Genomic DNA, 57671 nt, shown 5'->3' on the forward strand with positions numbered 1-57671 from the left:
TCAGAATGTGGTGAAGCAGTCCGTTGCAGCGAAGAAGAAAGTGACTATCGAGGTTCCTATGGGCCGGTTGGTTCTTGAACCTGAGAATCTTACCGCTGTGAATGGTGAGCTTGTGGTGGGCATTGGCCGCAGCAGCACTGCAGATCAGCAGGACATGAAGACAATAGCCGATCAGCAGGGCTTCACGCTTATGGCCGCAGGACAGGGTGTTACGGTAACGGCTAACCTGCCAGCAGGCAGCTGGACACCGGCACTTGCAGCCAAGATCGCCATTCCTTCGCCGGTTGCAGCAAACGAAATTACAGCAATCGTGCTGAAGGATGCAGCCGGTAACTGGACTACTGTGCCATGGAAGCTGGACAGCAGCGGTACGGCAGTGAACGTACAGTTGACCGGAGAAGGCAGCCTCTACTTCATCCGGAATCAGAAGAACTTCAAGGATATGCCTGCAGGCTGGGGCAAGGACGGAATTACAGCAGCCTCCGCCAAGCTGTTCGTATTAGGCAAATCTGCAGATACCTTTGATCCGACCGGCAAAGTGACCCGAGCAGAGTATCCAACGATTCTGCTGCGCGTCGCAGGTCTGATGAACAAGCAGGCACCTGCTGCAGGCTTCAGTGATGTCGGCAGCAGCAGCTGGTATAACCGCAGCGTGTCCATTGCTGCACAGCTGGGTATTGTCACCGGACTTGAAGGCGGCAAGTATGCGCCTCAGGATACGCTGACACGAATGGAAGCCATGACGATGCTGGGCAGACTGCTCACTCTTGTCAGCCCAGGCAGTGAGATCAGCGAAGCAGAAGTAACAGCAATTCTGGCTGGTTTCACCGATAAAGATAAAGTTCCCGCATGGGCAAGACAAGCAGTAGCAATGAGCATCAAGAACGGCGTTATCCTTGGGGAAGGCAACAAGGTGAATCCGTCCAGTCCGCTTACGCGTGAACAGGCGGCAGCCATTGCTATCAGACTTGATCAATTGATTACAGCCAAGCAATAACAAGAATGTGCCCGTACCGCCTATTGTGGAGTGCGGGCACACTTTGCTGGGAGTTCATAATACTATTCGGGTGGTGTCAAAATGGCTTTGAAGCGGAAATCAATTATAGGGTATTTAATAGCGCTGGCAGTGGTTGTCGTTGCGGCAGTTGCGGGCGGAATCATGGCTAAGGCTGATCCGCAGACCTGGGACAGCCAAGCGGATGTCAAATGGTATGTACCAACTAATGATACCTTCAAAATTAACAATGCAAAGGAACTTGCAGGTGTTGCCAAGCTGGTCAACGAAGGCACGGGTAACGGCCTGCAAGGGAAAATCATGGAAATTACTACCAACTTGAATCTCTCTGACTATCAGTGGGTGCCGATAGGTACGGCTGAGCATCCATTCCGGGGAACATTGATCACAGAAGGCGGGTTGATGAAGAGAATATCCGGGATGAATGTAGTAGAGAATCTTTCATACCAGGGATTGGTAGGTAACATGGAGGGCGGTACTATAGGCGGCCTAATCTTTGACACAGGCTCCATCACTGTCACAGGTGTAACCTATGATGTATATGCAGGCTCCGCAGTAGGTAAAATGAGCGGCAGCAGCATCGTTTTCGATATTACCAACAATATCAGCATCAGCACTCACGCTTCTCCGTACCGCTCCTTCACGGGCGGAATTGTCGGAATGGGCGAAGGTATGATCTCTAACTCTATCAACAACGGAACCATTACAGCGCAAGGCTCAGCTGATATCGGCGGGATCCTGGGCTATGGCACATCCAGAGGCATCATCATCAAAAAAGTGGTCAATAATGGAGCAATTCTCGCACAAGGTACTGACAGTGCCGTTCTCACCGCAGGCGGGATTGCAGGTCATACTACAGGACCGCTTAGTCTGAGTGATGAAGACACTCCAATCATCAATAATGCTTCTGTCACCATCGCTGGCGGAAACCAGGTTGTGGCAGGCGGAATTGCCGGTAAAGTGGGCAATACCGTAGTATTCTCTAACATGACTACCAACAAGGGTGCAGTTACGATTAATGCACCTGCAGCAGAAGGCTCGGCAGCCGGGGCACTGGTGGGTGCGACAGGAACGGTAGTCAGTCCGGAGGTTGGGATTACGTTCGTAAATACCGCTCCGGTTGTCAATAACGGCGGGAAGAATGTATACACAGGAGGAGTTGCCGGTTACACCGTTAGCAAATTCACCTGGACACATGCTTACATCAACACGCAGCCGATTACAGCTACAGGTACACAAAATGTATTTACTGGCGGATTTGTAGGATATGCTGCAGGCGGACTGGTAACGAGCAACGCCACAGCAGCAGCGTTTGAGAATACAGCGCTTATCTCTGTTAACGGGGGAACCGCAGTATACACCGGTGGGATTGCGGGTTATGATGCCGGCGGGAATATGAGCCAGGCTTCCTCCAAAGGTGCTCTGAATGTAAAAGGTACAGCGGATGTATACACCGGCGGTATCGTAGGGTATGAAGCCGGCGGAATGATTACATCCTCAGTAACCGGCAAAACCGCAGACGATCTTCTGGCGATAACTTCAGATGGCACGACCGGGGGAATCGCCGGCTATCTGGAAGGTACCTTGAATGATTCTTCTGTTAAATATGCAACACTGCAGGTAACTTCTGCAGGCGGGGTTGCCGGCGGAATTGCCGGCAACGCGCAAGGAACCATGAACAACATCACTGCCGGAGATGCTTCCTCGGCAAGCTACAGCACGTTAATTCTGAAAGCTGTGGTGGCCGCTCCGGGAGACGGCCAGGATAACATCACGTTCGGCGGACTTGTAGGCGTGAACACTAAGCCTCTGGTTCTGACTGACGGTAAGGTTGCCCGGATCAGCTTCCTGAATGAAGCCGGCACAAGCGGATATACCATCGGCGGCGCAGCCGGTAAGCTTACTGCGGATGCGGTAATCGGCACTGTCGCCGTGCCTGCGGAAGTACAGGATTTGCTGGTTGAACTGAAGGCCGACAAGGTCAGCTTCGGCGGTGGCGCAGGGAATAACTCGGCTGCCCAGTTCAACGGACACACGAGCCGTACTGAAATCAAGGCTACAGGTGCTTCGGTAAAAGCTGGCGGAATGTTCGGTGAGAACCATTCGGCAGCAGCGGCTCCGTTCAATCATGCGGAGAATGTAGTCATCACTTCAACGGGTGCGGATAACGTGCTCGGCGGGAATACCGGTCTCAATACCGGTCAACTGGTTAATGCTACAGTTACCCAGCTGTCTATTGAGGCGAATGGTGTACGTGCTGAAGCCGGCGGGATTGCCGGACATTCGGAAGGACCGGCAGCTCCTGCTGACCGGGCGGGAATGAAGTCAGCTGTGCTGAATGTTCCCGGGTATGACCCGATGATTACGCTGACAGCCGTGGAATCCAAAGCGGGAGCAATCGTAGGGGCTGCGAAAACTACGGATATTAATAATCCGGAAGTGAACGCAGCGGATGACGCGCAGGCGTTCATTCAAGCGCAGGCAGCTAAACCGTCTGTCGGCGGCTTGGCGGGCACACTTGAGAACAGCGTTATCTACAGTGACAGCAAACTAGTGAATTTGGAAAATATGTTGATTCTGGTGGCGCCAGCCGCTACAGATGCCTATATTGGCGGTATTGTCGGCTACAATGATGCCTCCAAGCTTGACCGTCTGGTAGGTACAACGGTAAATCTGACGATTAATGCACCACGCGCTACTGCCGGGGGGGTTGCAGGGTACAATCACGGTAGTTCTTCAGGGATTATTGTGAACAGTTATATAAGTGCTCTGAATCTGAAGGCTAACGCCGGAGCGGTTTCATCTTATATCGGGGGGATTGTGGGCTTGAATGATGCCCAGACGATTGATCCTGTATTGAATCCGGCCACAGCGGTTAGTACGATTCAGAATACGCGTACACTCGGTACGGTATCCGCTGTTTCACCTACTTCAATCGTGGGCGGGATGGTCGGTGAGAACCGCACTCTGATTGCCAATAACAGCATTACTGATAAGATCACAGTAATCTCCAGAGGCAATTCTTCTATCATCGGCGGTTTGGCCGGGGTGAACACGGCAACAGGAACTCTCTATTATACGTATTCCAATGCCAACTTGACCATCGAGGGTGTAGGCACCCTGGGTGGCGGACTGGTAGGTGAGAATGCAGGGGCAGTTCTCGGCTCCTATGTAGATATCGACGTTACAGGCAATGCAACAGGAACAGCAAGCGGATCGGTCTACCTGGGCGGGCTGATCGGCAGAAACACAGCCGGTACGGTGGAGCAATCTTATACCTCCTCCAAGGTTACGGCAAACGGTGTATATACGAATGTCGGCGGTCTGGTCGGGGAACACTCCGGCGGTACCATCAAGAACTCTTATGTAGCCAAAAGTGTAGCAGCTGCCAAAGCCAATTCTTACGTTGGCGGCTTCATCGGCAGAATAACTAACGGTAAAGTGAACAATGTATACTCGGCGGCGCAAGTTACTGCTGGTTCGGGCGCTTATGCCGGCGGCTTCGCCGGACGGTATGACAATGCAAGCAAAGAGCTGCTCTACAAGTCTTATTACATTAAAGATGAAGCGCTCAACATCAACTCTGACCTGCCAGATTTCGCAGAGGGCAATCACCGCTGGCTGAATGTGCATGTGCGGCTGACTACGATCCTCTCCGAAACGCTGAAGGATAGAACGGTCTTCCCTGGCTTGTCAGGCTGGGACTTTGAAGGCGCGTGGAAATACGGCTCGCTAAACGCAGTTTACCAGTATCCTGAAGTAAACCGTGCAGCGAATACCGGTGGTGATATCGGTAATGATGTCAATGCCAATATCAACTGGTACATGAAGGATAAGGATGCTATCAGCTTCCAGATTACTACGGAAGCAGAGCTTGCCGGTCTGGCAGCGATTGTCAACGGCACGATTGCCGGTGCGGACAAATTCGACTTCACGGACAGAACGGTGACGATCATGAATCCGATCCATATCCAGTCCAAGCAGTGGGTTCCGATCGGCAACAAGGTAATCAATCCTTTTGAAGGAACCTTCGAAGGAAACAATCACTTGATCGATGGCTTAACCTTGCAGCCGGTGTACACTCATTCCGGATTGTTCGGAGTCATTGGTACGAAGGCGATCGTTCAGAATATCAATCTGGAGCCGCTCTCTGTTGCGGGCAACCAGTACACCGGAGTCCTTGCCGGGATGAACCTGGGTACAGTGAACAATGTGGACCTTAAGCTGCTTGGCGGCGTGAAGGTCAGCGGCGGAATTGTCGGGGGGATGATCGGCAGCAACTCAGGCAGTATCACCGGACTCCACCTTACGCTGGACGGCGGAAGCCGGATTGAGACGGTTGCTGACCACGGCGTTGCCGGTGGATTAATCGGTGAGAATACAGCAGATTTCACAACCGGGACTTATACCATTAAGGATATAGACGGAAGCACAGGCAGCGCTGCTGACCATGCGATTGTCGGCGGGCTTATCGGAGTCCAGACGGGTGATGTAACAGGTCTTGAGCATGAAGTGAATTCACGTTACCGGGTTTCGGCTACGGGAATGGAATCCACTGTCGGCGGACTCATTGGCCAATTCACCTCGGGCCAGGCGAAGGATATTACGCTGTCCTTCGCTGACGGAACGCTTGAAGCACGCGGACTCGGCTCGATTCTCGGCGGCATCATCGGCCAATCGGATGCCGGAAACAGCATCAGCAATATCACAGTGACAGGCTTCGGAAGCGGTGTGCAGTTGACCGCCAACGGTACTGCCGGTGGTGTTGTGGGCGTTAAAGAAGGCAAGCTGGGCGGAATGTTGGCCCGGTCCATTGACCCAGGAAACAGCTTTGACATTGAACATGCAGCAGTTGAAGGCGTGAAGCTGTCTACTGCGGGTGACAGCCTGAAGGCTGTTATCGGGGGGATTGCCGGATCGGCTGTCCATACGGCGATCCATGATGTCCGGTTCAATGCTTCTTTGCAGGCCGCAGGTGAAGCCATCACTGCCGGAGGTATCCTGGGAGAGAGTGTGAATTCTATCCTGTACCATGCGGATGCATCACCTGATCTTCAGGTTGCAGCGAAGAACGGCGATGCAGTAGTCGGCGGGATTGCCGGAATGGTCTCTGCGGATGATATCGACCAGGGCTTTGATTTCGGCAAAGCCTATCCGCTGTACAGCGGCATTTACATTGCCAAAGTTCAAAGCGGCAAGATAACGGTCACTGGAGCAGACAATAGTGCTGATCTCTATGTGGGCGGTGTGGCAGGCAAGAACGACAATGCCTCAATTTATAGTTCAGAGGTTGCTTCCGGGCTGAATGTAACCGGCGGCAACACGGTGAATGCAGGCGGAGTTGCTGGATACAGCAGCGGTATCATTGTAGATACCATCGTGAAGACCGGTCTGCATGCGGATACCAGCAGAGTGTATAATACCGGCGGGCTGGTCGGCTGGGGATCAGGCGGCGAAATTCATTACAGCAAGGTGATCGCCGGATCTGGACAAGCTTTGACGGTTGGCACAGCGTTAACACTGGGTCAATCTGTACCGGCGACACATGCCGGCGGGGTAATCGGTATGGGGGATACTGTAAAAATTACGTATACCCATACGGATATTCCGGTACAAATCACTGATACCAATCAGGACAATACCATCTATGCGGGCGGCTTTGCCGGACTTCTGGGTGATAACGGTACGCTTGCAGGACAAATTCAGAAATCCTATGCAGCAGGCAAGCAGAATGTCAGCGGCAGATTAGGCTCTTATGTCGGCGGCTTCGCAGGTTCAGTAGATCATTATTCGATTTCGGACTCTTATGCTTCCGGTGATATCAGCAATACCGGCTTCGACACACGTAGCGGCGGTTTCGCAGCAGCGGTGGAGAGAAGCGGCAGCATCAGCAATTCTTACGCATTGCAGAACAAGATTTCTACAGTCGGAGTGAAGTCTTCGACCCGTTCTTACAATGGTGGCTTTGCCGGATATAATGACGGGACTCTGACAGGCGTCTATGCCAATGTTCCGGAGATTTCCGTTAATGTAGCAGGCAATAACGTCTCTACAGGCGCACTGGTCGGCTATAACTTCCGGGACGGCAAAATTTCCGGTTCGTCGTATACGACAGGTACGCTGACGTCAGGACTGAAGGCTATAGGCCACAATGCAGGTGCGGCAGCTGGCGCTGTGAGTTCAGCAGCGGTTAATCCGCTCAGCTCAGGCACATGGATTATGGATTATGATACCTCCTTCCTGAACGATCTGACAGACGGAACAATCACGGTCCAGACTCCGCTGCAGCTCTCGGGTGCAGTCATGTTCTATAACGAGACAGGTCTGAATTATTACAAGCTGTTCAATAGAACAGCTGACGACAAACCGGAGCTGATAACCATCCTGCTTGGGGCGGACATTAATCTTGCCGGAAGCACTTGGACCGCTTTCGACAGCTTTAAGGGAGTATTTGACGGTCAAGGCCATACGATTAGCGGACTTTCACTGAATACCTCAGAGCAGCAGACAGCTGGATTCATTAAAGAAAACCACGGTCAGCTTCTGAATGTTAACTTTACCGGAGCGGAAATTTCCGGCGCAGTGAATTCCGGGATTGCTGCAGGGATCAATTACGCAGATGCAGTAATTCGCAAGGTTAACGTCAGTGGTTCTGTAGCTGGCAGTGCCACAGCAGGCGGAGCTGCAGGTGTGAATCAAGGACTCATTGAGAAGGCAGCTAATGACGGAGTTACTCTTTCGGGACAAGGCCGTAAAGGTGGAATTGCCGGACGCAACGCCGGATTGATTCACCAGGCAGTGTCCAAAGGCAATATTGATGTTACTGCCACACTGGCAACCGGCGGCATCGCCGGCGAGAACAGTGCGGAAGGCATAATTACCGAATCGATGTCCTATAGTGATATTCATGTGGCTTCAGCCCAGGCCATAGCCGGAGGAATCAGCGGTCTGAACGCGGGAGAGATCAAGAACAGCTATTCTGCCGGGACTATTTACGCAGAAGGAATGTCTACAGCATGGGCAGGCGGTATCGCCGGTCTGGCGGAGAGCGGAGCGATTACTTCTTCCCTGAATACCGGAGAAGTGAAAGCTGGAGTGAAAGGCAAAATCCTTCCGCTGCAGGCCTTCTTCGGAGGGATTGCCGGACAGAAGTCAGATCATGCAACCATCAGCCAATCCTTGTTCAACAGACAAATGCTGAAGAATAATATTGCGTTCTACAATCTGGCTGGTCAAGCAGTAGCTGGCAACAGCAGTAGTGCAATGGGGCTGCTTGGCACAGAACTGACCCGCAAGAATCTACCTGCTGGTCTGGATGCCGGAATCTGGACAGCACAGAACACATTCTATCCGGTACTTCTGGCCTTTAACGGAACAGACGAAGGAACTCTTGCTTCTGCGGCTGTAATACTGAACCCGCAGGATCTGATTAATCGTGTAGGTTCGGGATTCAGCTTGAGCGGCAGCGGAGCCCTGGTATGGAGTGCAGATCCGTCCAAGGCTGATGTGAACGGGGCTGCAGGAAGCTTGAAACAGGGGGGCAGTGCAGTACTGAAGGCAACAGCCGGAGGACAGAGCAGAAGCATTACAGTTAATGCGGCTGCACTGCAATACCCGGGCTCGGCAGTTGTACCAACTGCAACATCTGAGGATAAGAATTTCACCAGTGAAGTGAAGGTGGAACTTGCAACAGGCGAGCAGGGAGGAAGTATCTACTATACACTGGACGGTACGAATCCTACCGAAGCATCAATGCTGTACAACGGAGCTATCGTTCTTAAGAGCACTTCGACGGTTAAAGCTATCACTATTGTACCAGGCAAGGAATACAGTCCGGCTGCAACCTGGACCTGGACGCTTGTAGTACCTAATCCTGGACCTGGTTCTGGTCCAGGCTCCGGGGGTCCTGGACCTGTTGTTCCGGCTCCGAGTCCAACACCTAAGCCAGCAACCCCAGTGATTACGGCTATTGCAGGCGGATCGACAGTGAATGGAGACAGTGAAGCTCCAGTCAAAATCACCAAGAACAGCAAGCTGAAGCTTACAGCTCCAGAAGGGCAGACGATCTACTATACAACGGACGGAAGCACACCGACATTAAACAGCATGAAATACACCGGTGAGCTGTTGATTACCAAGACCATGACGATCAAAGCGACCACAGATAAGGACGATACTGTCACTACCATCGAGTATGTGGTGGAGAATGCCAAGTACAGCCTGAAGAGCAATGCTGGAGAAATTAAGTACATTGCTGCTTATCCGAATGGGTTGTTTATGCCAAATGCAGCCATTACCAGATATGAGCTGATCCAATCCCTTGCTCCGCTGCTGGATATGGAAGAGGTGAATGTAGGAAACCTGTTCAATGATGTAAGTGCAGGCAACGAGGCTTTGACCGGATTCTTCGCTTCGGCAGGAATTATTGAAGGTTATCCGGACGGCGGCTTCGGCGGAGCGAAGGGCTTGACGCGAGCCGAGTTCTCCAAGATCATGACTACAGTGCTGAAGCTGGACGTTACAGATACCGGAGTTACGAAGCAGTCGGATCTGAAGGGCCACTGGTCAGAGAATTATGTGAATGCCCTGTCCAAAGCAGGTTATGTACAAGGCTTCCCTGACGGCACATTTAAACCGGGATCACCGATTACCCGTGCTCAGGCTGTAGTGCTGATCAACCGGATTGCCGGTACGAAGAAGTTGACTGTAACAGCAGTACGCTTCAAGGATCTTCAGGCAACCCACTGGGCTTACAAAGATATCATGTCGGTTGTGCAATAATTTGTAATTCTTTTATGAAGGAGATTGGCGGATGAAATCAAAACTGCTTGCCGTAAGCCTGATCTTCTCATTGATCTCGGCAGTGCTCTTCTATTCAGGCACTACGAGCGCCGATACACCAAGTGTGTATAACGCTGAACAGAGCTACGGAATTGCGAATGAAGCCATGTTCTATCTGCGGGTACTCAAAAGTGACGGCACCGCAAGTTCCACGGGGACAGGAATTATCCTGTCTCCGGCCGGAACAGCGGCAACGGCGTATCACGTGGTCAAAGGTGCGGAGCGGATGGAAGGGGTGATGGCGGATGGTAGTATTATCAGTCCGATCAAAGTCACGAAATTCGATGAGCTTAAGGATGTGGCTGTTCTTGAATTGCCAAGTCCTGCTGCTATGAAGCAGAAGGGCAATGCGTATGCTTATCTTCCGCTGCGTAAGGACGTCCTGAAGCATGGAGAAGCTGTATTCGCACTGGGCTATCCGCTTAAGAATACAGCGATTATCACCGAGGGGATTGTCAACACGCCTGCTGCGGCGATCAATGGAAGAAGCCGGATTCTGACTTCGGCCCAGGTGGCAAGCGGGATGTCCGGAGGACCACTGCTGGATACGCATGGCCAGCTTGCCGGAATTATCTCCGGTTCGCTGCGGACCATGAACAACATTCATCTGGTTGTAAATATGGAGGATCTGCGCAGCCTGCTGCCGGCAACCTTCAAGTAGAGTTCATTTCAGAAGCAGCTCAGACAACAATGAAGGCTGCAAAATAAGAATAACAATGGCTGTCCTCTGACGTTTGGAGCAAACGGGGGACAGCACTTTTTTTAGAAGCCTGTACCGATAGACTGCGTAATTCACCCGTCCGGAAGGAGGAGGAACCCGAGTGATTAAGGCATTTCTGCTGGATATGAACCAGAAGGATCTTTATAAGCTGTCTTCCATGCTGCAGCATACAGGTAAAGTGAATGTAATTGGCATGTCAGCCTATCCCGAGAACGTCGTGGACAAAATTGTTCTGCTGCAGCCGGATGTGCTGTTTCTGGATCTTCAGCTGCCCGGCCAGCAAGGAATAATTGTAGCCGAACGGGTAAAAAAGAAGCTGCCTGATATTCAAATTGTGATTGTCACCGAGAGCAAACAGCATGCCCTATGGGCCTTCGACCAAGACATTGTGGATTATATGCTGAAGCCGCTGGAGGAGGTCCGGCTGGGCCAGTCACTCGAGCGGCTGCATAAGGGAAGCTGAAGCGCCAGACTGAATCAGGATGCCGGAAGACTCTCTCCATGTTACAATAAACGGACAAGCAGAAAGGATGGGGTGATTTTAGTTGAAGTACGATTTTAACCGTATCATTGACCGCCGCAATACCCGCTCATACAAATGGGACCAGTCCGAGAAGCTGTTCGGAGACAAGGAGATTCTTCCGCTTTGGGTCGCGGATATGGACTTTGAGAGCCCTCCTGCCGTGAAGGAAGCGATTCTGCGCCGTGTACAGGAAGGGGTGTACGGCTATAGTGTGACGAGTGACTCCTACAAGGAGGCGATTGCCGGGTGGTACCGCAGCCGTCATAACTGGGAGATTCAGAAGGAATGGATTACCGATTCCCCGGGAATTGTGACCTCGCTCAGCCTGTCCGTAGAGCTGTTCAGCCAGCCGGGAGATCAGGTGATTCTGCAGTCGCCGGTCTACTATCCTTTCTATGATGTGATCCGGATGAATGACCGCAAGGTGGCGATCAACCCGCTGAAGCTCGAAGAAGGCCATTATGTTATGGATTATATCCAGCTAGAAGAGCTGATGGCCGGCGGCGCCAAGCTGCTGCTGCTGTGCAGTCCGCATAATCCTGGCGGCAGAGTGTGGGAGCGGGAAGAGCTGCTGCGTCTTGGGGAGCTGTGCCTGCGGTATGGTGTGACGGTAATTTCGGATGAGATTCACTGCGATATGGCGATGCCGGGTTACAAGCATATCCCGTTTGCTTCCCTGTCACCGGAGCTGTCGGATATTACACTGACTACACTGGCTGCGACCAAGACCTTCAATCTGCCGGGCCTGCAAACCTCGTATATCGTAACCTCGAACCCGGAGCTGAAACGTAAATTTGACTATAAGCTCAAGGCACTCAGCCTGCATATGTCGGCATTCTTCACGCCGGAGGCGGTTGAGGCGGCTTACAATGAAGGCGGAGAATGGCTGGATGAGCTGGTGCAGCATGTCAGCGGCAATGCCGGGTATGCCATCAGCTACCTCGCAGAGCATCTGCCGCAGGTGAAGCCGATGAAGCCTGAAGCCACCTATCTGCTGTGGATCGATTGCCGGGCCCTGGGGCTGGATGCGGACGGACTTAAGAAGCTGATGTACCGTGAGGCCAAGGTGGCTTTTAATGAAGGCTCTGTCTTCGGAACGGAAGGCCAAGGCCATCTGCGTATTAATCTGGCCTGTCCGCGTTCCATTCTTGCCGAAGCGCTGGAGCGGTTCACTCAGGCTGCTGCTCCATATGTTCAGCAATAAAGGTAGCGTACCGTAAATTAGAAGCTATATTAAAACATTTACAGCGATCAAGAAATCCGCGCCCTTAGAGGTAGCGGATTTCTTGTTATACTGCTGTCTGAGAAGGTAGATGGTGTCCCACCAACCTCGCGGTGAACACTCCATTGCTGACCCTTCCCGGCATGCGCATCAACCACAACCACTTATTGAGCAGAGTGCAGAGCCGTGTTAAGATGGGCAGTACGGCTGATAGAGTAAGTATATATAGAGAGTGGGAGAGATAGAGATGAGTAGCAGCAATACAACCCGGATGGTTATTGATTGTGATACAGGAATAGACGATGCTTTGGCTATTCTATATGCCCTACGCACACCGGAAGTGGTGGTTGAGGGGATAACGACGGTGTTTGGCAATATTGATGTGAAGCAGGCGGCGGATAATACCTTGCGGCTGCTTACACTCGCAGATCCCGGATACGACATCCCGGTAGCGCTTGGAGCGTCCAAGGCACTGGTGCGCGAACTGACAGGCTTCTCAACCCATGTGCATGGGGAGAATGGGATTGGCGGCGTTGAGCTTCCCCCTTCCGGGCAAGTGCCGGTGCAGGAGACAGCGGCGGAGTTCATAGCGCGGATGGCGGATGAGAACCCGGGTGAGATTGTACTGGTAACGCTCGGACGGTTGACCAATCTGTCGCTCGCGCTGGATTTGGACCCGCAATTGACCTCCAAGCTGAAGAAGGTAGTGGTCATGGGCGGCACGGTCTTTAAGCCGGGCAATGTGACTCCGGTGGCCGAAGCGAATCTGTGGGGCGACCCCGAAGCAGCTGACCGTGTATTCACCTCTGGCCTGCCTGTGCTGATGATCGGGCTGGATGTTACACTGCAGACACGGATCACATCAGAGCATCTTGAGCTGTTGAAGCGCCATGGGCGCGAAGAGAACAAGTCCATCATAGACTTCATGGAGGAGTCACTCGAATACTATTTCAAGTTTTACCGGGAAGCCAATTATCTGATCAACAGTGCGCCGCTGCATGATCCGCTGGCCCTGATGGCCGCAGTGCAGCCAGATCTGGTGACTACGCGCCGGATGAAGGTCCGTGTGGAGCACCAGGGAGAATTCACCTCCGGTATGGTCGTGGCAGATTTGCGGCCGCAGCCCAAGGTCGGACATTTCATCGAAGTGGCGGTGGATGTAGAGGCTGAACGGGCGGTTGGTGTCTTTTTGAGCGCGTTTATGTGAATGGAGGAACCGAATTCAGCTTCAGCTACCCGTCTTTTATAGCTAGCAGACATATGAATCTCCCAATAGTTACAATCTCTTAATTTGCTATAATTACCTGGTTTGGTAAAATGGTAGGGGATGTAAGATTGAGAGATTCATAATCTATCTATAAGAGAATGGGGAATTAATTAATGAAGCATCTTGCTAAAATAGTATTATGCGCAGCGATCTCACTGGGGAGCTACACAGCACTTCCTGGAAGTGCTGCACAGGCGGCACCAGGCGGTGTCAGCATTCTGCTGGACGGATATCCGCTGCCTTTTCCGGTAGAACCTGTAGTCATGAGCGGAACGACAATGGTACCCTTCCGTGCGATCTCTGAGGCGTTGGGCATTGAGGTGGAATGGAATCAGGCGGCCCGCCAGATTACCGCGACGCAGAAGTCTGCTGCTGAAGCAGCTCCGGCAAAAGTTATCCTAACCCTGGGTAGCAAAAACGCTTCTGTGAACGGGACCGTAGTGAAGCTCGACGTAGCGCCACAGAATATCCGCGGGACAACGATGATTCCGCTCAAGTTCTTCAGCCAGCAGTTTGGGGCGGTTGCTTCCTGGAATCAGGCGGCCAAGACCGTATCGATTACATCTCCCAAGCGGGATTTGTATACCTTGGGATTCTACGCGCAGAAGGCCTACAGCGAAGTGTCGCTGATTCCAAGCTTTGATGCAGTAGCCTTCGGCTGGAGCCGGATTGACCCGGCCGGACAATTCACCACAACCGGTAAGGATTTCTGGTGGCCTGAGGCAGCAGGAGAGGTGACGCCGGAATCCATTGTCCAGAATGCAGCAGCGGGAGGTACAGCCCCGTATCTGATGGTCTACTCTAGTGACTCTGCTCTGGAACTGAGCAAGAATCTGACGGACCCGCAGCTGCAGCAGCAGACCATCGCCAGCATCGTGGACCTGGCCTCGCAGAAGGGATTTCAGGGCATCGGACTGGATCTGGAAGGACTGGGCTTGACCGGAGATAAGGCGCTTGTGCAGAGCCAGTATAATGCTTTTGTCAAAAATCTCTCCGTGGCCGCACGCGCTGCCAGTCTGAAGCTGACGGTGATTCTGCATCCGCTCAACAGCTCCTACAAAGGCTATGATTACAAAACGCTTGCTTCGCTCGCTGACGATCTGGTCATTATGGCCTACGCCTACGAGGGCGAGAAGGGGCCGGAGCCGATGGATAAAGTGGATGAAGGTATCCGGCTTGCCCTGCAGCAGGTCAGCAAAGACAAGCTAATTCTCGGCATTTCAGTATTCAGCGAGAATGATTCCTCCGTTAACGCGAAGATTGGCCTGGCCAAGCGTTACGGTCTCAAAGGAATTGCCATCTGGCGACTGGGTCTCATTGGCCAGCCGGTGTTCAGCAGAATGGGAGAATCGGTAGAATTGTAGAATGTGCTGCTAGTATTCATGCAATGGTAGCTATAAATAAATCTGGCTGAAGGGAGACTGCCGTATGGTGATACTGACCACACGGCAGTCTATTTGATGAACATATGAATGTATGGGGTTCCTTATTTGAGTCCTCCTCAGGTTTCTGTTTATTATGCAGTATCTTGTATATTCGGGCTGGCGATATCAAATGTCACATTAAGCTGACGGGGGAACCTGTATAATTTTAAAGGTTGACCTTTAAATTGACGGTTCTAAATATAGGAGGACTATAGAGCATGAGTACGAAATACAAAGCACTGGAACTGGATAAACCGATGACTTATGAGCTGGAAGGGCTGGAAGTCGGGGTTACCTCGAACTGCAATTTCCGCTGCGATTACTGCTGCGCTTACAATAGAAATGATGGACAGAGCATTAACGGCAAGGAGGTTATTCGCATTCTGGAGGAGCTGCCGAATCTGAAGCGTGTGCGCCTCTCGGGCGGTGAGGTGACGCTGAAGTTCCAGGATTGCGTGGATATTGTGGCTTACTGCACCTCTCGCGGGATTCAGACCCAGCTGAACTCTAACGGCAGCCTGCTGAATGAAGAGCGGATCGGGCAGCTGGTGGATGCAGGCCTGACTACGATACATATTTCCTTCAATTTCACTACTGCCGAAGCATTCTCTGCTTATTACAATATCCACACAAGCGTTTATACCAAAATCAGAGAGAACATCACGATGTTCGCCAAAACAAATGTGAATGTGGTACTGGAAACGCTGCTGTTCAACGAAACGCAGGACAATATGCGCGAGATCAGCGATCATGTCTATTCCATGGGCGTAAGAACGCATGAGATCCAGAACAGCATTATTATGGGGCATACCGGCTGGAAAGCGATCGCGGCCCGGGAACAGCTGAAGAATGCCGTGAACGAGCTGATTGCCCGTAAACCGGCGGATACCACACTCTATTTCACATGTATGGACCGGTTCATGGAGGCCATGGGCTTCGAGGAACAGCCGGGTGTCTACTTCCCGCACTGCATTGAGGGCATGAAGCAGCTTCACCTGCACGGCAATGGCGATATTCTGATCTCTGAGCTATGCCACCCGGTTATTATCGGCAATATTTACAGCGGCACCTCGCTGAAGGATCTGTACAGCAATATGCCTGCACCGCTCGAAAAGTATCTGGAGAAGCGGCCTTGCCCGGCGCTGGATGCGCTTTTCCCGCAAGGGGTATAGTCCGGACGCTGCAGCAGAAGAGATTATGAGCGGAACTTATTATTGTGCATTATATCAGGCAGGATTGCAGCCCAACCGCTGTGGTCCTGTCTTTTTGCTGGTCACATATGAACTGGGAGGATTTCATCATGAGCCTGATTATCGCTTCAGCTGCCGGACTAGGCTCTGCTGCGATGAATATCGGCTTCTCCTATGCGAGTCAGGCGGCAGATATAGCTGTTGCCGATGGAACAGTCAGAATTAGCGCCAATCTTATTTCCTGGGTAATTACGCTGTCCGGCGGCTTCATCGCCAACTTCGTGTATGCTTTTATCCTGCTACTCAAGAACCGGACCTATAAGGATTATTTCGCCCAAGGTGCAGGCCCGGCCTACGGCAAGGCGCTGTTAACCGCTGCAGTCTGGTTCCTGGCACTCGGTGTCTACGCCAAGGCAACCGCATTACTCGGTCGCTAGGCTCTGTCGTGGGCTGGCTTGCCTTCAACGGATTGTCGCTGATCATCAGCAATGCCTGGGGACTTAAGGATGGGGAGTAGAAAGGATTCACGGCTCCCAAGAAGCTGCTGCTGTGTGGGAATGTAATATTGATTCTGTCCTAGATTGTAGTGGGGATCGCCAACAGCATGGCATAGGATATTCTGCAAATTGGCAATTTTCCACTCTTCCGGGCGGCTTGGTTCTGTTATGATTTCATTAGAGGTAGTAACTAAGACCAAGAAATCTGCAGATAAGGAATGTGTGGCCAGCCATACATAAAGGGATATAACATGCTTGGTGCAATAAGACGCGGACTGATATCTTCCAATGTGGTGCTTGAGAAAATAATGCCGCTGCTCACTCCGGCAGCCATTGTCGTTGGTGTGCTTAATGAGGCGGCGCTGCTGCCGTTTACCTGGCTGGTGCCGTGGATCTTTGCTTGTATGACGCTGATCGGCAGTCTGAAATCTAATTTCCGTGACTTGCTGGCAGTGTTGGCTAAACCGCAAAAGCTGATCATCCTGCTGATTATTCTGCATGTGGTGATGCCGCTGATCGGCTGGCTGGCAGCCATGGCCTTTTTCCCGGGAGATCCGTATACAGTTACAGGGTATGTGCTGCTGTTTGCCATTCCGACCGGTGTGGTCAGTGTGGTCTGGGTGTCGATGCATGGCGGGAATGTTGCTCTTACGCTGGCGCTGATCCTGATCGATACACTGCTCTCGCCGCTGGTAGTACCCGGCACGCTGTATCTGCTGATGGGGGCGAGCGTGCAGATTGAGATCGGGGAGATGATGCGGGGGCTGCTCTATATGGTGGTGCTGCCATCCGTAGCGGGGATGCTGCTCAATCAGTTCAGTAAAGGCAAGGTTACTGCAGTCTGCGGCCCGCCGCTTGCACCGTTTGTCAAAGTTGGCCTGTTCATCGTTGTGTCGATCAATGGCGCCAGCATTGCCCGTTATCTGAAGCATCCGGATGGCAAGCTGATCCTAATTATTGCCGTTACTTTCGTAACTGTCGTATTGGGCTATATTATCGGTGCTGTAGTCTCACGAAGCTTCCGCTGGGATTATGAGAATACCGTCGCCGTTCAGTTCAACTCCGGTATGCGCAATCTGAGTGCAGGTGCGGTACTGGCAGTGAAATACTTTCCGCCAGCCGTCGCCCTGCCCGTGATTTCCGGCATGCTGTTTCAGCAGATTCTGGCTGCCTGCTCCGGCATGTTCATCCGCAGCCGGGCCAAACGTCTGCTGCAGGCGGAAGCTCCTACTTCAGGAGGACCTATAGCCACACCGGCAGAGAGCCGCATTTCGTTATAGAGTATCCCGGCAATCCCGCATTTCCCCCTATATTGAGTGCCGCTGCCTGCGGCTGGGGAATTGCGGGTTTTTCAGGCTGAATATAAATAAAAATAGTTATATTTCACTATTATTCGACAAAATGCGATATTATTTCCGAAAATTCGTCTAGAAATATTAATTATTTCTGTGGAAAATCCGATAGTAATTGTAATAAATGTTACGGTTTTTAGCTATTCAGGTACTAGTGGATTAGATAGAGGCGGAAGGGTGTAGAAAACTATGAAGATTCGTATGAAGCTATCGGTTATGATGATTGTCGTTACACTAATTTCTACAGCATTAATGGGGATTTTTACGTACACCAAGTCCACTGGCACTATCTTGAATCTGACTGAAGCTTCTATGGCACAGGTGAACACCAACAAAGCGCAGACGATTGCGGCAATGATCGATAAAGAGAAGCGGAGCATGCAGCTCGTTGCAGGTGAAAGCGAGATCCAACAGCTGCTGCTTCAGGCCGGAAACGGCGAACTTACTACCGGGGATGCACTGCAGAATGAAGTGAATGTGAAGCTTCAGGGCTTAGTCAAAGATGCTGGCAACCTGGAGCATATGTTTGTGGCTGATATGAAGGGAATTGCGGTAGCTGACAGTGACACCAAGCTGGTCGGCACCGATTTCAGCGAAAGAAACTACACGAAGAATGTATTCAAGACAGGTGAAGCTGTCGTCAGTGAGACCTTGAAATCTAAATCTACCGGAGCCTACGTATTAGCCTTTGTCCATCCTGTGAAGAGCGGGGGCAAGATGATCGGTTTCGTCGCTTCGGCGGTTAATGCGAACAGTATTATTAAATATTTAGCCGATGCCAAGGTGACCAATGCGCCTTCATCCTATGCCTATCTGGTGGACGAAACTGGCAATATCCTCTACCATCCGGATGAAACAAAGATTGGTTCAGTGATTGAGAATGAATCAATTAAAGCTGTTGTGGAGCGTGTGAAGGTGGGCGAGACCGTACCGGATGGAACGGTGCAGTACACGTATGAGGGCGCTGAGAAAAAAGCGGCTTTCACCGTTCTTCCGGAGACTCACTGGACCCTGGTACTGACTGGAGATCTGGAGGAGATCATGCTGCCTGTGGATGAAATGACCAACTACATTTTATTGCTAGGACTGGGAAGCCTGCTGCTTACGCTGTTAATTGGGGTTACTGTAGCTACCCGTATCTCCTCACCGATTATCAAGCTTACCCAGCTGATTAACCGCACCGCGCAGCTGGATTTGAAGTATGACAACCAGTATGAATATTTAACTAAAAATAAAGATGAGACAGGTACCATTGCCAAGGCAATGTTCCATACCCGCGCCGTTCTGCGTGAGATGGCCGGAAGCCTGATCTCGATTTCCTCGAAAGTGCTGGATAATGCGGAGACGCTGGAGAAGCTGTCCATTGACGTCAGGGAGAATGCGCATGATAATTCAGCCACTACGGAGCAGTTGTCCGCAGGAATGGAAGAAACGGCGGCATCTACCCAGGAGATGACAGCGGCCATTCATGAGATCGAGAATAATGTCAGAATGATCTCCACCCGGGTAAAAGAAGGCTCCGGTGTATCCGGGCAAATTACGGAGCGTGCATTGGCGCTTCAGCATGATGCGGTCACATCCACCGAGAATGCCAAACAGATCTACGGCTCGGTCCGTGGTGAGATGCAGAAAGCTATTGAGCAATCGGGTGCCATCAACGAGATCAATGTGCTGGCGGATACGATTCTCTCCATTACAAGCCAGACCAATCTGCTGGCGCTCAATGCGGCGATTGAAGCTGCACGGGCGGGCGATGCCGGCCGCGGATTCGCCGTTGTAGCGGGTGAAATCCGTAAGCTGGCCGAGAAGTCGTCAGAGACTGCGGCTGGCATCCAGGGCGTTGTCAAGAATGTCTACAACTCCGTAGAGCAGATGATTGAACATTCTGAAGCCATGCTGACGTTCATTGATCAGAATGTACTGGGCGATTATGAGCGGCTGACTGAGGTCAGCCAGCAGTATAACAGCGATGCTTCAACGATTAATGAGCTGATGAACCAGTTCGAGGAGGCAGCGGACCATCTGAACGAAACGGTGTCCAGCATCGCCATCGCCGTCAATGAAGTGGCGGCTACCGTGAACGAGGGTGCAATTGGTGTTCAGGATATCGCCGAGAAGACGGCGGATATTGTGGAGAAAACCTTCCATGAGGCTACCATGGCTGATGAGAATACGCAGAGCGCCAAGGAGATGCAGGTCCTGGTAGAGAAGTTCAAAATCTAAGCCGGTTTCAGCAGATTTTTACCCGCGCTTCATCTGATTTTAAGCTTCGGGGTATATATTAAACACATAACCCCCCTTTAATATAACTTAGACCCCGCCGGACGCTGGCGGGGTCCCTTTTTTTGTCTGGAATTCAGGCTCACCCCTTCCACATTCTCAAGACTCCGCAAATGGTGAATTATGGTGAAAACTGGGTTGTAGCGTTGATTTTGGAGTGGAGGCTAAGGTAGCTGTGGGAAAGATTGAAGAATTATATCAGCTGATAGGCAATAAGCTCATAGGAATAATTCCTGATGAGTGGGACAAAGTTTATCTCTATGCTGAGGTATTGCCGGGTTCAAGAATAGTCTATTTTTATTACAATTCTACCACCCGGAACGAGTTGATATTTGGTCATAATATTCCTGAAATATATGGGGTAGATGAGCGCATTTATGACCGTTTGTGTAGTGAATTAGAAAAGTACTTTGTTGATCTTAATGCGGAATTTAGCAAAAACAATCCTCAACAATGGACAAATTTAACTATGTATTTAAGTCAATCAGGCAAATTTAATAGTTAGCTGTCAGAATTCCCCCACTTCTCTAAGTGGCGGGATGAATGTCAGCGGTCTTTCTCATAGACAAATAAAACCTAAAATATTACAATAAAACCATTCAGTAGTATTATGAAATAGGTTGTGATATCCGTGGAATTAGACACAAATAATCATTCAGTATTCTCTCTTCATTATCATCTTGTGCTAGTCGTGAAGTACCGCAGAAAAGTAATAGACGATGACATTTCGAATCGGTTACAAGAGATATTTGAGTCTATTCAGCCTAATTACAATATCACCCTGCAGGAATGGAAGCATGACAAGGATCATGTTCACATTCTAATGAAAGCTCACCCCAATAGCGATATTTCTAAATTTCTGAACGCTTATAAGAGTGCATCCTCCCGTCTAATTAAGAAAGAATTTCCTGTAATTCGTCAACAGCTGTGGAAGGAATATTTCTGGTCCAGAAGTTATTGTCTACTGACGATTGGCGGTGCGCCGATTGAAGTCATCCGGAAGTACATCGAATCTCAAGGTCAGAAATGAGGTGGGCAGGTGTTAAAGGCTTATAAGTATCGAATCCATCCCACCTATGAGCAAGAGCAGTACTTCACTAAAGTATTCGGCGCTGTTCGCTTCATCTACAATCGAATGCTTGCAGATAAGCTTGAACATTACAAGCAAACGGAAACGATGCTCCAAACGACACCTGCGCCATACAAAAAGGATTTTGCCTGGCTGAAAGAAGTGGATAGTCTAGCCTTAGCCAATGCCCAGCTTCACTTAGAGAAGGCGTATCAGAATTTCTTCCGTGAACCGAACGCGGGATTTCCAAAATTCAAGAGCAAGAAGAAGAATAGCCATAGCTTCACAACCAATAACCAGAAGGGAACCATTGCCATTACAGAGGGAAGGATCAAAATCCCCAAACTAAAAACGAAAATCAAAATCAAGCTGCACCGTCCATTCGAGGGACGTATTAAATCATGCACCATTTCCAAAACACCCACGGGAAAATATTACGCTTCCGTATTGGTGGAAACGGATATCATCCCATTGCCCCCACTCGAGACGAAGATCGGTGTGGATCTGGGGTTGAAAGACTTTGCGATTCCTTCACATGGCGAAATCATACCGAATCCGAAGTACTTGCGGAAGTCTGAACAACGATTAGCCAAGCTGCAAAAGGACTTGTCACGAAAGAAGAAAGGGAGCCGTAACCGGTATAAGGCAAGGCTGAAGGTCGCCAGACTGCATGAAAAAATAGCGAATCAACGGAAAGACTTTTTGCACAAAACGTCCACCCAAATGATAAACGAAAACCAAGTGATCGTGATGGAGGACTTGCGTGTAAAGAACATGATGCAGAATCATAAGTTAGCCAAAGCCATATCCGAAGTGTCTTGGAGCCTGTTCAGAGACATGCTGACCTACAAAGCGAAATGGTACGGCAGAGAATTAATCATTGCTCCCAAACACTTTGCAAGCAGTCAATTGTGTTCCTGCTGTGGCTACAAAAATGCAGAAGTCAAGAACCTGGCCGTACGGGAGTGGTCCTGTCCTGCCTGTCATACGGAGCATGACAGAGACCGGAATGCGGCATTGAATCTTCTACAACTAGCCATGTAAATGGCCCTTAGCGGGTTAGGAACTAGCCTATAAGCTTGGGTAAACTTGGAGCAGTAGCTCTATTGACCAAGAAACACCCACCTCTTAGGTGGTGTGTAGTTCACTATTGATTATAATTATGGCGCTGTTTTGTATTCCCCCTCACAACAGCGTACAATTTGGGAGTATGAAATTCTAGGACTACATCCTACAGATGGCTTTCACCAGAAGTATTTAGATGAATATCTCAAAACAAAAACGGATTAATCCCCCTAGAGGTGTCCCTTCAGCTATTCAACGGCTGACCGAAGCACCTCAAGTTGTTTATTTAGAAATGGAACTTTTAGCGGGAAATCGCAGTTTCAGTATGCTATATTATTTATAATCCAAGTCAGATAATGGAAGGAGGACGATTCATGAGAAGATTAATGCTCAGCTCTACGCAAAGTCTATGGACGACATGGCAGTGGTTGTTGTGTAGAGCTGATAGCAAGTCTCCGCTGCAACGATCCGCCGGATAAAATGGTCTGTTCTATAGACTTTGCTGCCTTTACAAGTTCACTACTTTAAAGGAGCGGAGCTATATGAAATATGTAAATGCAGATCTGGTATTACCGCAGCAGCTGCTGCAGGAAGTACAGAAATATATGCAAGGCGGGATGCTCTACATCCCCAAGCCCGAGGGGCAACGGAAACGGTGGGGGGAGAACTCAGGCGGCAGAACCTATCTGACGGCCCGGAACCAGTCCATTCGTGACCATTATGCCAGGGGCTTAAGCGTAACCGAGCTTGCCGAGCAATTTTGTCTGTCGGGTGACAGCATCAAGAAGATTGTCTATGGAAGCAAGCAGCTATGAGCAGCACTTATATTGAGATGAGAGAAGGAGTCGAACAGGGCTCTTTCTTTTTTTTTGTGCAAAAAATGAATTGCAGCTGTTTATTATCTATGTTCATCCATTGAGTCACCCCTATAATTATATAGACAGATGTATGCGGGAGGCAGGAAGATGACGGGACATAATTTATGCAGCAGCAGTGCGGGTGATCCATCGCGGGATCTCTGGAGATCGGGCAGGAATATAGCACTCAGGGCATTGGCAGAGTATGATCTGGAATGGAACAGGATTGAGCTTATCGGCTTATCAGACAATTTTACATTCCGGGTGGAGACTGCAGCTGCCGGCAGCTTTCTGCTGCGGATTCATGGTGACCGCTTCAGCCGGGAGGAGATCCTGTCGGAGCTGGAATGGACCCGGTATCTCAATCAGACAGCGGGCTTTGTGGTCCCGCAAGGATTGGCCAGTTCCAGCGGCGGCTATATCCTGGAGACTGGAAGCGAAGAGCGGCGGCTTGCTTGGGCAACGGTGATGCACTGGGTGGAAGGGGCGCCTGTAGAGGGCAATCTGCCGGATGATCTTATCTTCCGGATGGGGGAAATGCTGGCCGGTATGCACGTAGCGAGTACACCGTTCGTTCCGTCTGCCGGCTTCACCCGTCCGGTATGGGGAGCAGACAGCTTCGAGCTGGAGTGGAGCAAGCTGGAGGCGCATCACGCGGTAATGGTAACGGAGGAACAATGGAAGCTCTATCAGGCTGCTGCCGCGAAGATACGGGCAGATCTCGAAGCCATGCAGCCTGACGCCAGCAGCTACGGCTTGATTCACGGCGATTTGCATAGCGGAAATATTGTTTTTGACCAAGGCCAGCCGCGTGCGATCGATTTCGGCCGCTGCGGCTACGGATATTTCCTCTATGATATGGCCGCCGCACTGCTGGAGCTCTCCCCGGGGCAGCGCGGCAGCCTGATCCAGGGCTATAGAAGTGTCCGGGAGCTGGAGCCGGATTATGAACGGAAGCTGGAATGCTTCTTCGTTATGATCATGATAGGCAATTACAGCCATCACATTTCTAATCCGGATGAAATCCCCGGTCTGCGGGAAGAACAGCCGTATGCCCTGGCTTACCTGAGAGAATATTTGCAGGGTGAGCGTTTTTTGTTCAGTCGTATCGAACCCTACGTGATAGAGTGAGGGCAGCGTCCAGTTGTACTTAATAAATAGCAGAGCCCTTTGCGGTCTGCTTCTCCAATATCAGCTGTTCCCCGGTGATAATGCCGGTGGGGCAGCTTTTTTGATGTGCCGGGAGGTATCCGATCAGTCGTTTATTGTGTATTTCAGGAAAATAAGCCCAAAAATTATGCTGGGAAATTATGCGATGTATTGATGAGACTCCCGCAGTGAGTCATGGAGGAAATGAGCTGTAATACAATGTGTCACTGCGAAGGTAAACGAGCCCAATGTAAGCGAAAAACCGAATACAATGTGTCATCGCGAAGGTAACCGAGCCCAATGTAAGCGAAAAACCGAATACAATGTGTCACCGCGAAGGTAACCGAGCCCAATGTAAGCGAAAAACCGAATACAATGTGTCATCGCGAAGGTAACCGAGCCCAATGTATGCGAAAAACCGAATACAATGTGTCACCGCGAAGGTGACCGGGCCAAATGTAAGCGAAAAACCGAATACAATGTGTCGCAGCGTGGGAATAGGGTGGAGGAAATCCCTTTAAATGACCGGAAAGAGCAAGTTGCGTTAATTGAACTTTTGTTTTGTTCCGCCGGGAGCCGCCGTTGGATTCGGACCCCCTGAGCGTTGAAGTCATACGTTAGACCCCGCAGCATACCCGCCAATCTGTAAATATGTCCATTGTTCCTAGTCTAAGGACATTTTTTGATCTCCGTTGGGGCGGTAACATAAAGACATCAAAGCGCAGCCAGCTTTGAATTACCGGGTAAAAGGGGAGTACACAGATGAAACGATCCATGCAAAAAGTAACGTCAATATTACTTATGGTTATGATGCTGGCAATGGTAGTAACCGCCTGCGGCGGGAACAATGCGAAGAACAACAGCGCAAACGCCGGCAACAGCGGCAAGGAGACGCAGGGAGAAGGCAGCGGCAGCGGCAAGAAGACAGAGCTTCTGTTCTGGTCACCGTTCTCCGGCTCGGATGGCCCGTTCATGAAGAAAATCGTAGATAAATACAACAGCTCTCAGGATAAATACAAAGTGAATTTCGTGATCCAGCCCAATGGTGAGTATTACAAGCAGCTGGATGTAGCGCTCAGCACCGGCAAGGAACGGCCGGACCTGATGATTATGCACGTGGATCAGGTGCCGACCTACCAGAGCAAGGATCAGCTGCAGTCGGTGGATGAGCTGGCGGCAACAGCCGGAATTAATTCTGCTGATTTTGCCGAAGCCCCGGTGAAATACGCCACCATCGACAGCAAGCTGTACACCATTCCGCTCGACATTCATCCGGTAGTCATGTACTACAACAAGGATCTGTTTGAAAAAGCGGGAATTACCGCACCGCCAACGAACCGTGCCGAATTCGACGCCGCCGTAGAGAAGCTGACGGATAAATCCAAGGGAGTCTACGGATATGTAGTACCTACCCTATGGCCGCAGCAGTTCATCTTCCCGTCGCTTGTCTGGCAGAATGGCGGAGAGCTGTGGAACGGAACAGACGTAGCTTACAATTCCCCGGAAGCGGTAGAAATGGTGCAGTGGCTGCGCGATATGGTCGACAAGGGCATCTCCCCGGCCAATGTTCAGCAGGACGGCGAGAATACGCTGTTCCTGCAGGGCAAGAATGCGATTCAGTTCAACGGACCATGGATGAAATCGCAGTTTGATGAAGCCGGACTCAATTATGGCGTAGCCGTTATGCCGCAGATCGGCAAAGCAAAGCAGGCTATTTATGCAGGTTCGCATGGCTTCGTGGTTCCCAAAGCAGTGACCGACAGCAATACACTGGCCGGCATTGGCGATTTCCTCAAATATGTTTCCGGCAACTCCCTGGATTGGGCTGAATCCGGTCAGGCGGTAGCCTCCAAGACAGTCATGGACAGTGCTGAATTTAAGGCGATGGAATTCCAAAGCACAGTATCCCAGAGTTTCTCCTCTGTACAGTTTGCACCGAATGTACTGAACTGGGGCACCATCGTCGAGCCGGTATGGAGCGAGCTGAGCAATGCCATTCTCGGCAAAAAGTCACCGCAGCAGGCGATGGATGATGCAGTTGCCAAATCCCGTCAGGCGATGAAATAGCACTTATGATGATGTGATCATTTCGGTAAGCAAAAGCGGGGAGCGCGGATCGCTTCCCGCTTTTCCCTATACGAAGAAATGGAGGAACCCCTTTTGAAAAGCACATGGACTTCCCGCTTCACCTCATTCCTGTTCATCCTGCCCTACCTTGCAGCCTTCGGACTGTTTCTGCTGTTTCCGATCCTGTATGGTGTTGTGATCAGCCTGCAGGACTTTGAGCTGCTGTCTGCCGCGCATCCCTTTGTGGGGCTGCGCAATTATATTACGATTTTCACCCCGGGGACGTATGAGAATAGTATCTTCTTCCGCGGGCTGTGGACCACCTTCCAGTTTGTACTGTACTCCGTTCCGTTGCTGATCGTGGTGGGGCTGGGGATGGCGATGCTGGTCAATGCGCTGCCTTCGAAGCTCCGGGGGTTATTCCGGACGTTCTATTTCCTGCCTTATGCCTTGTCGGCTTCGGTTATGGCCGTGATCTGGCTGATGATGTTCGATACCAATGCCGGATTCATTAACAGTCTATTGCAAAAGCTAGGTCTGACCGGTATCCCGTGGCTGACCGCTACGCCTTGGGTATGGATTGCGCTGGTGCTCACGACGCTCTGGTGGACGATCGGGTTCAATATGATTATTTTTGTGAATGCGCTCAATGAGGTGCCTGAAGATTATTACGAGGCGGCTGCTATTGACGGGGCGGGCGCCTGGAGCAGGTTCGTGTCAATTACACTGCCCTCGATCCGGCCGGTGATGCTGTTCGTGATGATTACCTCAACGATCGCGTCCTTCAACATTTATGCCCAGCCGTTTCTGCTGACGCGCGGAGGGCCGGGAGACACCACCAAGGTGCTGCTGATCAATGTGCTGGACCAGGCATTCGTGCGCAAGGATATCGGCTCAGCTTCCGCGATGGCGATTCTGATGGCGCTGCTGATCATGATGGTGTCCATCGTACAGTTCCGTCTTACGAACCGGAAGGAGAAGGTATAAATGGGAAAAGCCAAAAAAACCAGCCTGCTGCTGCTGGCCATTCTGATTGCACTGTTCGTGCTGCTGCCGCTCGTGTGGATGCTGTCCACTGCGTTTAAAAATGACTTCGAAGCGCTCTCCGGGCGGATGAACTTCTTCCCGCAGAAGCCCACGCTTGATAATTTCGTTCAGGGGCTGAGCGGGGAGCTGATGAATACACCGATTCTGCGCTGGATCATCAATTCCCTGTCAGTCGGGATTGTGGGAACAGCAATCGTGCTGCAGATTGATTCGATGGCGGCGTTTGCCCTGGCCCGGCTGCCGGATCTGCCGCTGCGCCGTACGCTGCTGTCCATGTTCATTGCCTCATTGATGATTCCCAGCGTGCTGACCTTTCTGCCGATGTACATTGAGTTCAATACACTAGGGCTGATCAACACGTATCAGGCGCTGATTCTGCCGGCTACAGCCGGGGCGTTCGGCGTGTTCCTGCTGTATCAGTTCTTTGTCTCCTTCCCGAAAGAAATCGAAGAGGCGGCCCGGATCGACGGGGTGAACAAATGGAATCTGTATGCCAGGATCCTGCTGCCTTCCGCAGTGTCGATCATGATGACGCTGGGGATTTTCACCTTCATGGGAATCTATAATGACTTTGTCTGGCCGCTGTATGCGACCACCTCGCCGGAGATGCGGACGATCACCGCAGGTATTGCTATGATGGCCACCGGAAGCTACACCCAGAGTTACGGCAAATTAATGGCTATGACCACTATCGCGGCGCTCCCGGTGCTGATTATCTTCATTGTAGGCCAGAAGTCTTTTGTAAAAGCCATAACGAGCTCGGGTGTGAAATAACGGGTAATAGGGGGAAGCATATGGAAATGAAATCAGCGAAACCGCGGAAGGCATGGACAGGTAAGAACTCACGTAGAATAATCTACTCCCTTGCGGCGGTTCTGTTACTTATACTGGCGGGAGGTGCATATTTAGTGCAGCAGCACAATAATAGCAGGACGGATGAGGTCTACAATGGGCATGGCGGGACGTTTAAGAACACACTTGCCGAGATCGATACTCCTGATCCGAGCATGATCTACAAGGATGGATATTATTACATGACCTTTACCCATAACGGAACGGATATTATGGTGATGAAGTCACGCACAATGGATTTCCGCCAGGCCGAGCGGAAGGTGGTATGGTATCCGCCGGCGGAGACCGCCTACTCGGCGAATCTCTGGGCACCCGAGCTCCAGTATATCCGGGGCAGCTGGTATATCTATTTTGCCGCGGATAACGGAATGAATGAGAATCACCGGATGTATGTGCTTCAGGGGGACAGCGGTGATCCGCTGGGCGATTACACCTTCAAGGGCCAAATAACCGACGACACCAACAAATGGGCGATCGACGGGCTGGTGATGGAGGTGGATGATGAGCTGTATTTCGTCTGGTCCGGCTGGGAAGGCGATGTGAACGCTGCGCAGAACACCTATATTGCACCAATGAGTGATCCGCTGACGATCAGCGGACCGAGGGTGCTGCTAAGCGAGCCGCTGCTCCCATGGGAGCAGGCCGGAGGCCCGCCGTACATTAATGAAGGCCAGTCAGTCCTTCATCATGACGGCCGCGTCTTCATTGTCTATTCCGGCGCGGGCAGCTGGACTCCGTATTACAGTCTGGGCCTGCTGGCCTTGAAGCCCGGCGGCAATCCGCTGGAGGCGGCAGACTGGACCAAGGCGGAGCAGCCGCTGCTGGCGATGGATGAAGCCGCCGGAGTGTACGGACCGGGGCATAACTCGTTTACGGTGTCGCCGGATGACAGCGAACAGTGGATTGTCTACCACGCAACTACAGGGGCAGCGGACGGCTGGAACAACCGCAAAGCGCGTGCCCAGCCGGTCTGCTGGGACGATGGCGGCCTGCCGGTGTTCGGGAAGCCGCTGGCGCTGAGCACGGCACTTAAGGTTCCCGCTGGAATGGGAGTATTCCAGGCTGAGAATGCCATCCGCAGCGGGAACCGGCTGGAGTTCCCGTCCCTGCCGTCCACAGTAGATAGCGATACTCCGCTGCTGGTGCATTATGTGAATCCGGGTGAAGCGCAGGCGGAGGCGGCAGTCTCAGTGAATGCTGGAACACCGTCAAAGCTTCAGCTGCCGCCTTCCGAAGAGGGACAGACCGGATACGCCTATCTGAGCTTACCGTTCACAGCCGGGATGAATACATTAGCCTTTGAGCTGCCGGAGGGAAGTGCAGCTGAACTGAAGGCCATTGAAATTCCGCGTTATGAAGGTGAAGCCCAGACGCTGGAGGGGAATGCTGATGCGGAGGATAACCCGTATGCCTCTGGCGGAGCGGCGGCGAGCCTGAGCGGAAGTGATGCCGCGCTGCGTTTCAGCAATATTCACGTTCCGCGAAGTGGGACCTACTCCGTCTCCGTAGCTGTTCTTAATGCTTCACCGGACGCGAAGCTGGAGGTGGCGGTGAACGGGGATTCTACGATCGTATCAACCCTGGAATCTAAGGAACGAAACCAATTATCCTTCATGGAGCTGGAGCTGGAGCTGCAATTGCAGAGCGGTGCGAACGAAATCATTCTTTTTGACAGACAAGGCAGCTTCGGTATAGATTATATGGATATATGGCAGAAGAGTGAATGAGCCGGAAGATTCATAGAATGCAAGCAAGACGGGGGCTTAACCATATGAGAGATACGGGTCGCTATAGCGGACTCAAACGGAACAAACTGATTACGCTTTCAATTCTGCTGCTGGCTATGCTTCTGGTGCTGGGTGGTTGCGGTACAGATGGGGCAGAGGAATCCCCCCAGGCTGCCGCTGAGCCGGTAACTCTGGAGTATTGGACTCCATTCAGCGGCGGAGACAACATTTTCATGACCGAGCTGGTGCAGCAGTTCAACCGGGAGCACGGGGATATCCGGATCGAACAGATCAACTCCCGGCTGGATGATTATTATTCCCGGCTGCGCACGGCGATTCTGTCCGGTAATGCACCGGATTTAGCCATTATTCACGCGACCAATCTGCCGCAATTCGTGCAGAACGGTTATATTGAGCCGCTTGACGGACTCGCTGCGGATACCGGGCTGGACTGGGGCCAGTTCAATGCCAAAATCGCTGAGTCCACGGTCTACGGCGGTGCCCATTATGCTATACCCCTGGATACGCATACGTTAGTGCTCTATTACAATAAGAAGTATTTAAAAGAGGCTGGGCTGCTGGATGCCGGGGACAAACCGTTGATCAGCAAGGGAGAGCGAGGGTTTACGGAGTTCCTGCAGCAGTTGAAGGCGGAGTTGCCGCCCGGTGTTGCTCCGCTGGCTCTGCCCAGCACACGTATTGATTCCGTGTGGCTGTGGTGGAGCCTGTACAATCAGATGCAGGGCGGTGGTGTCTTTTACAATCCCGAAGGTACGCAGGCGGTCTTTAACAACAAGGAATCGCTTCAGGCTCTGGAGTTCGTGAATAGCCTGTATCAGCAGGAGCTGATTCCGCCGGATATTAATGATGCCTTCAAGCTGTTCTATGACGGGGAGGCCGCTATGCTGATTACGGGGGTGTGGGGAACCGGCGCTTTTGAGAAGGATGAGAACCTGGAGCTGGGCGTCGTGCCGGTTCCGGTCATCTACGATCATCCGGCGGTCTGGGGAGATTCGCATACGCTGGCTATTCCGGCCAAAAGCGAGATGAGTGCGGAGAAGCGTAATGCTGCCATGATTTTTGCCCGCTGGGCGGTGGAGCATGGAGTGATGTGGGCGGAAGCCGGTCATGTACCGAGTTCCCGGGAGGTCGTAGAGAGCGGAGCGTATGCTGCACTGAAGTTCCGCAGTGATTATGCCAATACCGCCAACTCCGTAGCCTACTGGCCGAGAAATGTGAAGCAGTGGAGTATTAATGAAGAGATTATCCGGCAGTTTGAGAAAATGATCTACAAGGAGCAAAGCCCGGAGCAGGCTCTGCAAAAAGCGGTGGACAGCATTAACCTTCAGCTGAAGAAATAAATGCAAAAGGATTAAAGGGGAGAATGCGGTTGAAATCATTTCGCGGCTGGTTCAGGAATCTGGCGCTCGCGCGCAAGCTTATTCTTATCAATGTGGTATTCATTGTGCTGCCGCTGGGGCTGATGGGCTATTTCGCCTTCGCACGCTTCACCGAAACGACGGAGCGCAAGGTTGGCGATTATCAGCTTCAGACGCTGAAGCAGCTTACCCTGAATATCGACACCTATATGAATGAGCTGAACCGGCTGACCGTGATGCCCTATCAGTATCCGAAAGTAACCGAGTATCTGGCTACCAAACGTATCTCCGGTGAACCGCTGACATTGGATGAGATTAGCGGACTGAACAGCTTCGTCACTCAGGTGTTTTTGAACGGCCGGGTAGATATACTAGGTGTCTCTCTGTATGGTACGGGCGGAGCTTCGTATGTGGTCATGCCGGAGAGCCAGTATGTGACGACCTATAAGCTCGATGAAAATGTCAGCTGGCTGAACAAGTTCAAGGGTCACTACGGGCAGCCAGTGTATGTTGCCACACATGACTTAAGCTCAAGCGGCGGAAATGTGTATCAGGCCTTCTCCATTGTGCGGGAGCTGCGCAGCTTCGATGACGGGGTGACCCTCGGGTACATCGTCATTGATGTGGACCCCAAGTTCATTAGTGAGATTCTGTCCAAAGTAAAGCTGGATGCCAAAGAACTGCTGTACATTACGGATGATTCCGGCAACCTGGTCATCGGCAAGGATCATGGACTGCCGCAGGCAGCGCCTTCCCTGTCTCCTGAACATTCGGGTGAAGGGGTAAGTCATGTGAAGTCGGAGGGCGAAGGGCTGCTGATGGCCCACGTAACTTCTGAAGTGACAGGCTGGACCACGGTGGGTGTTGTACCGGTCTCCAGTCTGATGAAAGATACCGAGGTTCTACGCACCTACATTATTCTTATTGGCATCATCTGTGTAGGTCTGGCCCTGCTGCTGTATGTGTTTATCGCCTACCGGATCACCCAACCGCTGCGCAAGCTGAGCCGGCTGATGCGCAGTGTCGAGCGCGGAGACCTCAGCAGGGCTTTTCCGGTGAGCGGTACGGACGAGGTAGGAATGCTGGGCCATTCGTTCAACGGCATGCTCGCCAAGCTTAGCGAACTGGGATATCTGCTCTATGAGACGGAGATCCGGGAGAAGGATGCGCAGATTGCCGCGCTGCAGAGCAAGATCAATCCGCATTTTCTGTACAATACACTGGGTTCCATCAGCATGTACGCCGAGCTTGAGGGCAGTCCGGAGATTATTACGATGTCCAACAATCTCAGCAAGCTGCTGCGCTACAGCCTCAGCGGGCGCACGGAGCATGTGACGCTTCAGGATGAGCTGGACCATGTCGGCGGATATATGGCAATCCAGCAGATGCGCTATGAAGAACGCATTCACTTCACGATGACCATTGAACCTTCGCTGCTGGACTGTGAGGTCATTCCGCTGATGATCCAGCCGCTGGTGGAGAATGCAATCAATCATGCACTGGACAAAGGGGTGGGCCGGGGCCGTATTTCGCTGACCGCGGACAGCAGCAGTCAGGTGCTTAGAATCACTATCGAGGATGATGGCATCGGCATGAATGCGGAGGCGCTTGAGGCGCTTCGGCTGCATCTGCTGAATACGAAGGAGCTGGGCGGACGCTCAGGCAACGGTCTGCTGAATGTTCACCGCCGGATTGTGCTGCATTATGGCGATGAATATGGTCTTTCGCTGGAGAGTATGCCGTATCAGGGCTTCAAGGCAGTGCTGAGGCTGCCGGTTATTACCCATCAGGGCAGAGCAAGGGAGGATGACGGAGTTGCCTAAAATACTGATTGTTGACGATGAGTCTGTCTTCCGCAAAGGTCTGCGCAAAATGATCACCAGCCTGGAGGGTAACTGGGAGGTGGTTGGTGAAGCCATTGACGGCTATGATGCGCTTGACAAGCTGGCCGAGCTGTCGCCGGAAGTGCTGCTCACGGATATCCGCATGCCGCGGATGGACGGGATTCAGCTGCAGCAGATGGCCGGGGGAAGGTTCAAGGATCTGATGACCGTCGTGGTCAGCGGCTATGACGAGTTCGCCTATGTGCAGCAGTCGATGCGCCAGGGGGCGAAGGATTATCTGATGAAGCCGGTCGAACGCCAGGAGCTGAGCCGTGTGCTGGAGAGACTGGGGCGGGAACTGGCCGAGCGCAAGGCGCTTCCGGTGCGCAAGGATGAACCATGGCAGGTCCAGCCTGTACTGAAGCGGCATGTGGCCGGTCATCTGATCGAGAGTCTGCTGAAAGGCAAAACAGAAGATAGCGACCTGCAGCTGCTGCGGGAGATGGGCTTCGCCTTCGGCCATCCTTACTTTCTCTGCATGGTGATTAAGCTGGATAAGCATTCGGTGGAGAAGGAGCGTTATCAGCGGGGCGATGCCTCCCTGTTCCTCCTGTATATCCAGCAGGTTGTCCAGGAAATGATTGACCGCCATGCGACAGGTTTAAGCTTCGTGCTGTCGGATACCGAGGTGGTGGCTTTGCTGAATATAGCTGAGCCGGAGCATTCCTTATCGGCACCGGGAGCTCTGGGCGACCTGATCCGCAGGCAGATCCGCTCTTTGTCCAACCTGACGGTAACCATCGGGGTCAGTAATCCGGCGGAAGGACTGCCGGGTATTCCGAAAGCTTATAGTGAAGCCGGAATCGCCCTCTTGTACCGGCTGATCGAAGGCGGTGATAAGCTGCTCGATTATGCCAAAATGACAGAGCGCCCCCATTCCGGAAGCGGACCTTTGAAATGGTCATGGGAGATGCTGGAGAAGTCGATTACCGGAGGAAGAGTGGCCAGCATCGGCCCGATTGTTGAACATATGATTGAAGAGCTGTGCAGTAAGGCAGATTCACCGGAGAGTATTCATCAGCAAATCTGTAAGCTGCTGCTGTACTATTACGAGCTGTCCGAAGAGCTTGAGGTTACGGAATCGTGGCTGGGATCGAAGGATATCCGCAAGGTGCTGTTCGATGTATGCAGCCTCTCTTCGCGGCAGGAGCTGGCCGAGAAATGCCGGGGGCTGCTGCTCACCCTGACCGGCTGCATTGCGAAGTCCAGAGAGGTGAAGGATCTCGATCCAGTTGCTGCCGCCCAGCGCTACATTTCGCAGCATTATGATCATCCGCTAAGCCTTAAGGAAGTGGCGGATGAGGTGTATTTGAACCCGGCGTATTTCAGCAATCTATTCAAACAAAGAACAGGCGTCACCTTTATCGAATTCCTGACCCATATCCGGATGGAAGAAGCGCGCAAGAAGCTGGCCTTCACAGATGAGAAAATCAGCAGGATCGCTGAGGAGACGGGCTTTGGCAATGTGCGCCACTTCAACCGCGTGTTCAAAAACTGCAGCGGTTTTTCGCCTAAAGAATACAGGGATAGTATACGCAAGGCGCAGGCGGCTTCTATGGATGGCCGGGAGTGACAGTAAGGACTGATAAGGACTACAGCAAGACCGGATCGCATGAAATCTAATCACACGGGAAACTGGCGGATGAAATAATGACGAATCAGCAACGTGCGGAATATCCGCGTCCGCAATTTGTACGCGATAATTGGGTGAATTTGAACGGGGAGTGGGAGTTTACTTTTGACGATGACAATGTAGGCAGCCGGGAGCAGTGGCATCTGGGAAATAAACCGCTGGCTCAGCGGATACAGGTTCCGTTTGCTTTTCAGAGTAGCCTGAGCGGAATCGGTGATCCCGGATTTCATGACATCGTCTGGTACCGGCGGGAGCTGGAGATTCCGGAGAGTTTTGTAGACCAAGAGATTCTGCTGCATTTCGGCGCTGTGGATTACGAAGCCTCCGTCTGGCTCAACGGGATCCTGGTGGCGAAGCATGAGGGCGGGCATACGCCGTTCCATGCCGGGATTAGCGCCGCACTGGCGCCAGCAGGCCAGCCTAATATTCTGGTGGTCAAAGCTGTGGATTACAGCAAGGACGTAACTCTGCCCCGGGGCAAGCAATATTGGAAGAGCGATTCAGCCAGCATTTTCTATACCCGCACAACGGGCATCTGGCAGACCGTGTGGATGGAGGCGGTATCCTCCGTCTATCTCGGCAAAGTTAAGCTGACGCCGGATATTGACCACAAAAGTATCGAAATCCGCTCCTTCATTAAAGGTGCGCTGACCAGTAATGGAGAGCTGAACAGTGATTCCCTGAAACTTCAGGTGGAGATCACGTTTGAAGGCCAGCCGATTTCAAGTGACGTATACTCTGTGCGCAGCCCGGAAGAGTCCCGGAGCATTACCCTCAGTGATTTCAATGACCATGGGCACGGGCACTGGTGGTCGCCGGAGCAGCCGAATCTCTATGATGTCACTTTTACCCTGCTGGATGGCGGGAAGGTGCTGGATAAGGTAACCAGTTATTTCGGTATGCGCAAAATCTCGGTCGAAAGCGGCAGACTCTGCCTCAACAACCGCCCTTATTTCATGAAGCTGGTGCTGGATCAGGGGTATTTCCCGGACGGCAACCTGACACCGCCCAGTGATGAGGCGATCCGCCGCGATGTCGAGCTGACCAAGGAGCTGGGCTTCAACGGTGCGCGCAAGCACCAGAAGCTGGAGGACCCGCGTTACCTGTACTGGTGTGACCAGCTGGGCTTACTTGTCTGGGGCGAAGCGGCTAATGCCTATGAATACTCGGAAGAGTATGTCCGCCGCTTCACCCAGGAATGGCAGGAGAGCATCGAACGGGATTACAACCATCCTTCGATTGTGGTTTGGGTTCCGCTCAACGAGAGCTGGGGCGTGCCGAACATCGCTGCCGACAAACAGCAGCAGCAGCATGCCCAAGCGATGTACCACCTAACCAAGTCGCTGGACGGGACGCGGCCGGTTGTCTCCAATGACGGCTGGGAGCTGGTCACCACAGACCTGTTCAACATCCACGATTACGAGTGGCGGCGCGAGGTGCTTGAGCAGCGCTATTCCTCCGTGGAGCAGGCCGTCAGCGGCCTGCCGGGCAACCGCAAGCTGGCAGTAGAAGGCTTCCCGTATGCGGACCAGCCGATTCTCATCACAGAATTCGGCGGCGTCGCCTACAAAAAAAGCGACTGGGACGGCTGGGGCTACTCCGGCGCAGAGAACGACGAAGACTTCGCCGCGCGTCTGCGGGCGGTGATACAGCCGCTGCTGCTCTCCGGGGTGGTGCAGGGCTACTGCTACACCCAGCTTACGGATGTGGAGCAGGAGATCAACGGCCTGCTGACGTATGACCGCGTACCGAAGTTGCCGCTGGAGCTGATCCGGGCTATTAATGAGGGGAAATAGGCTTTAGTCGTAATGCGTACTGGTGAAAATTATGACAGACACGAGAAAGATGCTTTCGGATATGGAATCTCATACGGGAGGCATCTTTTTGTTTATTAGAAATTTTGTATAGCAACTAAGTCTTGATTGATTACGATATACCAAATATTAGTACATAGATCATATTAAGTGCTGTTAAAATTATGTAGAATTATTAATAATAATCTATTTTTGATAATCTTAATAAGGAGCTAATATTATGTTTCAAGTATTACCCTCTTTTAAGAGTAAAGAAAAATTGAAGTTTGAAAATTTATATACGAAATATAGATATCTATTATATAAGTGTGCTTTTGATATCCTAAAAAGGCAAAACTTAGCCGAAGATGCTACAAGTGAAGCTTTTATTAGAATATTTAAGAATCTGGATAAAATAAATGAGAATAATGAGAAGGAAACTATTGGTTTCATGGTGATCATTGTTAAGAATATATCCCTTACAATGTTATCTAATGAAAAGAGAAATAAAACGTTATTTTTTCAAGAGATTGATGAGGATATAGAAGAACATTTCAATTTGGAAGATGCAGTTATATCTAACCATCAATATAAGGAAATAGTCGAAGCAATAAGTAAATTAAAAGTTGAATTAGAAGCACCGTTTCTGCTCCGGTACGTTTATGGTTACTCCAGTAAAGAGATCGCTGAGATTCTGTGTATCTCTATAAATAATGTTGATGTAAGAATTTATCGTGCGAAAAAAGCCCTTGCTGATATTTTAGGGAAACGGGGTTTAAAAAATGGATAACGTAAAGTTAAAAAAGGAACTTTTTGATCTTATAATAGAACATGCGGCAACAGAATATTTATACGACGAAGCAGATGCGCTAAAAATAAAAACTGAAAAAAGTTGTGATGTCAAATTCTCTGATGGTTTTGAACGGAAAATAGATGTTTACATTCAATTAGAAAAGATTCGGCATGTGAGAAAAAGATGGGCAAAGCATCTGAAAGTTATTGCTGTTGCGGTAGTGATTTTTTCCTTGATTACCATATTGTCTATAAATAATGTAGAAGCATTTAAAATAGATTTTTATAATATTTTTTACTCAGAGAAACCTAATTTTGTTGAAGTGAAAGCTATTAAGGAGGATTCTGATCTAATAATTGAAAAACTGCCAGACGGGTGGGATCATATCTATCTTCCGGACTATATTCCCTTGAATTACAGGTTTGAAAGTAGTTCCAATAATTCAAGTACCTTTAAAATAATATTTCAAGATAAAACAGATAAAAAGCTGGTTTTTAAGCAGAAAAACTATGTAAGGGATAAAACAGTGGCAGATAATGAAACCTCGAATTTTACAAGTATAACTATTGGCCATACGAAAGGTTACGCAGTTGAAAAAAATGGCGAGATTTTTATGTCATGGCAAAATCATAATTATTCGTTTGAGTTAGTTGGTTCAATAGATATAAAAGAATTAAGAAAAATGGCTGAAAGCCTTAAAATTCATAACTAAACATTTATTTCTATAATAAAAAACAGAAGAAGCAACAGCTTCTTCTGTTTTTTATGTTTTTTAGGAAAATGTGTAAGATATAGTGTTTGTTTGTAGTTTTATATATGAGAAGAAAAGAGAGGAGAGGTAGAATTTGTATGAAAAATAGATTTATGGCACTCTTTGCACTGCTTATGTTATTTCTGGTTCCTCAGCACATGTATGCAGGTGAAGTCAATGCGACTGTGAGTAATTTGGATCAGGATTACCAGATTCAAAGATTTAAGATCATTACCAACGTATCATTGAGGCTGTTTATCAGCAGTAGTGGTATCGCCGAGATGGATGTAGATTTAACTGCGTTTCAAGCTGACAAGACCTCTATAGTCTGTAACTTGCAGCAGTACAAAGATGGGGGATGGACCACACTAAAGACATTTAGTAATTCCATCAATAGCAACGATCTTAATTTGTTTCAAACATGGGCTGTGGCTAAAGGCAACAACTATAGAATTGAAGTTCATGCAACAGCCTATCTAAACGGTACTTCTGAGAGTACAGTACAGTACTATTACGCCGATTATTAACTAAAAGCAATGAAAGATATTGAAAATAGGCAGAGGTGAAATAAATGAGGAAAGCATTGTATTTAACTTTTGTTGCTTTATGGACTCTATGCTTACTTTTTGTATCGCAACCTGTAAGTTCTTACTCTGCAGGGAGTCAATCTTTGTATCAAAAGGTGGATATCTCGAATCCGATTACACTGGAATCTTCTATGTTGTACACAGGAGGCCCCTTGAACTCTGGCGAGGACCTCTGGTTTTCTTTTATTCCCAAACAGACTGGCAGTTATGAAATATCAGTGCGAGGGGAAGGTGGATTGTCTGGAACATTGTTTGACGCACACAGTTCTAAAATCATTATGCAAAATGAAACCGTTGAAGGCTCAGATATTTTGAAGCTAGCTAATACATGTTTAGCAGAAAAAAACTATTTTATAAAAGTATCATCAATACATCCAGGCGCATTTATCAATCAGTTGGAAATAGCTATTGAAGAATTACCTGCTCCTAACGATGAGTTCTTTAATGAGCAGTGGTCATTATTTAACCCGCTGAACGGAATAGATATTAACATCATTCCAGTATGGAAAAATTATAAAGGTTCAAATATTACTATTGGTGTGGCAGACACAGGGGTTGATTATCAGCATCCGGACTTAATTAACCGGTTGGATATGTCCCTTGCTTATAACTTTACCCATGATATGAAGGATGTCTTTCCAGAAAATGAGAAATCCTCTGCTTCTTCGGCCAGAGCGGGTCATGGTACTCATGTATCAGGTATTATATCTGCTCAGAGTAACAACAATCAGGGAATAGCAGGTATTACTTCGCAAGGTTCAGTAGTACCGCTTAAAGTGCTTGGGAGCAGACTGACAGATACCAGTGTGTATAACGGATCCATTGCTGCTTTTGTCAAAGCGGTAGAATATGCAAAAGCAAATGACATCCGAATCATCAATTGCAGCTTTGGCGGAGCAAATCCGGCTGTAACTGAGCAGGAGGCAATGTACCAGGCTAATGATATTTTATTTGTTATCGCAGCAGGGAATTCAGGGAGTAACCTGGCAGATTATCCGGAGTATCCAGCCTCATATTATCATGACAATTCACTGGTTGTTGCTGCACAAAATATGGAAGGGAACTTAGCCGCTTTCTCTAATTATGGCGGACCAACCGACATAGCTGCACCGGGTGAATCTATTATCAGCACTTTTCCTAATTCGTTATATCTTTATAATAGCGGAACTTCAATGGCAGCTCCTGTTGTATCTGCGGTATCCGGTTTAGTTTGGGGGAATGCACCTTACTTGACAGCACTTGAAGTTAAGGAAATTGTGACAGATGTGAACAATGTAACTTTAGTAGATTCACTTTCAAATAAGGTACACAGTGGCGGTATGGTCAATGCTTTCAAGGCTATGATGTCTGCAGAACCCAGAACGGAGTCTCGCAGATTTGAGAATAAAAAGCGTGATATTTTTGGGGAAAATCTTAAATCATCTATCGACTCATACCTGCAAAAGGCAGATGAAGCTCTGAAAACAAACCAAATTATTGTCAAATTTGCTGCAGGAGTTAACGCGGAAGAGTACATAAACACGCTTGAAAAGGAAGAATTACTCACGGGAGTTCATTTCATTGATTACCTAAGTTCTGTTGATGCTTATGTACTTCAACTTTCAAACATGGAAGAAGCAGATAAAGCCATTACTGCTCTAAATAATTCCAACAATATTCTGTATGCAGAACCAAATTATTTAAGAGAATCAAATTAATTGGAAGGTTATTCACTGAATTACTTTCTTTATTGAAGGAATTTAGTGTTCATATACAACCCGGAAAGGAGATGATGCAACATGCGGGAGCCGCCTTTTTCTTATTTTGACGTACTAAATGTAAGGCTCGTGAATAATTCTATAATAAGAAGGAGTTAATTATGAAAAAGTTGATCGCAGTTCTTTCTTTGTTTGTATCCTTGTCTTTGACAACCAGCGCGTTTGCATCTGAAGTAGCACCAGTAAATGTTGTGGATAATAATTCGTACGGCATTACAGTGGAAGCACAGTTTGACGCTGTGAACAGTGAAATTTCGATTGAGCTTCCCGATGAACGTACTCCGCAATCTTTAAGTGATGTTACGAATTCTGATGATGCCTATGTCAAAGTGACGTTGAAAGCAAATTATTACTTTGATGCCTATACAAACCGCTTTACCTGGAGCACTATTGATAAGGTATTGGTAAATGCTAAATCTGGATATAGTTATAACAACCCTATTTACTCAGCCTCTTTTTTAGATGGTAATCGGACTTATGGAATTAGGCTGAGTGGGACTTTGGTTAATACTAAGGACGGCACCAGCAAGGATTATCCTATGTATGTGGAGTTTTACTTAAACCCGCAGACCGGTGCAATTTCGACAATATTATATTAAGAAAACGAGGAGGATTATAGTGAAAAAGTTTGTGAAAAGTATCACCCTTGTCGCCAGTTTTTGTCTTCTACTCAGCAGTGCCAATATAGTTAGTGCTTCAGCAACGGAAGCGAAAAGTGCCCAAACCAGCATTCAGAGCACGGCTACAGTTAACTTTTTTCAGAATATACTAAATAATGGAACACTGTCGGCTGATAAACAGTTAATCACATATGACGAAGCTGTATATGTGTATTCCGATATTGTAAGACATGCCAATGCTGAATCAGAGGTCCCCGAAGATGACAGGAGCCCAAGTGCAGGTTATTATATTTCTAATGATATTTCTTATGAATACACAGATATCAGTAATCCAGTTGACACACTGGATGCGACACCTGGTCAATCATTTTCTTTTTCGGCAGGTAACTCATTTGCAGCAACTGCCACCGCAACTGCTACATTAAAAGCATCTGAGGTCTTACAGATCGGGGTTTCAAACGGATACACTCAAACCTATACATTAACAAAAACGATATCAGACAAGAATAATACAAATCAAACCAAACGATATGGTCTATGCAAAATATATCGTGTTCATACATTTGATATTTATTATAAAAACATTTTTGGCAGCAATAGCTTTATTACGGCAGCAGTGTTTTATGAACCAGTCTCAATGGTTGTACGGGCGTTGAACTAGAATTCCGGTAGCTGTTCAAAAAAAGTAAACGTACAGATATAGAGATTGTACAAGAGCATCTCGTATGCTTAGTGTACAATCTCTATTGGTGTTATGCTGGGAAACTAACTGGCAATCCGCACAACCGCCTCCCCCACCGTAACCAATCTCTCGCTCCCCAGCGTCATATCCTTGAGCCGCAGCTTGCCCTCAGCCGCCTCGCTCTCACCAACCATAATCACATACCGTATACCTTTAGAACTCGCTGTGGCCAACGTTTTTTTGAGCTTGCGCGATCCGGTGTCTACATTGGTGCGGATGCCGGCAGCCCGTAGCGCAGCGGCGGCAACCAGAGCCTCCGGCAGATATCCGCCGATCGGTATGATGAGGACCCCTGAACGGTCCACCGTATCTGCCGGGCGTTCGCCCAGCAATGCCATGATCGACTCCATCCCAAACGAGATACCCACCGTAGGGTACTCTATATCGTCGCGTCCGACAAGCTTCCCGATAATTGCATCATATCTGCCCCCGCCGCCCAGGCTTGAGGTATAGCTGCCGGATGCGTCGAAGATTTCATAGACGGTCCCGGTATAGAACGAGAGGCCGCGCGAGAGAAAAGGATCGAAGACGCACACTGTGCTTAGGCCAATCGCATCAATCAACTGCTGCAGCGCGAGCACTTCAAGCGCACCGGGCTGCCCGTCCAGCGTATATCTTTCCACCAGCTGCCCGAACCCCGGATTGTTAAGCGTAAGCAGCTCGGCAATCCACTGAACCGTGTCAGCAGTCAGCTGCTTGTCCGTCAGCTCTGCCAGCACCCCGCCGCTGCCGATTTTGGCCAGCTTGTCGAGCGTCAGCATCACGGACAGCTGCTCCTCCGGCGGAACGCCGACCGCACCCAGAATCTCGCCCAGGAACCGGCGGTTGTTCCACTTCAGCACCACTGGAATCTCCAGTCTGCGGAAGACCTCCGCTGCCAGCTGCATCAGCTCCGCTTCGGCCTGCGGGCCGGCAATGCCGACCACATCGGCGTCACATTGCAGGAATTCGCGCAGCCGCCCTTTTTTGACCGGCCCATCCCGGAACACCTTACCGATCTCATAACGCCGATATGGGAATTCTATCCCCGGATTCATGGCAATCACCTTGGCAAAAGGGATCGTCAGATCGTACCGCAGCCCCAGCCTGCGTCCGCCCTGATCAGCCAGCTGATACATTTCGCGGAGAATCTCATCGCCCCCGGCGTATTTGGAGGTGAGCAGCTCCAGCTCGTTCAGCAGCGTGGTATCCATCGACTCGAAGCCGTACAGCTCGAACAGCTCCTGGAGCGTCATCCGGACATTCTGGCGTATGGCTTGTTCGCGGCCGAAATAATCATAAGTCCCTTTAATATTTTGCATCATTAGAAGCTCCCTTGTTCTATAGTTACGGTAAAATAAAAAACGCGCCGGACCCCGTGGTCCCGCGCGCTTCGATATGCCGCAGGGAGGTCAAACGCGAAATGCGTTAGCCCTCCCTGAATGAATTCAGGTGTGTGCTAACGCTGCTTGTGATGATGAAGTTGATTCGGTATGATGGACAGGCAGTTCATATGAATCCAATCCCTTCAGCTTTTAATTACTGCACATTATAGCGGATCAGGGACAGCTGTGCAACACTTATATCCCTATTTTCACAAAGGAGCAATCATAATGAATCATACAGAGCTTATCACGGAAGCAGAGAACTTCGCCAAAGAGCAACTGGGCCAGGATACCACCGGCCATGACTGGTTTCACACGAACCGCGTGCGCAATACAGCGGCGCTGATCGCAGGGATGGAAGGGGCCAACGTAGTGATCTGCACAATCGCCGCGCTGCTGCATGATGTAGCCGACGAGAAGCTGAATCCCTCCAAAGAAGCGGGTCTGCTCAAAGTGCATAACTGGTTAACCGGACATCTGCCAGATGAAGCGGCATGTAAGCATATTATGGAGATCATCGGGACGATGTCGTTCAGCGGCGGCGGTGGCGCACCCATGTCCACGCTTGAAGGACAAGTGGTGCAGGATGCGGACCGTCTGGATGCGCTGGGGGCGATCGGGATTACGCGTACAATGGTCTTTTCAGGAGCCAAAGGCCGTCCGGTCTATGATCCGGAAATTCCGCCAAGGGACGAATCGCTAAAAGAGGAATACCGCAACTATTCCAAGGGAACGGCGGTCAATCATTTTTATGAGAAGCTGCTGAAGCTGAAGGACCTCATGAACACCTCTTACGGCAAACAGCTGGCGGAGGAGCGGCATCAGTTTATGCTGATTTTTTTGGAGCAATTTCATAAGGAATGGAATCAAGGGGCGGAGTAGGTGTTATAATGAAATAATGCGCAAGATGGATGGAACGCGGGAGACCCCGCTTGAACCGGAACAATCGGCATAGAAGAGGTTGGATACAATATGAGTGAAGTACAAGTACAGTTTAGTGATTATGGTCTAAATGAAGAGATTATCCGCGCGCTGGAGGTTCTGAAATACGTAGACCCTACTGAGGTGCAGCGGAAGGTTATTCCGGTAGCGCTGAAGGCGCAGGATCTGATCGTAAAGTCGCAGACGGGCAGCGGCAAAACCGCAGCCTTCGCCATTCCGCTCTGTGAGCTGGTGGATTGGAATGAGAACAAACCCCAGGCACTGGTGCTGACACCAACCCGGGAACTGGCCCAGCAGGTGAGAGAAGACATTACGAACATCGGGCGCTTCAAGCGGATCAAGGCGGTAGCACTGTTCGGCAAGCAGCCGTTTGCCCCGCAGAAGATTGAGCTTACCCAGAAGACGCATGTGGTCGTTGGCACGCCGGGCCGTGTGTTCGATCATATTGACCGTGGAACGCTGAATCTCAGCCGGATTAAATATCTGGTGATTGATGAAGCGGACGAAATGCTCAGCATGGGCTTCATTGAGCAGATTGAGAAGATTATCAAGCAGCTGCCTAAGGAACGTGTAACGATGCTGTTCTCGGCGACGTTGCCGGAAGTAATTAAGAATCTGTGCCGTAAGTACATGACGGAGCCGGTGGATATCGAGATCGAAGCCAGCGGAATTACGACGGCGTCGATCGAGCATGCGCTGATTGAAGTGAGACAAGCTGCCAAGTTTGGACTGCTGAGCGACCTGCTGACGGTGGAGAGTCCGGATAGCTGTATTATTTTTTGCCGCACCCAGGAGCAGGTGAATGCCCTCTTCCGCGGAATGGCGGATCTGGAATATCCGGTGGACAAAATCCACGGCGGCATGGAGCAGGACGAGCGTTTTGAGGTCATGAATGCTTTTAAGCGGGGCCAGTTCCGTTATCTGATCGCCACCGACGTTGCAGCCAGAGGGATTGATATCGAGAACATCACCCATGTCATTAACTACGATATCCCGCTGGAAAAAGAGAGCTACGTCCACCGCACCGGCCGGACCGCCCGCGCAGGCAAAAGCGGTAAAGCAATCACCTTTGTTACGCCGAACGAGCACAAATGGGTCAAGGAAATCGAAGGTTACATCGGCTTCACCCTGCCGGAGATGAAAGCTCCTTCGGATGATGCCGTGGCCTACGCCAAACCGGCCTTCGATCTGAAGCTGGGCAAGCAGCAGGTCCGCAAAGCCGGCAAAACCGAGGTCATGAACCAGGACATCATGAAGCTCTACTTCAACGGCGGCAAGAAAAAGAAGCTCCGCGCGGTCGATTTCGTTGGCACCATCGCCAAGCTTGAGGGCATCACAGCGGCGGACATCGGGATCATCACGATCCAGGACAACGTGACCTACGTCGATATTCTGAACGGCAAGGGATCGCTTGTGCTGCAGGCGATGAAGGAGACAACCGTGAAGGGCAAGCTGCTGAAGTGCCATATCGCCAATAAATAAGCCGTTTCCAAGAGCTGTCACACCCGTTACTATGCGGGGTGGCGGCTTTTTTGCGATGTATGAGAGCCTGCGAACAATGTATGTGAAAAACCGAACACAATGTGCCACGAATGGAGTAAACGGGCCGGATGTATGCGGAAAACCGAATACACCACGAATGGAGTAAACGGGCCAAATGTATGCGAAAAACCGAATACAATGTGTCACCGCTAGCGGGGGAAGCCGATAGTCCGGAAAATGTTAGATGGGAAGGAGCTGATACGTTTAACGGCGTCAAGGTTTTGTCCTGAGGGATACGTATGCTCCGGGACAAAGTGACTTTTGCGGCTGCGAAAAGGTTCAGAATCACGTAGATTTCAACGTAAGTTATATGCACGATCCTGGATAGGCGCGCTGTAAACTTGGCCGAAACTAGGGTGAACTAGGATGAACTGGACTGAATTGAACTAAACTGAACTGAAACTACCTAACCAAGGAGGATGGTGGACTATGAAAAGTGTGAGAAGCCGCGAGTATGCCGTGCCATTTCTGCAGCGCCTGATTGAGGTGGATACCTGTAATCCACCCGGCAATGAGCACAAGCTGTCTGTGCTGCTGCAGGAGGTGTTGCGGGAGCTGGGCATATCCAGCAGCATTACGATTGTGGAGCAGGGGCGGAGCAACCTGGAGGCGGTGATTGCCGGCTCCGGCAGCCGGAAGCTGATGTTCTGCGGCCATCTCGACACGGTCAGTCCCTGGAGCGCAGCAGCAGGCAGCTATCCCCCGCATGGCGCTGTGATTGAGGGGGGCCGGATGTACGGCCGGGGCACCTCCGATATGAAAAGCGGCCTAGCCGCCATGCTGCTCGCCGCAGCTTCCCTGCAGCAGGACGGCATCCGGCTGGCCGGTGATCTGCTCTTCCTGGCGACAGCCGGGGAAGAGGTGGACAGCTGCGGCGCACGGCTGTATGCCGAGCAGCACAGGCACGACCTGCCGGAGCTGGACGGCCTCGTCATCGGCGAGCCAACCGGCAGCCGGGTGGCGGTCGGCCACAAAGGCGCTCTCTGGCTGCGCATTTCCCTCTTCGGGCGCAGCGCCCACGGCTCCATGCCTCAGCTCGGCCTGAATGCGGTGGAGGGCATGATGGAGATCATCCCGCTGCTGCACCGCCATGCGCTGGAGTGGCAGGCCACTGATCCGGTTCTTGGTTCAAGCAGCTTGTCTGTAAACAAGATTACCGGTGGTGTACAGACCAATGTGGTCCCGGATTCCTGCACCATCGATGTGGATATCCGCACCGTTCCGCCGTTGGAGCATGGTCCGCTGCTGCGGGAGATCGAGGACAAGCTGCAGGAGATTCAGCGGCTTCATCCGGACTACCGTTATCAGGTGGAGCAGCTGCTGGACCGGAGTGTGGTCTATACTGATCCCGGCCAGCGTTTGATTACTACGGCTTTGGAAATTGCTGCGCAGCAGAGGAGGCAGGGCCAAGCGGGAGACCCTGGTGAAGAAGCAGAAGGTTATGCGGCAAGAGACGTAACTCCAATTCAAGGCGTACCCTATTACACGGACGGCTCCGTGCTGCATAATAACGGCAGGCTCCCGGTTCTGATCTACGGACCGGGCGACCACCGCCTCGCCCATCAGCCAGATGAATGGGTGAATATAGACGCCTACCTGGATTCAATAGACTTTTATAGAGAGTTGGCGATCCGTTTTCTGGGCAGGACTGATGATTAGAACACTTAACGCTGATGAGGCAGATGCCACTTTTAAACGAACAAACTGGGGCATAGGTAACCTTGCAGTTTGGTTGATTGTACTTTATAGGCCGTTTCTAAGGTTGTAATAAACTTCGGATTTCGTCGCCGACAATTCTGGTATCCCAAGGCGAAAAGAACACATTCACACCATCATCAACAAGAGAAAAGGAGAAGGCAAACGGTCGCCCGGTATATAAGACTACCTGATAATATTCCGGATCACCGTTCTTATTCTGAGGGCTGTGATTTTGGGTGTTTTTTCCGCTTTCCAGCAGGTGAATGAAGCGTTTGGTTTCATCCTCGGTTAGAGTTTTGTAAGGCTTCACATCATCCTGATGATATAGTTCAACCCGCTCTATATTGTGTTTAATGACGTCGTTATATCGCTGCTGGAGGTTATTCGAGTAATCATCCTCCACATATAAGCGGTATCCGCCGATGCGTGTTTCATCTTTAGCGGCAATAACTTCGTCTGTCTTAAAGCCTTCAATGCGGTATAGTTTTGTTCCTTTTTCCAAAAAGGCTGCATCGCCATCCTTCGTCTGGTAATGAGGATTAGTAACGACATCTGCGACTTTAAAGTCCACTTCACCAATGGTCTCCGTGGTGACTTGAGCCGGGTTCTTAATCACATTTTCCCAAGATCCGGTGTAGGAATGTCCATTTAACTTTAGGAAATCCACCCAATCAATGGCAGAGCCTCCCTTAATCCGAGTATTGCCCGAGCAGCCGCACAGAACTATAACAGCCGTTAGCACGATGAGTATTTTTAGTTTCATCCTAAGACTCCCGCCTTTCTTCAGTTGCGCTTCTTATACTAATGGACGAAACTGTTCACGGGAGGTTGCGGGAATGAGGCCCGTGAACGCAAAAAAACCTTGCGAAGTGCAGCCCGCAGGCGCATCTCGCAAGGTTATTAATGTGTACTCCTAAGCATTATACTGCGCCTGATACAGGCGGCTGTAAGTGCCTCCGGCGCCCACCAGATCCTCATGGCGGCCTTCCTCGGAGATGCCGTCCTCGCTGACCACGATAATCCGGTCGGCATTCTTGATCGTTGTCAGGCGGTGGGCGATGACAAGCGTTGTGCGCCCCACGGACAGGTCAGCCAGCGACTGCTGAATCGCCGCTTCGGTCTCGGTATCGAGGGCCGAGGTGGCTTCATCCAGAATCAGAATCGGCGGATTCTTGAGGAACATGCGGGCGATCGCCAGGCGCTGCTTCTGTCCGCCGGACAGCTTGACGCCGCGTTCCCCGATAACGGTATCCATTCCGTTCGGCAGGCTGTTGATCAGCTCTTCCAGGTGAGCCTGACGTGCGGCCTGCCAGATCTCCGGCAGCTCTGCATCCAGCTTACCGTAAGCGATATTCTCACGGATCGTGCCGGAGAAGAGGAATACATCCTGCTGCACGATCCCGATCTGCTTCCGCAGCGAGCTGAGCTTCATGTCGCGGATATCGATCCCGTCGATGGAGATGGCTCCGCCGGTCACATCATAGAAGCGGGGAAGCAGGCTGCAGATTGTTGTTTTGCCGGCACCGGAAGGTCCGACGAAGGCGATGGTCTCACCTGCATTAACCTTCAGGCTGACATCTGTCAGCACTGTACGGTCCGCTTCATAGCCGAAGCTAACATTGCTGAAGCTGATATCCCCGCGGAGTGAGCCTACTTCTACAGCATCCGGCTTGTCCGCGATATCGGGCTCGGTATCAATCACTTCAAGATAACGCTTGAACCCGGCAATCCCCTTCGGATAGCTCTCGATGACGGAGTTGATTTTCTCGATCGGGCGGAAGAAGACGTTAGCCAGCAGGATGAAAGCAACAAATTCCCCGATCTCAAGCTCTCCCTGGATGAAGAACCAGGCACCGCAGACCATCACGACAATGGTAATCAGACGGGTCATCATATAGCTGACCGACGAGCTTTTGGCCATCAGCTTATAAGCCATCAGCTTGGTCTCGCGGAACTTCTGGTTGTCTGCAGCGAACAGTTCTTTCTCATATTCTTCATTGGCAAAAGACTGAACCACGCGAATTCCGCCCACATTGTCCTCAATCCGGGCATTAAAGTTACCTACATTGCCGAACAGACGATGGTAAGTTTCCGTCATATTGCGGCCGAAATGGATAATAACCCAGGCCATAACCGGTACGATGATGAAGGTGATCACAGCCAGCTGCAGATTGATATCCGCCATCAGAATAAATGCACCGATCAGTGTCATGACAGCGATGAACACATCCTCCGGCCCGTGATGGGCCACTTCGCCGATATCGTTCAGGTCATTGGTAATTCTGCCGAGCAGATGACCTGTTTTGTTATTATCGAAGAAGCGGAAGGACAGCTTCTGGATATGATCGAACATTTTTTTGCGCATATTGGTCTCAATGTTAATGCCCAGCATATGCCCCCAATAAGTGACAACATAGTTCATTGCCGTATTCAGCGCGTAAATTCCTAGCAAGACGACACAGGCAATCAGAATGAGCGGCCAGTCCTGACCCGGCAGCAGATCATCAATGAATGTATTGACCGCTACGGGAAAAGCAAGCTCCAGCAGACCGGCACCTACCGCACAGGTGAAGTCGAGGATAAACAGCTTCTTATAAGGACGGTAATAGGAGAAAAAACGACGCAGCATCTCTTGTTCACTCTTTTCTGTAGTGTGTTATGTATCTGGTTATTGAGATTGATTCTCAAGTGAACCTTATTCTTAGGATACTAAAGAGGGTTACATCATTTGTCAACGGTAAGATGTTTAAAATTACATGTAATTCATCTGATTTATTGCCGGTTCACCCAGTCGCGAAAGGCTTTTTCCACATATTTTAACTGTATTCAAGTATAAAGGAGGAGTTAACATGAGCGAAAATGTTGGGGGATACGGCGGAGTTTTCACTTCCACTGGCGCGATTCTGGTTCTGTTCATCCTGCTCGTAATCATTACTAAATCATTCTGGATATAATTTAGCTTCACCTAAGTGTACTGCCGCCGGTCGTGAGACCGGCGGTTATTCCTGCTGCGGACGATGTTTAGACGTATTGTCAACCCTCGGAACTAACTTAAATTTGTGCAGCCTCCAGCGTAAAGAGATATAATGGCGACAAGTGCCATGGATCTGAAAGTCTACTACATAGAGCAGCTTTATTCCCTGACAAGCCCCCGGCTTGACGGGTGTTTTGCTGCGGCCTTGGAGGAACAACATGAAATTCAGCCGTCAAAAAAGCAACATAGCGGGGCCAGGTTTGCCCGTGCATGATTCAAATACCGCCAGCCGGTGGATGCTCATCACCGGCATAATTTGTGTCGCAGCTGCGCTGCGTGCCCCGTTCACTTCAGTCGGACCTCTGCTGGAGACGATCCGAGATGACCTGGGATTGTCTAATACCCTGGCTGGAGCGATCACGACCTTGCCGTTACTGGCCTTTGCGCTATTATCTCCGTTCGCTCCACGGCTTGCCCGTAAAGTTGGACTTGCCAATATCCTGATGCTGGCTATGCTTACGCTGTCTATGGGAATACTCGTCCGTTCAGCTTCCGGAACTGTCACCTTGTTTGCGGGTACGGCAATGATTGGCCTGTCCATAGCCGTCTGCAATGTGCTGCTGCCTGGATTGATCAAGGGGAAATTCCCGCACCGCATCGGCCTGATGACCGGAATCTACACGGTCTCGATGAATATATGTGCAGCTGCTGCTTCAGGAATCAGTGTTCCTTTGGCCTCACATGCGGGGCTTGGATGGAGGGGAACCCTGGCTTTGTGGTTTATCATCTCTGCGCTGGCTACCCTGCTCTGGATTCCGCAGATGAAGAGCCTTAGCCCAAGCGGCACAGGCGACGTGCGGTCTTCGGCTATGCGAGTATGGCGCTCCCCGCTCGCCTGGCAGGTTACATTGTTCATGGGGCTGCAGTCGTTGCTCTACTATGTCCTGATCGCCTGGTTTGCGGTTATTCTCGGGGAGCGGGGAATGTCCTCCAGCCATGCGGGATGGATTCTCTCACTAATGCAGCTGGCACAGCTGCCGTTTACATTCTTTGTACCGCTCTGGGCCGGGCGGATGAAGAACCAGCGTCTGCTGGTAGTTATTACTTCTATCCTGTTTATCATTGGCATCCTTGGAATCTGGCTGGGCAGCACGGAGCTGATGGCGGTATGGGCGGTATGCATTGGAATCGGCGGGGGATTTGCCTTTGGACTGGCGATGATGTTCTTCAGCCTGCGCACCCGGACTACGCAGGAAGCCAGTGAGCTGTCGGGCATGGCCCAGTCTGCCGGTTATCTGCTGGCCGCGATGGGGCCCGCACTGTTCGGTCTGCTGCATGATGCTACGAACAGCTGGAACACACCGCTGGCACTGCTGGCGGCGGCAAGCGTGCTCTTGTTCGCGGCAGGGATGGGGGCCGGACGTGACAGATACGTTGGCGACAGGGGATAGCGGATTATAGTGAACACGGATATATTTATTATTTTCATGGATTACCTCACACATTCCATTTACAATCGGATGGTATATTAAGGATATCCTCAGCTTGTATGTGCTATATATGTTTATGAACTATGGACTCCGCCACTTGATGGCGGGGTCAATTTTTTTTATAACTACAAGAATTTATATGTTCCACAGGATCACTTATCCTTCTATTTCTCACTGAAACGGTACCGTCCATACAAAAGGGCGGCAATGTCGTTCCCGCTTACAGCTAAATTCAATACGCTTAGTTTGTATAAGATTTTGGCAGAGAAAGTGCATTGAAAGCTGATCAGGACATGCTACGATTGTCATTAAGATTACATGAGAATGATAATCAATGAAAACAGACATAGGAGTGAAGAGAGAAATGACAAACCGGGGCCGGAAGTTTATCTGGACAATCGTACTTATGCTGGCAATGTCCGCTTTGGCGGCTTGCGGGACTGCTAACAAGGCTGCAGATGGCGGCAACGCTGTCCAAACAGGGAATGCTGCGGAAGAGGCAGCAGCTAGTGTAACTCCTACAGAGAGCAGCGATAATGCCTCAGAAGAAGGCGCGACCCGTACGATTACCGGAGAATTCGGAGATGTAGAAATTCCCATTAATCCTAAGCGGGTGGCGGGGATCTATGTAGAAGATTATCTGAAGGCACTTGGCGTTACTCCAGTGGTGCAGTGGTATCATCCAAGCTGGGGCAAGCAGGATTATCTGAATCTGGACGTGCCTGAATTCGATATCAGCGGCAGTATGGAAGCGTTGCTCGACAAAAATCCCGATCTGATCATTACCGATGGCGGTGCAGATGCCGCTAAGTATGAACAATATTCCTTGGTGGCGCCAACCTACCGTCTGCCGGAGAGCGTGCTGCAGGATTCAAGGCTAATGCTCACAGCGATTGCCGACGCGCTGGGTATTCCGGAGAAGGGCGAGGCTGTGCTTGCGGAGTATGACCAGAAGGTAGCCGAGGGTAAAGCCAAGCTGCAGCAGGCTCTTGGTCAGGACAAGGTAGCTGTAATCCGGCTTAATGTCGCGGACAAAACCTTTGCTCTTTTTGGAGTCAAAAACCGCTTTACCGGTGTGCTCTATGATCAATTCGGTCTGACTCCTGTCCCGATGGCTGCTGAGATGACGGAATATCAGTCCATTATTTCCGAAGAAGTGATACCAGCGCTTGAAGCGGATCACATCATTGTATTCCCTGACAACGGAGACTGGGATACTGCGGCTAATCAGGAGGCGATTCAGATTCTCGATGGCCCTCTATGGAAGAACCTGCCTGCGGTGAAGAACGGGAACATCTACAGAATGGAACGTTCCCACTGGCAGTCCGGTGCAATCACGGCAAATACGATGAAGCTTGAGGATCTGCTTAAGGTAATGGTGAAATAACCTGATTTTGATGAAGCAAGTGAAAAGAAGGTCTATCAGCACAGTTGATAGATCTTCTTTTTTGTTTTACACTGAATTGGTGATAATGATTCTCAATAAGGAGGGGTGGAATGGCGGATCTAGTTCAGGAAAATACCGGAAGAAGGCTATTCTATGGCCTGATTAACATAGAAACCGTTGCCCAGTCCCCGTCTGAAAATGAGCCGATAGATGTGTACAAGGAACATACATTAATTATAGTTTCGGAAGGGCAGGGCTGGCTCAAAGCGGATGATAGGCAATATCCCTTGGAGAAAGGTGCCGGATTTCTGATAGAGGCCGGATCTCTAAACAGAATCCGGGCCGGAGAGCGGGGACTGAGCTTTTACCGGATTGGCTTTGAGGTTATTCATACCGGAGACAGCAAACCTAACGGAGTGGAAAGGGAGTCTGGAGATGGCATGCTCCGGCCGGGATTTATTAACTGCAGACCTTATTCGCAGTCTGTACTGCTGCTGGATTCCATTTATCATAACCGCAGGAGTGGGGAGGATATTGAATGGTTTGCGGCTCAGACCCGTTTTCAGGAACTGCTGCTGCTGATTATGCGGGCGAATTCTCCGGCGATGAAGACCAGGGATGATCATGAGGCGGTGGAGCGTTCGATCCGCTATATGGAGGACCATTTCAATGAATCCTTATCTGTCGACCAGCTGGCTGAGCTTGCAGGGATTGGCCGTGCGCGTTATACCCAGCTTTTTAGAGAGATTACCGGTCAGATTCCCTTGGAGCACTTAAATGGACTGCGTATTGAACGGGCACAGCAGCAGCTGCTGCTGACCAGGGACCGCCTGCATGATGTTGCACTGGCTGTCGGCTACAGCAATGAGTATTATTTCAACCGCCGCTTCAAAGGAACAGTTGGTGTAACTCCCGGCCAATACAGGAGCCTTCATCAGGAGGGAGTCCGCGTATTTGCCCCTTTTCTGGAGGATTATCTGCTGGCATTGGGGATTACTCCGGTGGTGCAATATTGTCATGCCCAGTGGGGGAAGCAGGAGTATCTGGGTCTTGATCAGGTTCCTTCCTTCGATATTTCGAGCGGAGACTGGCAAGGACTCTCCCGGTATATGCCCGAGCTGATTATGCTGGATGACGGCTTTCAGCGCTGGCAGCTGGGGGAATGCCGCCAGGTGGCCCCGCTGCTCCGGCTTCCGTTCCATCAGGAGGACTGGCGGGCAACACTCCGCTCCGCAGCTGCTGTCTTCGGCAGAACGGAACGGGTGCAGGAGGTCATCAGCCAATATGAGCAGCAGGCCCGGCAGGCCAAGCGGATGCTCAGCCGCAGCATCCGGGGACAGACGGTAGCATTACTGCGGATTTCCGCTTATGGAGTTGCTCTGTATGGCTGTGATGAGCTGGGATATTCAGCAAGCGTTCTGCATGAGGATCTGGGGCTCCAGCGGCATGGATTCGTCAGCAGGCTTACCCGGGGACAAAAGCGTGTAAATCTGAGCCGTGAAGAATTGTCTGAGCTGACCGCAGATCATCTGTTTATAACGTTTGACAAGCAGGAAGGTGAAAGCCGGGAGCTGCTCGATACACAGCTATGGAGAAGCCTGCCCGCTGTGCGTAACCGCTGTGTGTACGAGGTTGATTTCATGGCCTGGATGAATTATGGTGTCCTGTCCCATCAGCGGAAGATTGAGGATGTGCTTAAGGTATTGGCATAAGCCACTCTCACAGCCTGCGGATTGGCGAGGCAACAGCAATAATCACCTCGATCAGCTTGGCGGCGGCGCCCAGCAGAAATACTGCACCGGGGGCCAATGCACCGCTCATCCAGCCGCCGAGTAATGCACCGGCCGGCATAGCTGTGCGGGTGACGACTCTGGAGAAGCTCAGCACTCTGCCGAGCAGCTCGGGCGGAACATGCTCCTGGCGGATGGAAGCGGACAAGACGGACCAGGAGGTGTTGCAGGCAGCGACCAGGCCGAAGCCGATTCCCGGCGCCAGCCAGGAGGCATTGAGACCGGCCAGTACAAATCCGCAGGTTCCGGCCATCAGCAGCAACGGAATCAGGCGGCCGCGCCTGAAATGACGGTCGAGATATATAACCGCAAGGATCCCGGCGACTCCTCCTGCAGCGAGCAAGGTATAAGTCATGCCCATTTGACCTGTAGTTAAATGAAGATTGGTAATCAGGTAGTAGGTCAGGGTGGCATACGCTGCACTGTAGCCGAAGTTGCCGATGGCTGCCTGTAAAGAGAGGGCCAATTGGACCGGGCTGCGGATCAGCCAGAGGAAGCCCTGGGACATTTCGGCGGCAAAAGCAGGCTTGGCGCTGCGTGACCGTGCGGGTTCCTGCGGAAGCCGGTACAGAACGTAGAGAATGACCGCGAAGGAAGCGACATCCAGCCACAGGATGGAAGTTATACTCATAAAGGAGGCCAATCCTCCCGCGACCGCCGGTCCGAGCATATCAGCCAGCTGACCTGCGGTCTGCACTCCGGCATTTCCCCGGGTAAGATTCTTCCCGGACAGCGCCGGAATGAGGGTTACAACCGCTATATCATAACCCGTTGATACAATGGATAAGAGCAGGGAAATCACGTACAGATGCCAAATCGCGAGCAGTCCGTAATGTGCCAGTATAGGAATGAGGGCAATGAGCCCCATACGGATCAGATCGGCGCAGAGCATCAGCCGCTTGCGATTGAAACGGTCGAGGATCACTCCGGCAAAAGGGGCGAACAGTATGACCGGCAGCACACTGACAGCAAACAGCGAGCTCATTACCAGCACAGACCCGGTCAGCCTGTAGGAGAGCAGCGGCAGACAAAAGGTGTATAGGGCGTCTCCGATTCTGGAAATGAAATATCCGGTCAGGAAATGCGCCAGCTGGAGCGGGCTTTGCGGCCGGGAGTGACGCTGTGGTTCTTGCGGCATAAGAGAGGCTGGATAAGCAGAGGAACCGCGGGCGGTCTTCATAATAGTTGCCTCCAAAAAGTGGACAATACGGTGAAGCTGCCGTATAAGCTGAACAGAACCAGTATGATTGCGGTGCCCAGGCTCAGGAACCGGCTGAAGCTGCCGGACAGCCTGCCCCTGATCAGGGAGATCATGCCGGATAACAGCAGCCACCAGGCGAAGGAGCCCAGAGCAATACCTGCCGGAAGTAACAGGGAGGCGCTGATTGCCTGGCCCAGCGAAGCGGCAAGCGCCATGAAGGACAGAAGTGTTGCCGGATTGGCTAGAGTCAGCAGGAACGCAGAGAGCAGGCTATAGGTTGTTCCGCTGCGAACGGCAGCTGTTACTGGTTCTCCCTTGGCCGGACCCGGCCACAGCGCCTTCAGCCCCAGATAGCCGAGAAATAGGCTACCGAGTAGTCGAAGCGGAAGGGCGTACATGGTGGTGAAATCATTCACAATTCGGAAGCTGGCGACGGTCACCACCGCATAGAAGGCATCGGCCAGTGCAATCCCGGCACCCGTAGCGAGACCGGCAGTGAAGCCGGACTTCAGTGTACGGTTCATACATAATAGAGACATCGGGCCGACAGGAGCGGCAATAATGAAGCCGAAGCTGAGACCGCTTAACAGGGCCAGGCATGTATTCATGGTGTGCGTTCTGCCGGGGGCAGCGGTACATGCGGAGTTTCTTTGACCGTTCCGAGGATAATCGTAGTGCGGGTCCGCACGATACCCGGCAGGCCCTTGATCTCCTCGCTGATAATCCGGTCCAGATCCCGCGTTCCCCGGCAGCGCAGCTTTAGGATATAATCATCATCCCCGGCAGTATGATGGCATTCCTGAACCTCTGGCAGCTTCATCACAAGTTCTATGAAGCCTTGCCGGTGTTCCGGCCGCTCCAGGGACACGGCTATCAGCGCAGCTAATCCGTAACCGGCCGATTCAGCATCGATCAGTGCTGTATACCCAGTGATCACACCTTGCTCCTCCAGCCGCCGCACCCGGTCCGCAGTGGCAGGAGAAGACAGACCAAGCAGTCCGGCAAGCTCGGACCAGGTGATCCTGCCGTTATTCATTATTGCCGAGATGATCTTGTAATCTAAAGAATCCATGTTATTCCTCCTTATATTATTAATCCATATGAGGAATATACATTATAATAATAAGTATTTCAATAATATTCCATACTTATTATTTGCGGTTCATTAAGTGGATAGCAG

Annotated in this window: 44 protein-coding genes (1 of these 44 cut by a window edge); 38 read left to right on the top strand and 6 right to left on the bottom strand. The window is 50.9% G+C overall.

The window, feature by feature from the left end:
- From R50912_RS11290 to R50912_RS11435, 31 genes are all read left to right on the top strand, one after another.
- Positions 1-997, top strand: partial view of an S-layer homology domain-containing protein gene (locus R50912_RS11290; protein WP_042234866.1) — the end only. Its footprint begins 6794 nt before the window's first position; 997 of the gene's 7791 nt are visible here — the last part of the coding sequence; its start codon lies beyond the left edge, outside the window; its stop codon occupies positions 995-997.
- Between the two features lie 81 nt (positions 998-1078).
- On the top strand, positions 1079-9796 hold the full coding sequence (locus R50912_RS11295) for a chitobiase/beta-hexosaminidase C-terminal domain-containing protein (protein WP_042234867.1): 8718 nt from the start codon (positions 1079-1081) through the stop codon (positions 9794-9796).
- Positions 9797-9827: 31 nt separating this feature from the next.
- The gene (locus R50912_RS11300) at positions 9828-10517 is read left to right on the top strand and encodes a S1 family peptidase (protein WP_042234869.1); all 690 of its coding nucleotides are present in this window, start codon (positions 9828-9830) and stop codon (positions 10515-10517) included.
- A gap of 160 nt (positions 10518-10677) precedes the next feature.
- Positions 10678-11040, top strand: coding sequence for a LytR/AlgR family response regulator transcription factor (locus R50912_RS11305; protein ID WP_052416226.1), 363 nt, complete (start codon positions 10678-10680; stop codon positions 11038-11040).
- An 82-nt stretch (positions 11041-11122) separates the two neighbouring features.
- Entirely contained in the window at positions 11123-12304 is a 1182-nt protein-coding gene (locus R50912_RS11310) for a MalY/PatB family protein (RefSeq protein ID WP_042234870.1), read from the top strand.
- Between the two features lie 265 nt (positions 12305-12569).
- Positions 12570-13529 carry a nucleoside hydrolase gene (locus R50912_RS11315; RefSeq protein WP_042234872.1) on the top strand — a complete coding sequence of 320 codons (960 nt, stop codon included), beginning with the start codon at positions 12570-12572 and terminating at the stop codon, positions 13527-13529.
- A 173-nt stretch (positions 13530-13702) separates the two neighbouring features.
- Entirely contained in the window at positions 13703-14953 is a 1251-nt protein-coding gene (locus R50912_RS11320; RefSeq protein ID WP_042234874.1) for a stalk domain-containing protein, read from the top strand.
- Between the two features lie 278 nt (positions 14954-15231).
- A complete protein-coding gene (locus tag R50912_RS11325) occupies positions 15232-16185 on the top strand; it encodes a radical SAM protein (RefSeq protein WP_042234877.1) in 954 nt (317 codons plus the stop codon).
- A gap of 128 nt (positions 16186-16313) precedes the next feature.
- Entirely contained in the window at positions 16314-16640 is a 327-nt protein-coding gene (locus tag R50912_RS11330; RefSeq protein WP_052416228.1) for an L-rhamnose-proton symporter family protein, read from the top strand.
- A 311-nt stretch (positions 16641-16951) separates the two neighbouring features.
- Complete coding sequence (locus R50912_RS11335) at positions 16952-17980, top strand: bile acid:sodium symporter family protein (RefSeq protein ID WP_042234879.1); 1029 nt, start codon at positions 16952-16954, stop codon at positions 17978-17980.
- Positions 17981-18241: 261 nt separating this feature from the next.
- Positions 18242-20275: a methyl-accepting chemotaxis protein gene (locus R50912_RS11340; protein WP_042234881.1), complete on the top strand. Its 2034-nt coding sequence runs from the start codon at positions 18242-18244 to the stop codon at positions 20273-20275.
- Between the two features lie 232 nt (positions 20276-20507).
- Positions 20508-20837, top strand: coding sequence for an immunity protein YezG family protein (locus tag R50912_RS11345; protein WP_052416230.1), 330 nt, complete (start codon positions 20508-20510; stop codon positions 20835-20837).
- A 126-nt stretch (positions 20838-20963) separates the two neighbouring features.
- Entirely contained in the window at positions 20964-21362 is a 399-nt protein-coding gene (tnpA, locus tag R50912_RS11350) for an IS200/IS605 family transposase (protein WP_152679875.1), read from the top strand.
- Positions 21363-21371: 9 nt separating this feature from the next.
- A complete protein-coding gene (gene tnpB, locus R50912_RS11355) occupies positions 21372-22445 on the top strand; it encodes an IS200/IS605 family element RNA-guided endonuclease TnpB (protein ID WP_042234883.1) in 1074 nt (357 codons plus the stop codon).
- 105 nt (positions 22446-22550) lie between these two features.
- Positions 22551-22691 (top strand): hypothetical protein, encoded by a 141-nt coding sequence (locus R50912_RS36440; protein ID WP_442950515.1) that lies wholly within the window; start codon positions 22551-22553, stop codon positions 22689-22691.
- Positions 22692-23008: 317 nt separating this feature from the next.
- Positions 23009-23281 carry a CD3324 family protein gene (locus R50912_RS11360; protein ID WP_042234885.1) on the top strand — a complete coding sequence of 91 codons (273 nt, stop codon included), beginning with the start codon at positions 23009-23011 and terminating at the stop codon, positions 23279-23281.
- Between the two features lie 150 nt (positions 23282-23431).
- Complete coding sequence (locus tag R50912_RS11365; protein ID WP_197073071.1) at positions 23432-24454, top strand: phosphotransferase enzyme family protein; 1023 nt, start codon at positions 23432-23434, stop codon at positions 24452-24454.
- Between the two features lie 780 nt (positions 24455-25234).
- On the top strand, positions 25235-26539 hold the full coding sequence (locus R50912_RS11370; RefSeq protein ID WP_042234886.1) for an ABC transporter substrate-binding protein: 1305 nt from the start codon (positions 25235-25237) through the stop codon (positions 26537-26539).
- Between the two features lie 93 nt (positions 26540-26632).
- Positions 26633-27526, top strand: a complete 894-nt coding sequence (locus R50912_RS11375) for a carbohydrate ABC transporter permease (protein ID WP_231637826.1) — start codon at positions 26633-26635, stop codon at positions 27524-27526.
- Entirely contained in the window at positions 27527-28360 is an 834-nt protein-coding gene (locus tag R50912_RS11380; RefSeq protein ID WP_042234890.1) for a carbohydrate ABC transporter permease, read from the top strand.
- A gap of 134 nt (positions 28361-28494) precedes the next feature.
- A complete protein-coding gene (locus R50912_RS11385) occupies positions 28495-30165 on the top strand; it encodes a family 43 glycosylhydrolase (protein WP_231637827.1) in 1671 nt (556 codons plus the stop codon).
- 44 nt (positions 30166-30209) lie between these two features.
- Positions 30210-31526 (top strand): ABC transporter substrate-binding protein, encoded by a 1317-nt coding sequence (locus R50912_RS11390; RefSeq protein WP_042234892.1) that lies wholly within the window; start codon positions 30210-30212, stop codon positions 31524-31526.
- 29 nt (positions 31527-31555) lie between these two features.
- Positions 31556-33367 carry a cache domain-containing sensor histidine kinase gene (locus R50912_RS11395; protein WP_231637828.1) on the top strand — a complete coding sequence of 604 codons (1812 nt, stop codon included), beginning with the start codon at positions 31556-31558 and terminating at the stop codon, positions 33365-33367.
- Positions 33360-35000, top strand: coding sequence for a response regulator (locus R50912_RS11400; RefSeq protein WP_042234895.1), 1641 nt, complete (start codon positions 33360-33362; stop codon positions 34998-35000). Before R50912_RS11395 ends, R50912_RS11400 begins: the two co-directional genes overlap by 8 nt.
- Before the next feature lie 77 nt (positions 35001-35077).
- Positions 35078-36856 carry a glycoside hydrolase family 2 protein gene (locus tag R50912_RS11405; protein ID WP_197073072.1) on the top strand — a complete coding sequence of 593 codons (1779 nt, stop codon included), beginning with the start codon at positions 35078-35080 and terminating at the stop codon, positions 36854-36856.
- Positions 36857-37094: 238 nt separating this feature from the next.
- Entirely contained in the window at positions 37095-37643 is a 549-nt protein-coding gene (locus tag R50912_RS11410; RefSeq protein WP_042234899.1) for an RNA polymerase sigma factor, read from the top strand.
- Complete coding sequence (locus R50912_RS11415) at positions 37636-38358, top strand: DUF4367 domain-containing protein (protein ID WP_042234901.1); 723 nt, start codon at positions 37636-37638, stop codon at positions 38356-38358. The genes R50912_RS11410 and R50912_RS11415 overlap by 8 nt, the downstream gene beginning before the upstream one ends.
- 137 nt (positions 38359-38495) lie before the next feature.
- The gene (locus R50912_RS11420) at positions 38496-38924 is read left to right on the top strand and encodes a hypothetical protein (RefSeq protein WP_042234903.1); all 429 of its coding nucleotides are present in this window, start codon (positions 38496-38498) and stop codon (positions 38922-38924) included.
- Positions 38925-38968: 44 nt separating this feature from the next.
- The gene (locus tag R50912_RS11425) at positions 38969-40681 is read left to right on the top strand and encodes a S8 family serine peptidase (RefSeq protein WP_081956463.1); all 1713 of its coding nucleotides are present in this window, start codon (positions 38969-38971) and stop codon (positions 40679-40681) included.
- A 161-nt stretch (positions 40682-40842) separates the two neighbouring features.
- Positions 40843-41340: a hypothetical protein gene (locus tag R50912_RS11430; protein ID WP_042234907.1), complete on the top strand. Its 498-nt coding sequence runs from the start codon at positions 40843-40845 to the stop codon at positions 41338-41340.
- A 19-nt stretch (positions 41341-41359) separates the two neighbouring features.
- Positions 41360-42022 carry a hypothetical protein gene (locus R50912_RS11435; protein ID WP_042234909.1) on the top strand — a complete coding sequence of 221 codons (663 nt, stop codon included), beginning with the start codon at positions 41360-41362 and terminating at the stop codon, positions 42020-42022.
- A gap of 104 nt (positions 42023-42126) precedes the next feature.
- On the opposite strand, the gene R50912_RS11440 is transcribed toward R50912_RS11435, so the two are convergent.
- Positions 42127-43404: a histidine--tRNA ligase gene (locus R50912_RS11440; protein ID WP_042234911.1), complete on the bottom strand. Its 1278-nt coding sequence runs from the start codon at positions 43402-43404 to the stop codon at positions 42127-42129.
- A 291-nt stretch (positions 43405-43695) separates the two neighbouring features.
- Here R50912_RS11440 and R50912_RS11445 point away from each other — a divergent pair, with 291 nt between their 5' ends.
- The 3 genes from R50912_RS11445 (at position 43696) to R50912_RS11455 (ending at position 47610) form a co-directional block, all read left to right on the top strand.
- Entirely contained in the window at positions 43696-44349 is a 654-nt protein-coding gene (locus R50912_RS11445; RefSeq protein ID WP_042234913.1) for an HD domain-containing protein, read from the top strand.
- Between the two features lie 90 nt (positions 44350-44439).
- Positions 44440-45891: a DEAD/DEAH box helicase gene (locus R50912_RS11450; protein ID WP_042234915.1), complete on the top strand. Its 1452-nt coding sequence runs from the start codon at positions 44440-44442 to the stop codon at positions 45889-45891.
- Between the two features lie 489 nt (positions 45892-46380).
- Positions 46381-47610 (top strand): M20 family metallopeptidase, encoded by a 1230-nt coding sequence (locus tag R50912_RS11455; RefSeq protein WP_042234916.1) that lies wholly within the window; start codon positions 46381-46383, stop codon positions 47608-47610.
- A gap of 97 nt (positions 47611-47707) precedes the next feature.
- Here R50912_RS11455 and R50912_RS11460 read toward each other — a convergent pair whose 3' ends face one another.
- Positions 47708-48412, bottom strand: coding sequence for a hypothetical protein (locus tag R50912_RS11460; RefSeq protein ID WP_042234917.1), 705 nt, complete (start codon positions 48410-48412; stop codon positions 47708-47710).
- Positions 48413-48562: 150 nt separating this feature from the next.
- Entirely contained in the window at positions 48563-50278 is a 1716-nt protein-coding gene (locus R50912_RS11465) for an ABC transporter ATP-binding protein (RefSeq protein ID WP_042234919.1), read from the bottom strand.
- Between the two features lie 220 nt (positions 50279-50498).
- On the opposite strand from R50912_RS11465, the gene R50912_RS35875 reads away from it, so the two are divergent.
- The 4 genes from R50912_RS35875 to R50912_RS11480 all read left to right on the top strand — a co-directional run bounded on the left by R50912_RS35875 (position 50499) and on the right by R50912_RS11480 (position 55212).
- Complete coding sequence (locus R50912_RS35875; RefSeq protein ID WP_216626667.1) at positions 50499-50603, top strand: YjcZ family sporulation protein; 105 nt, start codon at positions 50499-50501, stop codon at positions 50601-50603.
- Between the two features lie 238 nt (positions 50604-50841).
- Positions 50842-52074, top strand: coding sequence for a CynX/NimT family MFS transporter (locus R50912_RS11470; protein ID WP_042234922.1), 1233 nt, complete (start codon positions 50842-50844; stop codon positions 52072-52074).
- A 403-nt stretch (positions 52075-52477) separates the two neighbouring features.
- Positions 52478-53500 carry an ABC transporter substrate-binding protein gene (locus tag R50912_RS11475; protein WP_042234924.1) on the top strand — a complete coding sequence of 341 codons (1023 nt, stop codon included), beginning with the start codon at positions 52478-52480 and terminating at the stop codon, positions 53498-53500.
- Positions 53501-53610: 110 nt separating this feature from the next.
- Positions 53611-55212: a helix-turn-helix domain-containing protein gene (locus tag R50912_RS11480; RefSeq protein WP_052416233.1), complete on the top strand. Its 1602-nt coding sequence runs from the start codon at positions 53611-53613 to the stop codon at positions 55210-55212.
- 7 nt (positions 55213-55219) lie between these two features.
- Here R50912_RS11480 and R50912_RS11485 read toward each other — a convergent pair whose 3' ends face one another.
- From R50912_RS11485 to R50912_RS11495, 3 genes are read right to left on the bottom strand one after another with little or no spacing between them, the layout of a single operon-like run.
- Complete coding sequence (locus R50912_RS11485) at positions 55220-56470, bottom strand: MFS transporter (protein ID WP_052416235.1); 1251 nt, start codon at positions 56468-56470, stop codon at positions 55220-55222.
- Positions 56467-57099 carry a LysE family translocator gene (locus R50912_RS11490; protein ID WP_042234926.1) on the bottom strand — a complete coding sequence of 211 codons (633 nt, stop codon included), beginning with the start codon at positions 57097-57099 and terminating at the stop codon, positions 56467-56469. The genes R50912_RS11485 and R50912_RS11490 overlap by 4 nt, the downstream gene beginning before the upstream one ends.
- A complete protein-coding gene (locus tag R50912_RS11495; protein WP_042234929.1) occupies positions 57096-57563 on the bottom strand; it encodes an Lrp/AsnC family transcriptional regulator in 468 nt (155 codons plus the stop codon). Before R50912_RS11495 ends, R50912_RS11490 begins: the two co-directional genes overlap by 4 nt.
- Positions 57564-57671 lie beyond the last annotated feature (108 nt).

The sequence above is a fragment of the Paenibacillus sp. FSL R5-0912 genome (assembly GCF_000758605.1).
Lineage (GTDB): Bacteria > Bacillota > Bacilli > Paenibacillales > Paenibacillaceae > Paenibacillus_AQ.

What these genes read in the sequence shown, in the direction of transcription:
- R50912_RS11420 (WP_042234903.1), top strand. Translation starts at nt 38,496, where the DNA reads ATGAAAAATAGATTTATGGCACTCTTTGCACTGCTTATGTTATTTCTG.
- R50912_RS11440 (WP_042234911.1), bottom strand. Translation starts at nt 43,404, where the DNA reads ATGCAAAATATTAAAGGGACTTATGATTATTTCGGCCGCGAACAAGCC.
- R50912_RS11460 (WP_042234917.1), bottom strand. Translation starts at nt 48,412, where the DNA reads ATGAAACTAAAAATACTCATCGTGCTAACGGCTGTTATAGTTCTGTGC.
- R50912_RS11445 (WP_042234913.1), top strand. Translation starts at nt 43,696, where the DNA reads ATGAATCATACAGAGCTTATCACGGAAGCAGAGAACTTCGCCAAAGAG.
- R50912_RS11450 (WP_042234915.1), top strand. Translation starts at nt 44,440, where the DNA reads ATGAGTGAAGTACAAGTACAGTTTAGTGATTATGGTCTAAATGAAGAG.
- R50912_RS11495 (WP_042234929.1), bottom strand. Translation starts at nt 57,563, where the DNA reads ATGGATTCTTTAGATTACAAGATCATCTCGGCAATAATGAATAACGGC.
- R50912_RS11430 (WP_042234907.1), top strand. Translation starts at nt 40,843, where the DNA reads ATGAAAAAGTTGATCGCAGTTCTTTCTTTGTTTGTATCCTTGTCTTTG.
- R50912_RS11300 (WP_042234869.1), top strand. Translation starts at nt 9,828, where the DNA reads ATGAAATCAAAACTGCTTGCCGTAAGCCTGATCTTCTCATTGATCTCG.
- R50912_RS11335 (WP_042234879.1), top strand. Translation starts at nt 16,952, where the DNA reads ATGCTTGGTGCAATAAGACGCGGACTGATATCTTCCAATGTGGTGCTT.
- R50912_RS11465 (WP_042234919.1), bottom strand. Translation starts at nt 50,278, where the DNA reads ATGCTGCGTCGTTTTTTCTCCTATTACCGTCCTTATAAGAAGCTGTTT.
- R50912_RS11370 (WP_042234886.1), top strand. Translation starts at nt 25,235, where the DNA reads ATGAAACGATCCATGCAAAAAGTAACGTCAATATTACTTATGGTTATG.
- R50912_RS11480 (WP_052416233.1), top strand. Translation starts at nt 53,611, where the DNA reads ATGGCGGATCTAGTTCAGGAAAATACCGGAAGAAGGCTATTCTATGGC.
- R50912_RS11425 (WP_081956463.1), top strand. Translation starts at nt 38,969, where the DNA reads ATGAGGAAAGCATTGTATTTAACTTTTGTTGCTTTATGGACTCTATGC.
- R50912_RS11455 (WP_042234916.1), top strand. Translation starts at nt 46,381, where the DNA reads ATGAAAAGTGTGAGAAGCCGCGAGTATGCCGTGCCATTTCTGCAGCGC.
- R50912_RS11325 (WP_042234877.1), top strand. Translation starts at nt 15,232, where the DNA reads ATGAGTACGAAATACAAAGCACTGGAACTGGATAAACCGATGACTTAT.
- R50912_RS35875 (WP_216626667.1), top strand. Translation starts at nt 50,499, where the DNA reads ATGAGCGAAAATGTTGGGGGATACGGCGGAGTTTTCACTTCCACTGGC.
- R50912_RS11320 (WP_042234874.1), top strand. Translation starts at nt 13,703, where the DNA reads ATGAAGCATCTTGCTAAAATAGTATTATGCGCAGCGATCTCACTGGGG.
- R50912_RS11330 (WP_052416228.1), top strand. Translation starts at nt 16,314, where the DNA reads ATGAGCCTGATTATCGCTTCAGCTGCCGGACTAGGCTCTGCTGCGATG.
- R50912_RS11485 (WP_052416235.1), bottom strand. Translation starts at nt 56,470, where the DNA reads ATGAAGACCGCCCGCGGTTCCTCTGCTTATCCAGCCTCTCTTATGCCG.
- R50912_RS11410 (WP_042234899.1), top strand. Translation starts at nt 37,095, where the DNA reads ATGTTTCAAGTATTACCCTCTTTTAAGAGTAAAGAAAAATTGAAGTTT.
- R50912_RS11490 (WP_042234926.1), bottom strand. Translation starts at nt 57,099, where the DNA reads ATGAATACATGCCTGGCCCTGTTAAGCGGTCTCAGCTTCGGCTTCATT.
- R50912_RS11360 (WP_042234885.1), top strand. Translation starts at nt 23,009, where the DNA reads ATGAAATATGTAAATGCAGATCTGGTATTACCGCAGCAGCTGCTGCAG.
- R50912_RS11475 (WP_042234924.1), top strand. Translation starts at nt 52,478, where the DNA reads ATGACAAACCGGGGCCGGAAGTTTATCTGGACAATCGTACTTATGCTG.
- R50912_RS11415 (WP_042234901.1), top strand. Translation starts at nt 37,636, where the DNA reads ATGGATAACGTAAAGTTAAAAAAGGAACTTTTTGATCTTATAATAGAA.
- R50912_RS11405 (WP_197073072.1), top strand. Translation starts at nt 35,078, where the DNA reads ATGACGAATCAGCAACGTGCGGAATATCCGCGTCCGCAATTTGTACGC.
- R50912_RS11365 (WP_197073071.1), top strand. Translation starts at nt 23,432, where the DNA reads ATGACGGGACATAATTTATGCAGCAGCAGTGCGGGTGATCCATCGCGG.
- R50912_RS11390 (WP_042234892.1), top strand. Translation starts at nt 30,210, where the DNA reads ATGAGAGATACGGGTCGCTATAGCGGACTCAAACGGAACAAACTGATT.
- R50912_RS11470 (WP_042234922.1), top strand. Translation starts at nt 50,842, where the DNA reads ATGAAATTCAGCCGTCAAAAAAGCAACATAGCGGGGCCAGGTTTGCCC.
- R50912_RS11315 (WP_042234872.1), top strand. Translation starts at nt 12,570, where the DNA reads ATGAGTAGCAGCAATACAACCCGGATGGTTATTGATTGTGATACAGGA.
- R50912_RS11380 (WP_042234890.1), top strand. Translation starts at nt 27,527, where the DNA reads ATGGGAAAAGCCAAAAAAACCAGCCTGCTGCTGCTGGCCATTCTGATT.
- R50912_RS11295 (WP_042234867.1), top strand. Translation starts at nt 1,079, where the DNA reads ATGGCTTTGAAGCGGAAATCAATTATAGGGTATTTAATAGCGCTGGCA.
- R50912_RS11340 (WP_042234881.1), top strand. Translation starts at nt 18,242, where the DNA reads ATGAAGATTCGTATGAAGCTATCGGTTATGATGATTGTCGTTACACTA.